Below are 55,947 nucleotides of genomic sequence, written 5' to 3'. Positions count from 1 at the left end.
CAAGGAGCAACGGGTTCGGCTGACCCTGAAGGAAGGTCAGTCCTTCGCCGACAGTTCCCTGCTGATCGCGCAGTACCCCGCCGGAGCCACCAACCAGATCGTCGACGAGATCCGCAGCGCCGACGTCCCGCAGTGGAACACCAAGGTCACCCAGGACTCGATCTGGATGACCCTGCTGCTGTACCTGGTGCCGATCGGCATCCTGGTGCTGCTGCTCATGTGGATGATGAACAACGTCCAGGGCGGCGGCAACCGGGTGATGAACTTCGGCAAGTCCAAGGCCAAGCAGCTCACCAAGGACATGCCGCAGACGTTGTTCACCGACGTCGCGGGTGCCGACGAGGCCGTCGAGGAACTCCACGAGATCAAGGACTTCCTGCAGAACCCCGGCCGGTACCAGGCGCTCGGCGCCAAGATCCCGAAGGGCGTGCTGCTCTACGGCCCGCCGGGCACCGGCAAGACCCTGCTGGCCAGGGCGGTCGCCGGTGAGGCCGCCGTGCCGTTCTACTCCATCTCCGGTTCCGACTTCGTCGAGATGTTCGTCGGCGTCGGCGCCTCCCGCGTGCGCGATCTGTTCGAGCAGGCCAAGCAGAACGCGCCGTGCATCATCTTCGTCGACGAGATCGACGCGGTGGGGCGCCAGCGCGGCGCCGGGCTCGGCGGCGGCCACGACGAGCGGGAGCAGACCCTCAACCAGCTCCTCGTCGAGATGGACGGCTTCGACTCGCGCGGCGGCATCATCCTGATCGCCGCCACCAACCGGCCCGACATCCTGGACCCGGCGCTGCTGCGCCCGGGCCGCTTCGACCGGCAGATCCCGGTCTCGGCGCCGGACATGCGCGGTCGCCGCGCCATCCTCGGGGTGCACTCCAAGGGCAAGCCGCTGGCGCAGGACGCCGACCTGGAGGGCCTGGCCAAGCGCACCGTGGGCTTCTCCGGCGCCGACCTGGAGAACGTGGTCAACGAGGCCGCGCTGCTCACCGCGCGGGAGAACGGCCAGCTCATCACGGGTCCCGCGCTGGAGGAGGCGGTCGACCGCGTGATCGGCGGCCCGCGCCGCAAGAGCAAGATCATCTCGGAGCGGGACAAGAAGATCACCGCCTACCACGAGGGCGGGCACGCGCTGGCCGCGTGGGCGATGCCCGACCTGGAGCCGGTGTACAAGCTCACGATCCTGCCGCGCGGTCGCACCGGCGGGCACGCCCTGGTCGTCCCCGAGGACGACAAGGACATGATGACCCGCTCGGAGATGATCGGCCGGCTGGTGTTCGCGCTGGGCGGTCGCTCGGCCGAGGAGCTGGTGTTCCACGAGCCGACCACGGGTGCTTCCAGCGACATCGAGCAGGCGACGAAGATCGCCCGCGCGATGGTCACCGAGTACGGCATGACCGCCCGGCTCGGCGCGGTCAAGTACGGCAAGGAGGAGGGCGACCCGTTCCTGGGCCGCACCGCCGGCCAGCAGCCGAACTACTCGCTGGAGGTCGCGCACGAGATCGACGAGGAGGTGCGCCGGCTCATCGAGGCCGCGCACACCGAGGCGTGGGAGATCCTCAACACCTACCGCGACATCCTCGACGACCTCGTCCTGGAGCTGATGGACAAGGAGACGCTGAACCGCAAGGACCTGGAGCGCATCTTCGCCGACGTGGAGAAGCGCCCCCGGATCACCGCGTTCAACGACTTCGGTGGCCGCACGCCGTCGGAGAAGCCGCCGATCAAGACCCGCGGCGAGCTCGCCAAGGAGCGCGGTGAGCCGTGGCCCCCGGTCGAGGAGCAGCCGACTCCGACGCCGACCCCGATCGGCGGCCCCCAGGGCAACGGCACCGCCGGTGCCCAGCAGGGCGACCCGCAGCAGCAGCCCCAGGGCCAGCCGCCCCAGGGCCAGCCCCAGGGGCAGCAGCCGCAGGGCCAGCCGCAGGGGCAGCAGCCGCAGGGCCAGCCGCAGGGGCAGCAGCCCCAGGGACAGCCCCCGCAGCAGGGGCAGCCGACCCCGGCGGGCGCCTACCAGGGCACGGTGCAGTTCCAGAACCCGCAGGCCCAGTACGGGCAGGTCCCGCACGCGGTGCCGCCGAACTACGGGGCGCCGCCCGGCTGGACCCCGGCGACCTCGCCGGGCGGTCCGGGCTACCCGGCGCCGCAGCAGCAGGGCCAGTACTACAACCCGCAGGGCGGGCAGTACCAGCCCCAGCAGCAGGGCGGCCCGCAGCAGCCCGCCCAGGGCAACCAGTACGACTGGGTGCCGTCCTGGGAGCGCGGGCAGCAGCAGCCGCCGACCGGCGAGCAGAACGGCACGGGCGGGTCGGAGCCGACGACCGGTGGCGACACCGGCAAGGAGTCCGGGGCCGAGGGCGGCTCGGAGCGGCCGCCGGACAACGGCAACGGCACCACGAACCGCTGACTCCGGTGTCGGGGTCCCCGCCCACCCGGGCGGGGGCCTCAGCCGGTGGAGGAACGAACGATTGTCCAGCACCAACGGGCCGGTCGGCGCGGGGGACGACTCCCGCGACGACCGGCCCGCTTCGCATCCGGCCACTTCCGACGACCCGGCCACCTTCGACCACCCGGCCACCTTCGACCAGGCCCGCGCCGAGGCGGCGATCCGCGAGCTGCTGATCGCCACCGGTGAGGACCCGGACCGCGACGGCCTGCGGGACACCCCGGCGCGCGTCGCGCGCTCGTACCGCGAGCTGTTCGCCGGGCTCTACGCCAACCCGGACGAGGTCCTGGACCGGACCTTCGACGAGGCGCACGAGGAACTGGTCCTGGTGCGCGACATCCCGATCTACTCCAGCTGCGAGCACCACCTGCTGCCGTTCCACGGGCACGCCCACGTCGGCTACATCCCGAACGAGCAGGGCCGGGTGACCGGGCTGTCCAAGCTCGCCCGGCTCGTCGACCTCTACGCCCGGCGCCCCCAGGTGCAGGAGCGGATGACCTCGCAGGTGGCCGACGCGCTGGTCCGGCGGCTCGACCCGCGCGGGGTCATCGTGGTCGTCGAGGCGGAGCACCTGTGCATGGGGATGCGCGGCATCCGCAAGGCCGGGGCCACCACGACGACGTCCGCGGTCCGCGGCGTGTTCCGCAGCTCCGCGTCCTCCCGGGCCGAGGCCCTCGCACTGATCAGGGGCAAGTGATGCACGAACTGCTGCCGAACCCGCAGCGCTGCGCCGTGATGGGCGTGCTCAACGTGACACCCGACTCGTTCTCCGATGGCGGGCGCTACCTGGACCGGGACGCCGCCGTCGCGCACGGCGTGGAGATGTTCCGGGCCGGTGCCGACATCATCGACGTCGGCGGCGAGTCCACCCGGCCCGGCTCGGAGCGGGTGGACGCGGCGACCGAGACCGAGCGGGTCGTCCCGGTGGTGCGGGAGCTGCTCGCCGCCGGGGTGCCGGTCAGCGTGGACACCACCCGCGCGAAGGTCGCCGCCGCGGCGGCCGAGGTCGGCGGCGTGGTCATCAACGACGTCTCCGGCGGGCTGGCCGACCCGGAGATGGTGCACGTCGCCGCCGACACCGGGATGCCGTGGGTGCTGATGCACTGGCGCGGCCACAGCAAGGACATGGGCTCGCTGGCCACCTACCGCGACGTGGTCGCCGAGGTGCGCGACGAGCTGCTCGGCCAGGTCGAGGCCGCGCTGGCCGCCGGGGTGCGGGAGGAGGCCATCGTGCTCGACCCGGGTCTCGGCTTCGCCAAGACCGCGGCGCACGACTGGGAGCTGCTCAACCGGCTGGAGGTGTTCACCGGCACCGGCTTCCCGGTCCTGGTCGGCGCCTCCCGCAAGCGGTTCCTCGGGCGGCTGCTGGCCGACGCCGACGGGAAGCCGCGGCCCCCGTCGGGCCGCGAGACGGCGACCGCCGTGGTCTCGGCGCTGTCCGCCGACCGCGGGGCGTGGGGCGTGCGGGTGCACGACGTGCGGGCGTCGCTCGACGCGGTCGCGGTGACCCGGGCGTGGCGGACCGGAGGGGAGAGCTGAGGTGGCGGACCGGATCACCCTCACCGGCCTGCGGGTCCGCGGGCACCACGGGGTCTTCGACGAGGAGAAGCGCGACGGCCACGAGTTCCTGGTCGACATCACGGTGTGGCTGGACCTCGCCGAGGCCGCGGCGACCGACGAGCTGGCCCGGACGCTGCACTACGGCGAGCTGGCCGAACGCGCGGCGGCGATCGTCGGCGGGCCGTCGCGGGACCTGATCGAGACCGTCGCCGGGGAGATCGCCGACGACGTCATGACCGACGACCGGGTGTACGCCACCGAGGTCACCCTGCACAAGCCGACGGCGCCGATCCCGCTGGCCTTCGCCGACGTGGCGGTCACCATGCGCCGGTCGCGGCGCGGGGGTCGCGGCGGCGTGGTCCCGGCCTGAGGGGGCGGCGATGAGCCGAGCGGTGCTGTCCCTGGGGTCCAACCTCGGGGACCGGCTGGCCCACCTGCGGTTGGCGGTGGCGGGCTTCGCCGACGAGCTGGTGGCCGTCTCGTCGGTGTACGAGACGGCGGCCTGGGGCGTCACCGACCAGCCCGACTTCCTCAACGCGATCATCGTGGTGGAGTCCGACCGCTGCGACGAGTGGGCGTGGCTGCGCCGGGGCCAGGAGCTGGAGCGGCGGGCCGAACGCGTCCGGGAACGGCACTGGGGCCCCCGCACCCTCGACGTCGACGTGGTGACCGTCGACGACGTCCGCAGCGACCACCCGGACCTGCTGCTGCCGCACCCGGGCACGCCGACCCGGGCGACGGTCCTCATCCCGTGGCTGCAAGCCGACCCGGACGCCGACCTGCCGGGCCGGGGCCCGGTCCGCGACCTGCTCCGAGCCCTCCCGGAGTCCGAGAAGGCAGGCGTCACCCGCCGGGACGACCTCCCCCTCAGCTGACCCGGAACGGGCACCCACGCCACCCATCCGAGCGATCCTTTCCCAGGTGAGGGGCACCCTTGCCCCAGTTACTTGGACAAGGGTGCCCCTCACTCATCTCACGAACGGGTGAGGGCGAACTGAGTGAGGGGCACCCTGTACCACGTCATGAGGTACAGGGTGCCCCTCACTCGGATCACGATCGGGCGGTTCCGGTCAGGCCCGGTGGTTCCGGTCAGGCCAGGTGGTTCCCCGGTCAGGGCAGGGTGGCTCGGAGTGCTGCTGCGAGCCAGCGGGTCGCAGCCTCGGTGGTGGGGTGCTGGGGCCAGCCGTTGATGGTGGCCAGCAGTTCCCAGAACCGGGACGTGCGCTCGTCGGTGCGCTGCTCGAAGGCGTCGGCGAGCTCCCGGCGGTGCTCCGGGGTGTCGGCGACGCCGTGGTCCTCGGCGGTGTGCCGGGCGAGGCGGTCGGCGAGGTCGCGGCCCCGCTCGCCCGCCGGGTCCTCGCCCGCCTGCTCGGCCTCCCGAGCCGCGTCGGTGATCGCCCAGGACCGCTGGGCGCGTTCCGGGTCCTGCGGCGCCATCGACTCGCCGGCCGCCCGGCGGTCGGCGTGCTCCTGGTAGAGCGCCCGGGTGGCCTGCCGGAAACCGGGGTCCTCGACGAGCTCGGCCAGCTCGATCCAGGCCTCGACCTGCTCCGCGGTCGGGTCGGCGGGCAGGGCGGGCCGGGCCGAGCGCAGCCAGGCGTCGAACTCGGGGTTGATGTCGAGCCCGGCGATCACCTCGTTCCAGAACTCGTCGATGAGCCGGTCGCGCTCCTCGTCGGACATCCGCGCGAGCTTGTGCATGAGCTTCACTTCCTCCGTCGATCGGTTCAGCTTGACGACGGCCCGCAGCACCGCTCGCCGGGTCTGCACCACCCGGAGCTGCTCGTCGAGCAGGTCCAGGTGGGTGCGCGCGAGCCCGGCCATGCTGGTCTCGCTGCCCAGCACCCGCCGCACCTCCGCCAGCCCGGCGCCGAGTTCGCGCAGGGTGCGGACCAGTTCCAGCCGCCGGATCGCCGAGACGTCGTAGAGCCGGTAGCCCGCGGGCGTGCGGTCGGTGGGCGGCACGATGCCGCGGTCGGCGTAGAACCGGATGGTCTTGACGCTCAGCCCGGTGCGCCGGGCGAGCTCGCCGATCGTGTAGCGCGTTCCGTCGTCCACGGGAGCCACCTTCGGCCCTCCCCTCGGTGGAGGCTCAAGTCCGAACCTCGACGTCGTCGCGAGGCGAGTTCAACGGCGGGTCCGGAGGTGCCATCCTGGTGGGGTGGCACCACGGCAGGACGAGCGCATGACCTTCACCCAGCCCCGCCAGCTCCTCACGGTCGCGCTGGTCGGAGCGCTGGTGAGCTTCCTGGGCACGCAGCTGTTCTACGGGAGCCTGCCGCCGCTGCCGCTGCCGGTGGGGGCGACGCTGCTGGTGGTCGCGGTGATCGACCTCGTGCTGGCGATCGTGATGCGCCCGCGCATCCGCCGCAAGGAGGGCGTCGAGCCGGTCGACCGGATCACCGCCGCCCGAGCGGTGGCGCTGGCCAAGGCGTCCTCGCTGGCCGGGGCCCTGATGGGCGGGATCTGGATCGGCCTGCTGGCCTACCTCTCGCAGCGCTGGGGGACCGTGGACGTCGCCCGGACCGACGCGCTGGCGTCGGTGGTCGGCCTGATCAGCGCGGCGGCGCTGGTGGGCGCCGGGCTGTGGCTGGAGCACTGCCTGCGCAACCCCGACGAGCCGGACGAGCCCGACGACCGCGAGTAGGCGGTCCGCCCAGCGCCCACCGGCACCTCGCGGATCACCGGCGGTCCGCAGTTCCCTTCGGGTCTCGAACCCATAACCGCCCGGTACCGTGGACGGCATGTCCGACTCCGGCGGTTCCGACTCCGCCCCCAGGCGTTCCGGCGCGTTGTGGACCGCGGCGTTGCTGCTCGCGGCCGCCGCCACCGCCGTCCTGGTGCTCAGCGACGACGCGCGCCTGCTGCGGTTGGGTCTGGTCGCCGCGCTGTGGTCGGCGCTGCTGGCCGCGTTCGCGGTCGCCAAGCTGCGCAGCCGGGTCGTGGAGAAGGAGCGGGAGGCTGCCGAGCGGCAGCGGATCTACGAGCTGGAGCTGGAGCGGGAGATCGCCGCCCGCCAGGAGTTCGAGGCCGAGGCCGAGGCGGAGGCCCGCCGCAAGGCCGCCGAGGAGTCCGAGGGCGAGCTGCGCGCCTTGCAGTCGGAGTTGCAGCGGCTGCGGGCGTCGCTGGAGCAGGTGCTCGGCGGTGACGTGCTGTTCGAACGGGTCGCGCTGCGCGCCGAGTCCACCCGGGTGCGGTCGTTGCAGGAGGGCGCGGAGTTCGTGCCGCCGGGGGAATCGCGGGAGCTGCCGGGGTCACCCGCCACGTCCGGGTCGGGCGGCACGGACCTGGTGCAGCGGGTGTCGGGCCGGTTCGAGGAGCCGCCGTCGGCGCCGCAGCGGCGGCCGGACCGCAGCCAGTACGAGCACCCGGCGAAGCCGCCCGCGGCGAACCGGCCCCGTCCGGCCGCCACGCCGCCGAACCCAGCGCCCCAGAACCCAGCGCCCCAGAACCCAGCACCGCCCAACCCCGCGTCGCCACCGAATCCCGCGCCCCAGAACGCCGCGCCGCCGAAGCCGCCCGCACCCGGCGCGGTCGCGCCGGACCAGGCCGCCCCCGCCCCGGAGGACGACCCGGCGGGCGCGCACGCCGAGGGCACCTCGGTGAACGAGTTGCTGGCGGCTTACGGGACGGAGACGAAGAGGCGACGTCGCCGTCGCGGGTGAGGTGGATCGCGCTCACCCGGGCGGCGTTCGCCCGGCGGGATCTCTAGGGTTCCTCCCGTGACCTCTCCTGATCTTCAGGCCGCCGACCTCTCCGGTGCTCGGCGGCTCCAGACCCGGAAGCACCTCGCCGTCGGCTGGCCGATCGCCGGACTCATCGTGCTCGGCATGTGCGGGCTGGTGATGCTGGGAGTCACCACCTCGCGGGTCGGCGGGCTGGCCGCTTCCGTCGGGGCGGTGGCCGCGCTGCTGCCGGTCGCCGTCGTCTTCGCCGCGATCGTGTGGATCGACCGCTGGGAGCCGGAGCCGCCGATGCTGCTGGTCGGCGCGTTCCTGTGGGGTGCGGGCGGGGCCACGGCCAGCGCCCTGCTGCTCAACGACGCCGTCACCAACCTCGGCGACCTCCTGCTCGGACCGACCGACCACCGCTTCTTCCAGATGGCCGTCATGGCGCCGGTGGTCGAGGAGGCCGCCAAGGCGCTGTTCGTCGTCGCGCTGTGGTTCCGCCGCCGCTCGGAGTTCAACGGGCTGGTCGACGGCATCGTCTACGCCGCGCTGACCGCCGCCGGGTTCGCCTTCATCGAGAACATCCTGTACTTCGGCAAGGCCTTCGCCGAGGGCGGCCTCGGCGGGGTCAGCGGCGGGGTCGTCGCCGTGTTCATCCTCCGCGGGGTGCTGGCGCCGTTCTCGCACCCGCTGTTCAGCGCGATGATCGGCATCGGCATCGGGCTGGCCTCGCGCACCGAGGACAAGCGGATGCGGGTGCTGTACCCGGTGCTGGGCTACCTGGCCGCGGTGGTGCTGCACGCGGTGTGGAACGCCTCCACGCTGCTCGGCGGCACCGAGTTCCTCAACATGTACTTCCTCATCATGGTCCCGATCTTCTTCGGCACCGGTTGGCTGGTGATGTGGCAGCGCAAGCGCGAGCAGCGGATCGTCGCCGAGCAGCTCCCGGTGCTCCAGCGGGCGGGGCTCATCGTGCGCAGCGAGGTGGAGATGCTGGCCAGCCTGGCGGGTCGCCGCGGCTGGCTGCGCAAGGTGCGCCGGGGCGCGGGCGCCGAGGCCGCCAAGGCGGTGCGCGACTACCAGATCGCGGTGACCGAGCTGGCGTTCCTCCAGCACCGCGCCGCCCAGGGCCGCACCACCAGCGCCGCCCGCCGCGCCCGGCGGGAGAAGCTGATCGCCGACCTCAAGCACGCCCGCCGCTCGGCCACCGGCAACCAGCACGCCATCCGCACCGCGCGGATCAAGATCGACGAGCTGACCAGGGCCAACATCAAGCGCCCGGTCCGGCGGCAGTGACGCCCCGCCGCGCCGGGACCGGTCGTGGCGCTCGCCACCTCGCGGCGTCGGACCGGCGTCGACCGGCTAGTCTCGCGCTGCTGTCCGGTACCCGGAGTGGACTGGAACGGTAGGGAGGACGACGTGGTTTCTGCTGGGCGACGGGGTCCCCGGCTGCGGGTGGGCGTCGTGTCCGCCGGCCGGGTGGGCGCCGTGCTGGGCGCGGCACTGCGCCGCGCGGGTCATCAGGTCGACGCCGCGGCGGCGGTGTCCGACGCCTCGGTGCGCCGCGCCGAGGAGCTGCTGCCGGGAGCGGCGGTGCTGCCGCCGGACGAGGTCGCCGCGCAGGCCGACCTGGTGCTGCTGGCGGTGCCCGACGACGCGATCGCCGGGCTGGTCCGGGGCCTGGTGGCCACCGGATCGCTGCGCCAGGGCCAGATGCTGGTGCACACCTCGGGTGCGCACGGCGTGGCGGTGCTGGCCCCCGCCGCCGAGGTCGGGGTGCTGCCGCTGGCGCTGCACCCGGCGATGACCTTCACCGGTCGCGCCGAGGACGTCGAGCGGCTGGCCACCGCGTGCACCGCGGTCACCGCCGCCGACGACGCGGGGTGGGCCGTGGCCGAGGCGCTGGCGCTGGAGCTGGGCATGGAGCCGGTGCGGGTGCCGGAGGAGGCTCGCGCGCTGTACCACGCAGCCCTCACCCACGGCGCGAACCACCTGATCACGCTGGTCAACGACTGCGCGGCGCTGCTGCGCGCGGCCGGGATCGAGCCCGCCGACCGGGTGATGGCCCCAATCCTGTCCGCGTCCCTGGACAACGCGCTGCGGATGGGCGACCGCGCGATCACCGGTCCGGTGGTGCGCGGGGACGCTGGCACCGTCCGCGACCACCTCGCCGCGCTGGACGGGACCGATCCGGAGGCGCTGCCCGGCTACCGCGCGCTGGCCCGGCGCACCGCCGCGCGCGCCGAGCGGGCCGGGCTGCTGCGCGCCGACGCCGCCGCCGAGGTGCGCGACGCCCTGGAGGAGCGATGACCGCCGCCGAACTCGCCGGGGCGGGCCCCGGCTACACCCCGGGCGAGCTGACCGTGCACCACGAGCCCGCCGAGCTGGCGGTGGTCACCCGCGCGCTGCGCGCCGCGGGGCGCACCGTGGTGCTGGTGCCGACGATGGGCGCGCTGCACCGCGGGCACCGCGAGCTGATCCGCCGCGCCCGCCGCGACCCGAACACCGTGGTGGTCGTGTCGATCTTCGTCAACCCGCTGCAGTTCGGCCCGGCCGAGGACTTCGAGCGCTACCCGCGCACCCCGGACGCCGACCTGGACGCCTGCCGCGCCGAGGGCGTCGGCCTGGTGCTGGCCCCGTCGGTGCGGGCGATGCACGGGGACGACCCGCAGATCACCGTCCGGGTCGCCGACTTGGGCGACCAGCTCGAAGGGGCGTCCCGGCCGGGGCACTTCGACGGGATGCTGACCGTGGTGCTGAAGCTGCTCACCATCGTCCGGCCCAACCTGGCGCTGTTCGGCGAGAAGGACTACCAGCAGCTGGTGCTGGTCCGGCGGATGGTGCGCGAGCTGCACCTGGACGCGGCGGTCCAGGGCGTGCCGACGATCCGGGAACCCGACGGCCTCGCGCTGTCGTCCCGCAACGCCTACCTCACCGCCGAGCAGCGGGAGGCGGCGCTGGTGCTGTCGGCGGCGCTGACCGCCGGGGCGCACGCGGCCCCGGCCGGTCCCGACGCGGTGCTGTCCGCCGCGCGCGAGGTGCTGGCCACCGAACCGCTCGTCGAGGTCGACTACCTGGAGCTGCGCGATCCGGAGCTGGGGCCCGTCCCCGCCGAGGGCGAGGCGCGGCTGCTCGTCGCCGCCGCCGTGGGCGGCACCCGGCTGATCGACAACGCGCTGGTGCTGCTCGGCGATCCGGGCGTTCCGTCGTGACCGTCCGGGTCCGCGGCCGGGTGCCGGGACCGGTGGGCCACAATGCCCCCGGGCCGACCCGGCGACCACGTCGCGGCGCCGCCGCGGTGTCCGAAGGCCCCACGTGCGCGCAGGGAGGTCCGCGATGTTCCGCACGATGCTGAAGTCCAAGATCCACCGGGCCACGGTGACCCAGGCCGACCTGCACTACGTCGGTTCGGTGACCATCGACGCCGACCTGATGGACGCCGCCGACCTGCTCGAAGGCGAGCAGGTGGCGATCGTCGACATCACCAACGGCGCCCGGCTGGAGACCTACGCGATCACCGGTGCCCGCGGGTCCGGGGTGATCGGGATCAACGGCGCCGCCGCGCACCTGATCAGCCCCGGCGACCTGGTCATCCTGATGTCCTACGGGGTGCTGGACGAGCTGGAGGCGCGCTCGGTGCGGCCGAAGGTGCTGTTCGTCGACGCGGACAACCGGATCGTCGAGCGCGGCACCGACCCGGCCGCCGCCCCCGAGGGATCCGGCCTGGTCAGCGGCGCCGAGACCGACGACGCCGCCAAGCTCGACGCGCTGCTCCAGCAGCCCGAGAACTAGGGGACCCGCGGTGCTGCTCGCCATCGACATCGGCAACACCAACATCACGGTGGGCGTCTACGACCCGGCGGGCGACGAGCTGGTCCGGGACTGGCGGATGCGGACCGAACCGCGGATGACCGCCGACGAGCTGTCGCTGACCATGCGCGGCCTGATCGGCGGCTACGCGGAGCGGATCACCGGCATCGCGGCGCTGTCCACGGTGCCCGCGCTGCTGCGGGAGCTGCGGGTGATGCTCGAACGCGACTGGGACGACCTGCCGCGCGTGGTGGTGGAGCCGGGGGTGCGCACCGGGGTCCCGCTGCTGGTGGACAACCCGAAGGAGGTGGGCGCCGACCGGGTGATCAACACCCTGGCCGCGCACCACCTGCACGCCACCAACTGCGTGGTGGTGGACTTCGGCACCTCCACCAACATCGACGTGATCTCGGCGCGCGGCGAGTTCCTCGGCGGCGTGTTCGCCCCCGGCATCGAGATCTCGCTGGACGCGCTGGCCGCGCGCGCCGCCCAGCTCCGCAAGGTGGAGCTGGCCGCGCCCCGGTCGGTGATCGGCAAGAACACCGTGGAATGCCTCCAGTCCGGCATCCTCTACGGGTTCGCCGGGCAGGTCGACGGGCTGGTCCGGCGGATCGTCGAGGAGCTGGGGGCGAGCCGCCCCGGCCCGACGGCGGTGCTGGCCACCGGCGGCCTCGCGCCGCTGGTCCTGGCCGAGTCGGAGACGATCGACCACCACGTGCCGGACCTGACGCTGCAAGGACTCAAGCTCGTCTTCGACCGGAACATGGGTTGAAGTGTGGTCTTTTTGCGGGGCGGTGCGGGTGGCGGAACCTCAGCGGCCTTCTCGCTCCGGGCGCCCTTCTTGATGTATGCCAATACACGGCATCAGGGCGTCCTCGCGAGAAGGCCGCTGAGAACCCGCGGCGGTGCCGGTGCCGTGCGTGGGGTACTGCGGAAGCGGCTTCCGCCGCTTGCCTGACGGTGGTTGGCTCGTGTTCTGGCGGTGCGGAGCCTCGGCTTCGCCGCTTGGGCGGGGTGTGGGGTACCGCCGAAAGGCTGCCTGGTGACAGCGCCCCGGGACGCTGAACGTAGTCTGTGGTGCCGTGACTGACCAGGACCAGCCGAACCCCGTTGACAGTGCCGATGACCTGCCCGAACAGCTCAGGGTGCGGCGGGAGAAGCGGGCGCGCCTGCTGGCGGGCGGGGTGGACCCCTACCCGGTGGCGCTGCCCATCACGCACGAGCTCGCGCAGGTCCGCGCGGCGCACCCCGACCTGGCGCCCGACACCGCCACCGGTGAGCACGTCGGCGTCGCCGGTCGGGTGATGTTCCTGCGCAACACCGGCAAGCTCTGCTTCGCCACGCTGCGGTCCGGCAACGGCACCGAGCTGCAGGCGATGATCAGCAAGAACCAGGTCGGCGACGAGGCGCTGGCGGCCTGGAAGACCGACGTCGACCTCGGCGACCACGTGTTCGTGCACGGCGAGGTGATCACCTCCCGGCGCGGCGAGCTGTCGGTGATGGCCGACGAGTGGCGGCTCGCGGCGAAATCGCTGCGCCCGCTGCCGGTGATGCACAAGGAGCTCGGCGAGGAGAGCCGGGTCCGGCAGCGCTACGTCGACCTCATCGTCCGCGAGCAGGCCGCCGAGACGGTGCGGACCCGCGCGGCGGTGCAGCGGTCGCTGCGGTCGTCCTTCGAGCGGCGCGGTTTCGTCGAGGTGGAGACCCCGATGCTGCAAACGCTGCAAGGCGGCGCCGCCGCTCGTCCGTTCGTCACGCATTCCAACGCCTTCGACATCGACCTGTTCCTGCGGATCGCGCCGGAGTTGTATCTGAAGCGGTGCGTCGTGGGCGGGATCGAGAAGGTATTCGAGATCAACCGGAACTTCCGCAACGAGGGCAGTGATTCTTCCCACTCGCCGGAGTTCGCGATGCTGGAGTTCTACCAGGCCTACGCGGATTACAACGACATGGCGGTGCTCACCCGGGAGCTGATCCAGGAGGCCGCCGAGAAGGTCGCGGGCTCCCAGGTGGTGACGTGGTTCGACGGAACCCGGTACGACTTGTCGGGCGAGTGGGCGTCGGTCTCGATGTACGACTCGTTGTCCGAGGCGCTGGAATCCGAGATCACTCCGGAAACACCGGCGACCACGTTGCGCGAGCACGCCGAGTCCCGCGGATTGCCGACCGATCCGGCGCTGGGCCACGGAAAGCTCATCGAGGAGCTGTGGGAGCAGCTCGTCGGCGATCATTTGTCCGCGCCGACGTTCGTCCGCGACTTCCCGCTGGAGACCTCGCCGCTCACCCGGCAGCACCGCAGCCGTCCCGGGATGGCCGAGAAATGGGATCTCTACGTGCGTGGTTTCGAGCTCGCCACGGGGTACTCGGAACTGGTCGACCCGGTGGTGGAGCGGGAGCGCCTGGAGGAGCAGGCCGCGCTGGCCGCGGCCGGTGATGCCGAGGCGATGCCGGTCGACGAGGACTTTCTGCGCGCGCTCGAGTACGGAATGCCGCCGAGCGGTGGCGTGGGAATGGGTATCGACCGGTTGTTGATGGCGTTGACCGGCCTCGGTATCCGGGAGACGATCCTGTTCCCGCTGGTCCGCCCGGAATGACCCGATCAGGGAACACCGCACTGGTTTCTCTCCCTCGGATGAGTGCGTTGTGGGAGTTGCTGCGCTAACCTGACCCTGAGATTCGCACGGTGACGGCAATTGGCGTACTCGCAGGGATGCGGTGTTCCCGGGAGTGGTTGCTGTCCCGGTATTGCACAAAAAACTCCGGGGAGGACTTCCACGATGGCGCAGAAGGTGACGGTGACCCTCGTCGACGATCTGGACGGCGGCCAGGCCGACGAAACCGTCGAGTTCGGTTTGGACGGGGTCGCCTACCAGATCGACCTTTCGGCGGACAACGCCTCAGAGCTGCGCGACGCGCTGGCCGGTTACGTCTCCAGCGCGCGCCGTTCCGGCGGGCGCAAGAAGCCGGGACCGCGCCCCACGTCCGGCGGCCGTTCTGCTTCCAGCGGCAGTTCCACCAGCGCGGACCGCGAGCAGAACCAGGCCATTCGGGAATGGGCGCGCAAGCGCGGGCTCAAGGTCTCCGACCGCGGCCGGATCCCGGCCGACATCGTCGAGCAGTACCACAAGGCGAACTGACAGTTCACGCGGAAGGGCGTTCCGGGGATTCCCGGGACGCCCTTCGGCATGTCCGCCTCCCGCACGTCCGCGGTGCCTCCCCCAGAGGTTGTGACCACGGACATCGGGAGCCAGTCTGGTCGTCGTGATTAGGTGGTCCTAACCTAAGTAGGCCCCCGCCCGGGGGACACTCGATCAGTGAGGGAGTGGGACGTGAGCCGCAGCGTGACCGTCGACCGCCCCGGTCCTGACGCGCGTCCCGCCTCCGGCGACCGGCTGCGGCAGCGCCGCGCCCGCCGCCTCACCGGACTGCTCGTGCTGCTGGCCGTGCTGGTGGTCAGCGCGGTGCTCAGCGTGGCGCTGGGCGCCAAGACGATCCCGGTGGCCGAGGTGTGGAGCGCGCTGTTCGCCCCCGGGGGCACCGAGAACGACCTGATCATCCGCGAGCTGCGGTTCCCGCGCACCGTCCTCGGGGTGCTCGCCGGGGCCTCCCTCGGCGTGGCGGGAGCCCTGATGCAGGGCCACACCCGCAACCCGATCGCCGACCCGGGCATCCTCGGCATCACCCAGGGCGCCGCCGTGGCGGTGGTGCTGTCGGTCTACACCTTCGGCATCACCACCCTGTACGGCTTCATCTGGTTCGGCTTCGCCGGTGCGCTGCTGGGCGCGCTCGCGGTGTTCGCGATCGGCTCGATGGGGCGCGGCGGACCGACGCCGGTGACGCTGGCGCTGGCCGGGATGGCGATCAGCCAGCTCCTCCAGGCGATCACCTCGGCGCTGGTGCTGTCCGACCAGCAGTCCCTGGACACCTACCGGTTCTGGAAGGTCGGCTCGATCGCGGTCACCGACACCGGCGTGATCCTGCAGGTGCTGCCGTTCCTGATCGCCGGGCTGGTGCTCGGCCTGGCCAACGCGTCGAGCCTGAACGCGCTGTCGCTGGGCGACGACGTGGCCCGCTCCCTCGGCCACCGGGTCGCCTGGGCCCGCCGCGCGGGCATCGCGGCCATCGCGGTGCTGGTCGGCGGGGCGACCGCGGTGTGCGGGCCGATCGCCTTCGTCGGGTTGATCGTGCCGCACGTGGCCCGGTTCTTCACCGGCGCGGACTACCGCTGGCTGCTGCCGTTCGCCGGGCTCCTCGGCGCCTCGCTGGTGCTGGTCGCCGACATCGCGGGCCGGCTGGTCGCCCGGCCCGGCGAGGTGCAGGTGGGCGTGATGCTGGCGGTGGTCGGCGCCCCGTTCTTCATCGCCCTGGTCCGTCGGAGGAAGTTGGTGCGGTTGTGATCCAGACCCCGCCGCGCGTCGCCGGCCGGGCCCCGCTGCGGGCCGGGCCGTTCTCGGGCGTCCTCCGGATCCGCCCGCTGGTCGCGCTGCTCGGCTCCGCGCTGGCGCTGCTGGCGCTGTTCGTGCTCAACGTCGGCATGGGCGAGTACCAGATCACCCCGACCGAGGTGCTCGCCACGCTGTTCGGCGGCGGGGACCGCGGCCAGACCGTCGTGATCTGGGAGCTGCGGCTGCCCCGCTCGCTGACCGCGCTGCTGGTCGGCGGCGCCCTCGGCCTGGCCGGGGCGCTCACCCAGGCGCTCGCCCGCAACCCGCTGGCCAGCCCGGACATGCTGGGCATCACCGCGGGCGCGGGCGCGGCGGCCGTCGCGATGATCGTGTTCGGCGGCACGTCGGGCGTGCTGACCGGCGCGCTGGCCGCCTACGGGCTGCCGCTGGTGGCGCTGCTCGGCGGGCTGGGCACCGGCCTGGCCGTCTACCTGCTGGCCTACCGGCGCGGGGTCGACTCCTACCGGATGGTGCTGGTGGGCATCGGGCTCAGCGCGCTGGCGGGCAACGCGAGCTACTGGCTGCTCACCGTCGGCGACGTCAACGACGCGGGCCGGGCGATGGTGTGGCTCACCGGCAGCCTCAACGCGCGCGGCTGGGAGCACGTGACCCCGGTGGCGGTGGCGCTGGCGCTGCTGGTGCCGGTGGCGCTGATCGGGGCGCACGTGCTCGGGGCGCTGCAGTTCGACGAGGACACGGTGCGGGTGCTGGGCGTGCGGGTGCAGCTCGCCCGCAGCGCCCTGCTGCTGTCGGCGGTGCTGCTGGCCTCGGTGGCCACCGCGGCGGCGGGCCCGATCCAGTTCGTCGCGCTGGCGGTGCCGCAGATCGCGCTGCGGCTGTCCGGCAGCGCCCGGCCCCCGCTGATCACCTCGCTGGTGCTGGGCGCGGCGCTGGTCGTCGGCGCCGACGTGCTGTCCCGCACCGCGTTCGGCGACCTGGAGATGCCGGTGGGCATCGTCACCGCCATCCTCGGCGCCCCGTACCTCATCTACCTGCTCATCCGCCGGCACCGGGAGGTCCGCGCATGACCGCGTCCACCAGCGACCGCGAGGCCCCGGCCCGCACCGGGCACCAGCTGCACGCCCGCGACCTGCGCCTGGCCTACGGCGAGCGGGTGATCGTCGACGGGCTGGACTTCGACGTCGCCGACGGCACCATCACGGCGGTCATCGGCCCCAACGGCTGCGGCAAGTCCACCCTGCTGCGGGCGCTGGGCCGGTTGCTGCCGCCCCGGCGCGGGCACGTGCTGCTGGACGGCAAGCAGATCCACAAGATGCCGACGAAGGAGGTGGCGCGGGTCCTCGGGCTGCTGCCGCAGTCGCCGGTCGCCCCGGAGGGCCTCACGGTCGCCGACCTGGTCGCCCGCGGCAGGCACCCGCACCAGTCCTGGTACCGGCAGTGGTCCTCCGACGACGAGGCGGTGGTGGCCGAGGCGCTGGCGCTGACCGGCATCGAGGACCTGGCCGACCGCGGGCTCGACGAGCTCTCCGGCGGGCAGCGGCAGCGGGCGTGGCTGTCGATGGCCCTGGCCCAGGGCACCGACCTGCTGCTGCTGGACGAGCCGACCACCTACCTCGACCTGTCCCACCAGGTGGACGTGCTGGAGCTGGTCGGGGACCTGCACGACCGGGGCGGGCGGACGGTGGTGATGGTGCTGCACGACCTGAACCTGGCCGCCCGCTACGCCGACCGGCTCGTCGCGATGAAGGACGGCGCCGTGGTGGCCGAGGGCGAACCCGCGGAGGTGCTGACCGAATCCCTGCTCAGCGAGGTGTTCGACCTCGATGCGCGGGTGGTTCCCGATCCGGTCGCGGGAACCCCGATGGTGGTGCCGGTCGGCGGTCGCCGGGGGGCCCGCTAGGGGGTGTTCGCGGACAGCGGACAAGCCCACTGGATCGGGCGACCACCGGAATCCCGCAGGCCAGCGGGCCGTTGTCCGGAGTGTCGTAGAAGAATGAGAGCAGCAGGCCGCAAGCGGGCACGGACCGCGACCGGGCGGGGCTACTACAGTGGTCCCCAGAGTGCTGAACCCGTCGCGGGCATCGGCTGCAGGCGAGCCGTGTCCCGGCCATAGGACCGCCGGCGCAGCAGTCAGGAGTGCGAATGTTCGAGAGGTTCACCGACCGCGCGAGGCGGGTGGTTGTCCTGGCCCAGGAAGAGGCCCGGATGCTCAACCACAACTACATCGGCACCGAGCACATTCTCCTGGGCTTGATCCACGAGGGTGAGGGTGTCGCCGCCAAGGCGCTGGAGTCGCTGGGGATCGCGCTGGAGGGCGTGCGCCAGCAGGTCGAGGAGATCATCGGCCAGGGGCAGCAGGCCCCCAGCGGACACATCCCGTTCACCCCGCGGGCCAAGAAGGTGCTGGAGCTGTCGCTGCGGGAGGCGCTGCAGCTCGGGCACAACTACATCGGCACCGAGCACATCCTGCTGGGCCTGATCCGGGAGGGTGAGGGCGTCGCGGCGCAGGTGCTGGTGAAGCTGGGCGCGGACCTGAACCGGGTCCGGCAGCAGGTGCTGCAGCTCCTGTCCGGGTACCAGGGCAAGGAGCCGGCCGAGGCCGGTGGCCGCGGCGAGGGCACGCCGTCGTCCTCGCTGGTGCTGGACCAGTTCGGCCGGAACCTCACGCAGAGCGCCCGGGAGGGCAAGCTCGACCCGGTGATCGGTCGCGAGAAGGAAATCGAGCGGATCATGCAGGTCCTCTCGCGGCGGACGAAGAACAACCCGGTGCTCATCGGCGAGGCCGGTGTCGGCAAGACCGCGGTGGTCGAGGGGCTGGCGTCCAAGGTGGTCAAGGGCGAGGTGCCCGAGACCCTGAAGGACAAGCAGCTCTACACCCTCGACCTCGGGTCGCTGGTCGCCGGTTCCCGGTACCGCGGTGATTTCGAGGAGCGCCTGAAGAAGGTGCTCAAGGAGATCAAGACCCGCGGCGACATCATCCTGTTCATCGACGAGATCCACACGCTCGTCGGTGCGGGTGCCGCCGAGGGCGCGATCGACGCGGCGAGCATCCTCAAGCCGATGCTGGCGCGCGGTGAGCTGCAGACCATCGGCGCCACCACGCTGGAGGAGTACCGCAAGTACGTGGAGAAGGACCCGGCCCTGGAGCGCCGGTTCCAGCCGATCCAGGTGGGCGAGCCCTCGCTGGAGCACACCGTCGAGATCCTGAAGGGTCTGCGGGACCGCTACGAGGCGCACCACCGGGTCTCCATCACCGATGGGGCGCTGGTGTCGGCGGCCAGCCTGGCCGACCGCTACATCAACGACCGCTACCTGCCGGACAAGGCGATCGACCTGATCGACGAGGCGGGCGCGCGGATGCGGATCCGCCGGATGACCGCGCCGCCGGACCTGCGCGAGTTCGACGAGAAGATCGCCGACGTGCGCCGGGAGAAGGAATCGGCGATCGACGCGCAGGACTTCGAGCGGGCCGCGCGCCTGCGGGACGAGGAGAAGCAGCTCCTCGGCCAGAAGGAGGAGCGCGAGAAGCAGTGGAAGGCCGGTGACCTGGACGTCGTCGCGGAGGTCGACGACGAACAGATCGCCGAGGTGCTGGCGAACTGGACCGGGATCCCGGTGTTCAAGCTCACCGAGGAGGAGACCACCCGGCTGCTCCGCATGGAGGACGAGCTGCACAAGCGGATCATCGGGCAGGAGGACGCGGTCAAGGCCGTGTCCCAGGCGATCCGCCGCACCCGCGCCGGGCTGAAGGACCCGCGGCGCCCGTCCGGGTCGTTCATCTTCGCCGGGCCGTCGGGCGTCGGGAAGACCGAGCTGTCCAAGGCGCTGGCGGAGTTCCTGTTCGGCGACGACGACGCGCTGATCCAGATCGACATGGGCGAGTTCCACGACCGCTACACCGCGTCGCGGTTGTTCGGTGCTCCCCCCGGCTACGTCGGGTACGAGGAGGGCGGCCAGCTCACCGAGAAGGTGCGCCGCAAGCCGTTCTCGGTGGTGCTGTTCGACGAGATCGAGAAGGCGCACCAGGAGATCTACAACACGCTGCTGCAGGTGTTGGAGGACGGCCGCCTGACCGACGGCCAGGGCCGGACGGTGGACTTCAAGAACACCGTGCTGATCTTCACCTCGAACCTCGGCACCGGGGACATCTCCAAGGCCGTGGGCCTCGGCTTCTCCTCCGGCTCGGGCGCCGACTCGGGCTACGAGCGGATGAAGAGCAAGGTCAACGAGGAGATGAAGAAGCACTTCCGGCCGGAGTTCCTCAACCGCATCGACGACGTGATCGTGTTTCACCAGCTCACGCAGGACCAGATCATCGAGATGGTCGACCTGCTGGCGGGCCGCGTGGAGAAGGCGCTCAAGACCAAGGACATGTCCATGGAGCTCACCTCCACGGCCAAGAAGCTCCTTGCCAAGCGCGGGTTCGACCCGGTGCTGGGCGCCCGGCCGCTGCGCCGCACGATCCAGCGCGAGATCGAGGACAAGCTGTCGGAGAAGATCCTGTTCGGCGAGGTCGAGGCCGGTCAGATCGTGATCGTCGACGTCGAGGGCTGGGACGGCGAAGGCCCCGACGACCAGGCGACCTTCACGTTCCGCGGCGAGCAGCAGCCTTCGCTGATCCCGGACACCCCGCCGGTGAGCATGTCCGCCGGTTCCGGTGAGGACCAGTCGAAGGGCTCCTCCGACTCGGAGTGACCCGGACACCACGAGCGGCCCCCGCATCCAACCGATGCGGGGGCCGCTTGTGGTTGGTGTGGTGGTCGTTTTGGCGCGCGGTGCGGGTGGCGGAACCTCAGCTGCCTTCTCGCGGTTGAAGGTGTTGTGGTCCCGTTGCTTGGCGGTGCGGGTGGCGGAACCTCAGCGGCCTTCTCGCTCCGGGAGCCGCTCCTCATGTACAAGCGCGTACACAGCGTCGCGGCTGTCCTCGCGAGAAGACCGCTGAGAACCCGCGGCGGTGCAAGCTGCGAGGGTGGGGCAAAGCGGAAGCGGCTTCGCCGCTTGCCTGACGGTGGTTCTGTTCGGCGCGTGAGTGGGCTGGAAGCGGCTTCGCCGCTTGCCTGACGGGGGTTGCTGGTGGCGCGTGCGTTGCGCGGAAGCGGCTCTCGCCGCTCGCGTGGTTGGGCGTGCGTTGCGTTCCGGGGTTCCGACCGGTGGTGCCCTTCAGCCGTTTCAGGTGGTGTTGACGAGGTGAGGGGCACCCTTGTCCCAGTAACTTGGGCAAGGGTGCCCCTCACTCATGTCACGTTCGGGTGAGGTCCGCTGAGGAATCGGCGGATCCGGATGCGGTGGGGCGCTGAGCTTGCACCGCGGCGGGTGTTCTCAGCGGTCTTCTGGTGAGAACAGCCGTAGGTTCGGTTGGTACGTCGTCGAGCGGCTCCCGCGAGAAGGCCGCTGCGGTTCCGCTACCGTCGCGCACTCCATTGGCGAGCCCTCGCTCCTCCCCTGGATGGGGAGGTCAGCAGAGGTCGCCGGGGAGCCACAGGGCGGTCGTCGGGCGGTGGCAGCGGACCGGGGCGCCGGGTTGGTCGTGCGCGGGCAGGTCGAGCAGCTCCAGGACCACGTCGGCGACGGCCCCGATGCGCTGCCACAGCGGGTCGCCCGTCGGGTAGTCGCAGGCGCGGGTGCGGGTCGCGACGGCTTCGCCGATGTCGCGGACCGCGATGGTCTCGACGATCCCGAGCCCGTGCCGCTCGGCGTACAGGGCGGTGATCTCCGCGCCCGGGGGGCCGGGGAGCGGGCGGAACCGGAACCCGCCCTCGGCTGCTCTGCGGAGCGCGGAGATGTGCGGGGCTTCCTCGGGGGAGGCAGGGGCGACCATGGGACTTCCTCGGGTGCTGGGCGGGCGGTCCGGCCGGGGGCGGCGGGACCGGCGTGCGGGCGGTGGGTCGGGGAACTCGCCTGCGGCGCTACCCGCGCACTCCCGCGCACCAGCTCGACGAACCTCGACCCCCACGACGCGTGCCCCACATCCTGCTCACTCCTCCCGCTCCGTGATCGAGGAACTACCCAAGGTGATCATAGGCCCGGCCGGGCGTGTCCCGACCGCGGCATGGCAGTCTCACCAGCACGGATGAACCTCGCGTGTCGCGCCGCACGCCCTCGGCGCGCGCGGGCGACCGCTCCGTTCCGGTGAAGCCGTTCCTGAATTGAGACGCGGGAACCACCCCTTCGAGCACGCCACTCCGAAGCTGATCACTCGATCGAGTTGTGAGTGAGGGGCACCTTCATCCGACATGGCCGGATGAAGGTGCCCCTCGCTCGCTGCGCTGACGGGTGACGGGTGGGCGTGTGGGGCGGCGGGCCGTGCTGTGGACGACGGGGCCGGGGGTGGGTGCGGGCTGGGTGCCGTCGGGCGTGCGGTGGTGGCGGGCTCCGGGGTCGTGCGGTGCCGGGCGGGTGCGGTCGGGTCGCGGTGCCGTCCGCGCCGGGGGACGCTCGGCCTCGCCGTGGGGCTCGGTGTCCCGTGCGCCCCCGTGCGGGGGAGGTCGGGCGGCTCGCCGCCCCTCGTCCGCGGCTCGCCGGTCGCCCCATCCGTCCCGCCGCGGGGAGGGCGGTTCCGCGCTGTGGAAATGGGGTGGTCGGTGGAACCACCGGTCCGGGTGGGCTTAAACTGCACATGACAACGGTTTCCGTTACCGCAGCAGGCTCGAAGGCAACCGATCGTGACCGGATACCACCCTATGAGGGCAGAGCGCCGTCACGCTCCGCTGCTGCCGCTCGGTACGCCACGCCGTCGTCCCACGAGGAACAGGAGTGCGCCCATGACCGTCCCCCGTCGCCGCGCGATCGCGCTCGCCGGACTCGCCACCGCGGGCCTGGTGCTGGCCGGTTGCGGTACCGAGCAGCCCGCCGAGGACGGCGGCGGCATCACGGTCGTGGCCTCGACGAACACCTGGGGCAGCGTGGCCGAGGCCGTCGGCGGGCAGCGCGTCCAGGTCGAATCCATCATCAACGATCCGGCCTCCGACCCGCACTCCTACGAGAGCAGCCCGCGGGACGCCGCCAAGGTGTCCGACGCCGACCTCGTGGTGTTCAACGGCGGTGGTTACGACGGCTTCATGGAGCAGATCCTGTCCACCGCGGCCGAGGGCAAGCCCGTCGTCGAGGCCGTCGCGGGGACCGGTGCCGAAGGGGCGCACGACCACGCCCACGACCACGAAGGCCACGGCGCCGAGCAGCACGCCCACGAGGACCACGGCGCCGAGCACCCGGCGCAGGAGCACGAGCCCGAGCAGGGCCACGACGAGCACGCCGAGCCCGAGCAGGGCCACGACGAGCAGGGCCACGACCACGCCGGGCACGAGCACGCCAACGAGCACGTCTGGTACGACCTGCACGTGATGCACGAGGTCGCGCGCCGGATCGCGGTCGAGCTCGCCGCGCTGGACCCGGCCCACGCCGGGGAATACCACCGCAACGCCGGTGCGTTCAGCAGCGAGGTCGGACGCTTGGAGGGCCGGGTCGGTGCGCTCGCCGACGCGCACCGGGGCCGCGAGGTGCTGGTCACCGAGCCGATCGCGCACTACCTCGTCGAGGCCGCCGGACTGCGCGACATCACGCCGCAGTCGTTCGTCAACGCGGTCGAGGCCGAATCGGACCCGTCGGCCGCGGCCGTCGCCGAGATCCAGGACGCGGTGAACTCCGGCCGCGCCGCCGCCCTCGTCTACAACCCGCAGACCGCGTCCCCGGTCACCCGCAACATCCGCGCCGCCGCCGAGGACAAGGGGATCCCGGTGGTGGAGATGACCGAGACGCTGCCCGAGGGCCAGAGCTACGTGCCCTGGATGCGGGCCCAGATCACCGCGCTCGACGATGCGCTGAACCGGAGCCGCTGACCGATGACCGCCACCGAACCCGCCGTCGGCCTGCGCGGGGCCGCCCTGTCCTACGGCCCGCGCACGCTCTGGGACGGACTGGACCTCGACGTCGCACCGGGGGAGTTCCTCGCGGTGCTGGGCCCCAACGGCTCCGGCAAGACCAGCCTGCTCCGGGTGCTGCTCGGGATGCAGGAGCTCACCGCGGGTTCCGTGCGGATCGCCGGGGAGCCGGCGCGGCGCGGCAACGACCGCATCGGCTACATCCCGCAGCAGCGGACGCTGGAGGGCACCGTGACGGTGCGCGGCAGCGACCTGGTCGGGTTCGGCCTGGACGGGCACCGCTGGGGCGTCGGCTGGCGCGGTCGCCGGGAGCGCAAGCAGCGCGTCGACCGGGCGCTGCGCGCGGTGGACGCCGCCGAGTACGCGCGGATGCCGCTGGGCCTGCTCTCCGGTGGTGAGCAGCAGCGGGTGCGGGTGGCGCAGGCGCTGGTCGGCGATCCGGCGGTGCTGCTGTGCGACGAGCCGCTGCTGTCGCTGGACCTCGCGCACCAGCGCAAGGTGAGCTCGCTGATCGCGCGGCAGGCCGAGGAGGCCGGTGCGGCGGTGCTGTTCGTGACCCACGAGATCAACCCGGTGCTGCCGCTGGTCGACCGGGTGCTGTACCTGGTCGACGGCCGGTTCCGGATCGGCACGCCGGACGAGGTGATGAACTCCGCGACCCTGTCCGAGCTGTTCCGCACCGACGTCGAGGTCGCGCGGGTCGGCGGGCGCCTCGTGGTCGCCGGGACCGACGGGGCCGAGTCCCACCACGTGCACGAGGTGGACGCGTGAACGACTTCATCGACGCGCTGGGCGGTCTGTTCGACTTCTCGGTGACCGCGGACCTGCTCGGCTACCCGTTCGTGCAGCAGGCGCTGCTCGCCGCCGCCGCGCTCGGCCTGGTGTCGGGCTGCCTGGCGCCGCTGGTGGTGGCGCGCAAGATGTCCTTCGCGGTGCACGGCACGGCCGAACTCGCCTTCACCGGGGCCGCGGCCGCGCTGCTGGTCGGCGCGAGCGTCGGCGCCGGGGCGCTGGCCGGGGCGGTGGTGGCCGCGCTGCTGCTGGGGCTGCTGGGACAGCGCGGGTCCGAGCGGGATTCGGTGATCGGCGCGATCCTGTCGTTCGGGCTGGGCGTCGGCGTGCTGCTGCTGTGGCTCAACCCCGGGCGCACCGCGAACAAGTTCAGCCTGCTGGTCGGCCAGATCGTCGGCGTGAACTCCTCGGACGTGGTGCTGCTGACCACCTCGGCCGCGGCGGTGCTGGTGGTGTTCGTGGTGGTCTACCGGCCGCTGCTGTTCGCCAGCGTCGACCCGGAGGTGGCGGCGGCGCGGGCGGTCCCGGTGCGGGTGCTCACCCCGCTGTTCGCGGTGCTGGTCGGCATCGCCACCGCGCTCGGCGTCTACACGGTGGGGGCGCTGCTGGTGCTGGCGCTGATGGTGACGCCGGGTGCGGCGGCGGCCCGGGTGACCGGGAGCCCGGTGCTGGCGACGCTGCTGTCGGTGCTGTTCGCGGAGGTCGCGGTGCTCGGCGGGATCGTGCTGTCGCTGGCGCCGGGCGCCCCGGTCAGCGCGTTCGTCACGATCATCTCGTTCCTGATCTACCTGGTGTGCCGCGTCGTCGGCGCCCGGCGCCTGGCCCGGGCCAGCCGGGAGCCCGCCGCCGCCTGACCAGGGGCGCGAGCTCGGTCACCGGTTCCGGGGCAGCGGTCCCACGTGCGGGCGGCGCCCGGGTCGACGCGCGGCGTGCCGCTGCCCGGGGCCGGGACCGGAACGTGCGGCGAGGCGGTCGGCGACCACACCGGCGGCGAACGCGTACACCGCCTTGTGCATCAGGTCGACCGCCAGTTCGGCGCGGGGCCAGGTCTCGGGTGGCGCACCGATGCCGGTGGCGTTCTCCAGGATCTGGTCGTTGGTCAACCGGACTACGGTGAACTGCGCCGAAGCCCACGGGCCGCGGAGGCCGGCGTGCGCCATCACCGAGCGCAGCGGCCCCAGCAGCACCGCCTGCCCGTAGTGCATGGCCCAGTTACCCGCGCGCGGTCGGCGTCGCTCCCGCACGCCCATCGCGCGTTGTGCGGTGCGGCCCGGAACGTGGGAGCTGGGGCGTCCGGTGATGCGCTGCTCGATCTTCTCGCCGATCGTCATGGCCACCGCGCCGGCCGCTCCGGCGACCAAGCCTTCCCCGAGTGCTCGCTTCTCCATGCCCTCGCGGGTACCCGCGAGGTGATCGGCCATGCCGCGCCGCGGTCGTTTGCCGCCGCCCGGGCGGGGGTATGGCGTGGTGGTACCGGCGAAGCCGAGGTTGGAGGGGCGATGGGGGAACCGCCGCGCGAACACGGGATGCAACCGGCCGAGGGCGGCCCGGCGAACGGGGAGCCGCCGCGCGAACACGGGATGCAGCCGGCCGAGGGCGGTGCCCCGGAGAACGAGGAACCCCCGGACGAGCAGCCGCCCACCGAGTCCCCGGACGAGCAGGATGACGTCCCGCCCTGACCGGCCCGAGGAACCGGGCTCGCGAACGGGTCAGGGGACCGGGTGGGCGGCGAGGACGGCGCCGATGCGGTCGGCCACCGCCGGGTCGAGCAGGTCATAGCGCCCGCCCGCGACGAACCGCTCGGAGAGCTCCATGACCACCACCTCGCCCTCGGCGAGCAGCGCGCCGGTCGCGGCGGTGTCCTCCGCGACCGTCTCGGGGTGCACGATCGCGAGGTCCTGGAAGGCGGCGGCGAGGTAGGGGCTGGCGAACTGGGTGAAGGAGTCGCCGATCATCCGGGTCGGTGCCTCGACCATGCCCGGTTTGGTGGGCGAGTCGAGCCGCAGCGGTTCGTGGAAGTCGCTGGGCACGAAGCGGGTGTTGTCGCCGCCGCCGTCCGGGGCCAGCGCGTAGGCCTGGATGTCGACGGTGCGGTCCTGCCCGAGCTGGTCGGGGATGTCGGCGCTGTGCTCGTAGCGGCGGCTCGGTTCGAGCGTCCAGGTCCCGGTGACGCCCGGTCGCAGCCGTTCGGCCAGCCGGTAGGTCATCGCGATGCCGCCCTCGTGCGTCCAGTGCGTGTCGATGGCGTGGTAGATCGGCCGCCCGTTGCGCTCGGCGAGGGAGCGGAGTTCCGCGCGCATGTCGACGGCGCCGGTGGCGGCGGGCACCCGGCGCCAGAACTCCTCCCCGGCTTCGCGGGCGCAGTTCTGACCGGCGTACTCGTCGGGCAGGTGCTCCGGGTAGACGGTGGACTTGTCCGGCGCGATGACGAGCTGGAACTCCCGCCCCGAGGCCTCCACCACCTGCCGCCACCGGCGCAGCCCCGCGATCACCTGGTCCAGGTCGCGCCGCGGCAGGCACTTGTAGGAGATGTCGTGCCCGAGGTACAGCCAGCCCTGGTCGCCCTCGATGACGCTGGGGAACGCGCTCTCGTCGAGCTGCGGTTCCGCGTCGGTCTGCCCGCCGCTGATCGGCGGGGCGTGCGCGCCGCCGTCCAGCCGGGCCGGTTCGCCGAACAGGCCGCGGCTCAGCGCGTCCACCGAGTGCACCGCGTCCCGCCGGAACGGCAGGTGGTCGGCGGCCCACGGGCCGAGCCCGGTGAAGAAGCCCCAGCCCTCGGTGATGCTCGGGAACGGTGCCAGCGGCCGGTTCTCCAGCGGCTCGGCCCGCGCGCCGAACAGCCACGTCACCGCCGGAGTGCTGAAGAACAGCAGGGCGCAGACCAGCGCGGTGAGCTGCCGCCGCCCGTGCCGGGGGCGGTGCAGCGGGTGTTCCCGGGGCAACCACGCTTCGTGGACCGGGGGGAGCTCCTGCCGCTGCGACACCCCGCCACCGTATCCGGCGGAGTCCCCCGAACGGGGTGGAACCGCCCGTTCAGCCCGCCGGATCCGGCATCAGGGCCAGCACCGCGCCCGCCGGGTCCTGGACGACGGCGAAACCGCCGTCCGGGCCCGGTTCGCGGAGCACGGTGCCGCCGAGCTCGACGACCTGCCGCAGGGACTCGGCCAGGTCCGGCACCGCGAGGTAGGTGAGCCAGCGCGGTGCCAGGTCGGCGTTGCCGCCCCGCGCGTGGCACACGCCGGCGACCGGCGTGCCGTCGGCGCTGAGCATCAGGTAGTCGTCGTAGTCGCCCATGCTCAGCGGTTCCGGGCGCCAGCCCACCACCGCGGCGTAGAAGTCCCGGATCGCCGGTGCGTCGGCCACCGTCAGGTCGAATCCCACGATCTTGCCCGCGCCCATCGCGCCTCCCCCGGTCGTCGGGGAGCCGACGGTCCCACGGGGCACCGACAGCGGGCCTACATCTCCTCGAGGTGGTGGACGAGCTGGGTCAGCAGGTCCCGGGTGGGCTCGGCCCAGTGCGACCGGTCGGGCAATTGCGGCGGGTCGACCGGCAGATCACCGCTGAACCACGTGGTGTAGTCCGCGGGTGTCACCGCGCGGGACCGCCCGGCGCGCGTCCGATCGCCTCCGCCATGTCCCTCTCCGTCGACCGATCAGGAGTCACCCAGGGTATCGGTGCGGCTCCGGACCGCTCGCGAGGTGGTTCCTGGCGGCCGGGGGCGATGACGATCACCTTGGTCGAAAAGCCGTCGGCGGCCCCGCTTTTCGGGCAAGGTGGGGCCATGTCCGTGCTGACGCTGCCGGAGGAGATGGCGCTGCTGCTGCACCTGGCGGGCGGGACGCCGGCGTCCCGGCGGCAGGCGTCGGCGGCGTGCGCGGCGGCGGAGCTCGCCGAACTCGCGCTGCGCGGCCGGATCGTGGTCCGGAGCCGACCGGTCGTGGTGGGCGGCGTCCAGGTCCCGCTCGTGCGCCGGGCCGAGATCGAGCCGCGCGGTACCGGGTGGACCGGCCTGGAGTGGGCCGACGGGGTGCTGGCGGAGTTGGCGCGGCGAGGTCCGGGGCCGATCCCGCTGCGCCCGTGGGTGGTGCGGCGCGACCAGCTCCCGCACCACCGCGAGGTGCTGATCGCGCGTGGACTGATGCGCCGCCTGCCGGGTGGGCTGCTCGTCCGGGACCGCCACCTGCCCGATCCGGTGCTGGCCCGGGTGTCGGTGCGGCGGATCGCCGCCGCCGGGCAGCGGGTCGACGGGCGCGGGCTCCTGCTGTCCGATCTCGTCGCGGCGGCCGAGCTGGTCGGCGACCTGGCGCTGCCCGAGCCGGGCGACGACCGGATGAACGACGAGCGCGGGTTCGGCCGGTGGTCGTTCCGCCCCGAGCACCTGCGCGACACCAGCTTCCTGCTCGCCTCCGCCGTGCCGAAGCGCACCCGCTTCGAGGTCAGCGGTGACGGCGACGGCGGCGACGGCGGGGGCGGCGAATGACGAACCACCAGAGGAGCGGAACACCATGCCCGAGAGCCGTTGCGAGCGCTGCGACCTGCCGGTGGGGCAGTGCGAGCACACCCGCCCGCGCGTCCACCACGACGTCGTGCTGATCAGCCCCAGGCGGATGGCCCACCTGCCGGACCGCTGCGTCCACCACAACGACACCGGCATGGGCGATTGGGGCGAGATCCGCGGCGTGGAGCGCGCGTGGGAGCGGATCGGCAACGGTGAGACGCTGACGGCCACCGGTGGCGGGAACCCCACCTTGAGCACGAACCGCCGCTGCGTCCACTGCGTGGGCAGCGCCCCGTGAGCGCGCTGGAGATCCGCCGCTTCGACCACCCGGACGTCGTCCCGCTCGTCGAGCGGCTGCAAGCGGAGTACGTCCGGATCTACGGCGGGCCGGACGACACGCCGACCGACGCGAGCGAGTTCGCCCCGCCCGCAGGCGGTTTCGGCGTCGGCTACGCTGACGGCGCCGCGGTCGCGATGGGCGGCTGGCGGCACCTCGGCGGCGGACGCGCCGAGCTCAAGCGGATGTACGTGGCCGACGAGCACCGCGGTCGCGGGCACTCCCGCGCGGTGCTGCGCTGGCTGGAGGCCGACGCCGCCGCCGGTGGGGTGGCGGAACTGGTGCTGGAGACCAACGAGCGCCATCCCGCGGCCCTCGCCCTCTACCGCTCCGCCGGGTACGCCCGGGTGGCGTCGTTCGGACTCCACGTCGACGACCCGCGCTCGGTCCACCTCGGTCGCGCGCTCCCGGCGGTCGGCGACCGCTCGTGACCCCTCCCGGCACCGGCCCGCGCCGTCCGACCGGCCCCTCGGCAGTCCAGCAGGCGCCTAGAACTGGTAGTAGAGGAATGGGCTGAACGAGCCGGTGGCCACCAGCAGGCCGGAGTAGAGCAGGCCGACGGTGAGCACCGCGACGCGCAGCGCGTTGGCGGGGCGGGACCGCACCGATTCCAGGAACGGGCCCGTCCCGGAGTTCGCGGGCAGCAGCACCACGACCAGGGCCAGCAGCAGGAACACCGCGCGCTGGTTGGTCATCGAGGCCGCCACCACGTCGGTCAACCCGGACAGGTCAGGCACGAGCATGTGGCCGAGCATCATGAACGCGGTGCCGAGGTCGGGCGCGCGGAAGAACACCCAGCCGCACACCACGAGCAGCAGGGTCAGGGCCCGGCGGGCGATCCGGGCGGGCGCGCCGGCGGGGGAGCGGTCCCAGCCGGTGGCCCGCTCGACGACGAGCAGCGCGCCGTGGAACAACCCCCACACCAGGTACGTCCACGCCGCGCCGTGCCAGAACCCGGTGAGCACGAAGATGATCGCCAGGTTGCGGTAGGTGCGCGCGGTGCCGCGCCGGTTGCCGCCCAGCGGGATGTAGACGTAGTCGCGGAACCACCGGGACAGCGACATGTGCCAGCGCCGCCAGAACTCCGTGATGGTCACCGACGAGTACGGCCGCGCGAAGTTCTCCGGCAGCCGGAAGCCGAGCATCCGGCCCAGCCCGATGGCCATGTCGGAGTAGCCGGAGAAGTCGAAGTAGAGCTGCATGGTGTAGCCGAGCGCGCCGAGCCAGGCGATCGCGAACGTCATGTCCTCGGCCGGGGTGGCGAAGCAGGCACCGACCATCGGCGCGAGGGTGTCGGCGATGACGACCTTCTTGGTCAGGCCCCAGGCGAAGCGCGGGAACCCGGCGGCGATGTCGTCGAGCCGGTGGGAGCGGTGCTGCGGGAGCTGGTCGGCGATCTCCCGGTAGCGCACGATCGGTCCCGCGACGAGCTGCGGGAACATCGAGATGTAGGTGACGAACGAGACCGGGTCGCGCAGCGCGGGCCGTTCACCCCGGTAGATGTCCACCACGTAGGAGATGTGGTGGAAGGTGTAGAAGGAGATGCCGATCGGCAGCGCCAGTTGCAGCACCGGGAACTCGCCGCCGAACCACTCGGTGAGCACCGCGAGCTGCGCGGTGGCGAACCCGGCGTACTTCCACACCGCGAGGATCGACAGGTTGAACACCACGGTGCCGATCAGCAGATCGCGCCGGCGCGACCGGTTCAGGTCCCACTCGTCGGGTTCCAGGTGCCTGCCGACGAGGAAGTTCACCACGATGCAGGCCAGCAGCAGGGCCGTGGTGCCCCCCGCCCCGCTGGCGTAGAACAGCAGGCTCGCCACCGCCACCACGGCGTTGCGCCCGGCGCGCGGCGCGATCAGCACCGCCGCGAGCACGGCGGGCAGGAAGTACCACAGGAACAGCGGACTGGCGAACGACATCGGGGCCCCGGGGGTTCAGGAGGCCCGGGGCCTCCCCATCTCACCGCGACCCCGGGACCGGGGCCGCGCACGTGGTGGCGGGCGGTGTCACCGCCTCGCACACCCTAGTCGAGCGGCCCCGCCGATGACCCCGGAACAGGTGAATCCGCGTCGAGTAAGGGGCACCCTGTACCCAGTGACGTGGTACAGGGTGCCCCTCACTCAACTCACGAACGGGTGGGTGTCAGCCCTGGCGCCGGCGGCGGGCGACCTCGGAGAGCACGATGCCCGCGGCGACCGAGGCGTTGAGCGACTCCACCTCGCCGATCATCGGGACCGACACCGTCTGGTCGCAGGTGTCGCGCACCAGCCGGGACAGCCCGCGCCCCTCCGAACCGACCACGACGACCAGCGGTCCGGTGGCCAGCTCCAGCTCGTCGGAGGTGATGTCGGAGTCGGCGTCCAGGCCGACCACCATCAGGCCCTCCGCCTGGAAGTCCTTGAGCGTGCGGGTGAGGTTGACCGCGCGCGCCACCGGCAGCTTCGCCGCCGCGCCCGCGCTGCTGCGCCACGCCACCGCCGACATCCCGGCGCTGCGCCGCTGCGGCACCACCACGCCGTGCGCGCCGAAGGCCGCCGCCGACCGGATCACCGCGCCGAGGTTGCGCGGGTCGGTGACCCCGTCGAGCGCCACGACCAGCGGCGGCAGCCCGGAATCCCGCGCGGCCTGGAGCACGTCCTCCGGGTGCGCGTACCGGTACGGCGGCACCTGGAGCGCGACGCCCTGGTGCAGCGCGCCGCCGGTCATCCGGTCCACCTCGGTGCGCGGCACGTCGACCACCGCGATGCCCTTGTCCCCGGCCACCCGGACGGCTTCCTTGACGCGGTCGTCGATGTCGAGGCCCTGCGCCACGTACAGCCCGGTCGCGGGCACCCCGGCGCGCAGGCACTCCACCACCGGGTTGCGCCCGGCGATCAGCTCGGGCGTGGTCTCGGACTGGGCCTTGCGCTTGGCGCGCTGCTGCTCGGCCTTGGCCTTGGCGTCGGCCCGCTTCTTGGCGGGGTGCGGAACCCGGTCCTGGGCCTTGGGCGTCGGCCCCTTGCCGCGCAGCCCCCGGCGGCGCTGACCGCCGGAACCGACCACCATGCCCTTCTTCGTCCCCGGCTTGCGCGTCGCGCCGCGACGCTTGTCGTTGCCTGCCACAGCTACCTGTCCTTCAAAGTCCACATCGGACCGTCGGGGGTGTCCTCGACGGCAATCCCGCTGTCCAGCAAGCGATCCCGGAGCTGATCAGCGGTGGCGAAATCCCGGTCCGCGCGAGCCCGGGCGCGCTGCTCGAGCATCGACTCGACCAGCTCGCCGAGCGCGCCCAACGCCGCGTCCTCGGCGCCGGACTCCTCGGCCCACTGCTCGGACAGCGGGTCGAGCCCGAGCACGTCGGTCATGGTCCGCACCGCCGCCGCCGCGGTGCGCGCCTCCTCGTCGGCGCCCCGGTCCAGCGCGGCGTTGCCGTCCCGGACCACGCCGTGCACCGCGGCGATGGCCTGCGGCGTGCCCAGGTCGTCGTCCATCGCGGCGGTGAACTCCGGGGTCACCTCGCCGCGCTCGACGCCACCGGTGCGCTGCACCACCCGCCGCACGAACGACTCGATCCGGCGGTAGGTCGCCACCGCCTCGGACAGCCCCTCCTCGGAGAACTCCACCGTCGAGCGGTAGTGCGGGGTCACCAGGTAGTAGCGCAGCTCGCTGGCCCGGGCCCGCTGGAGCACCGCCGGGATCGACAGCGTGTTGCCGAGCGACTTCGACATCTTCTCGCCGCTCATCGTCACCCAGGCGTTGTGCAGCCAGTACCGGGCGAAACCGTCCCCGGCCGCGTGCGACTGGGCGAGCTCGTTCTCGTGGTGCGGGAACACCAGGTCCAGGCCGCCGCCGTGCACGTCGAACTCGGAGCCGAGGTAGTAGGTCGCCATCGCCGAGCACTCCAGGTGCCAGCCCGGTCGGCCCGCGCCCCACGGCGTCGGCCAGCTCGGCTCGCCGGGCTTGGCGCCCTTCCACAGCGTGAAGTCGCGCGGGTCCCGCTTGCCCCCGGCGGCCGACTCGCCCTGCTGCACGTCGTCGAGCCGCTGCCCGGACAACCGGCCGTACTCCGGGTGCGCGGCCACCGAGAAGTAGACGTCGCCGGACGCCGGGTAGGCGTGCCCGCCGTCGATCAGCCGCTGGATCAGCTCGATCATCTGGGTGATGTGCCCGGTGGCCCGGGGCAGCGCCGACGGCGGCAGGCAGCCCAGCCGGTCGTAGGCGTCCTCGAAGGCCCGCTCGTGGGTCGCGGCCCACTCCCACCACGGGCGGCCCGCCTCGTCGGCCTTGGTGAGGATCTTGTCGTCGATGTCGGTGACGTTGCGCACCAGCCGGACGTCCAGGCCGCCGTGCGCCAGCCAGCGCCGCAGCACGTCGAAGTTCAGCCCGCTGCGCACGTGGCCCACGTGCGGCACGCCCTGCACCGTGGCACCGCAGACGTAGATCGACGCCACTCCGGCGCGGCGCGGCTGGAACTCGCGCGTGGTGCGGGTCGCGGTGTCGTGCAGGTGCAGGCTCACGCCCCCGATGGTACGGGTGCCCGGCCGCGCCGAATCACCGCAGGTGCGGGACGCGTCACAGGTCAGGCCAGCAGCCCCGCCACCGCGGCCCGCAGCGCGTCCGGCCGCTCGTCGGTGGGCAGCGGCTGGACCAGCTCGACGCGGCAGCCCAGCGCGGCGGCCCCGCCGTCGGCCTCCTCGCTGTCGCCGATCATCAACGCCCGCTCCGGCGCCACCCCGAGCCGCTCGCAGGCCAGGCGGAACACCGCCGGATCGGGTTTGATCATGCCCTCTTCGAAGGACAGCAGGAACTCGTCGACGTCCTCGGCGACCCCCAGCTCGGTGAACGCGGGGCGGATGTCGAAGGCGATGTTGCTGATCACCGCGACCGGGACCCCGGCCGCCCGCAGCCCGCGCAGCACCCCGGCGGTGTCCGGGTACGGCGTCCAGCACGCCGGATCGATCAGCCGCCCGTAGAGCTCCTCGGCCTGCTCCCGGACCGTCAGCCCGGAACGGCGCAGCACCTCCAGGTACACCTTGCGGTGCAGGACCGGGTCCAGATCGCGCTTCTCCCAGGCCTCCACGTACTCCGGCTCCAGCTCCACGACCTGCCCCGACGGGGCGGTCATCCGGCGCATGATCTCGGCCTGCGCGGCCACGTCGAACGGCTCCCCGCCGGAGTCGGTGAACCCGCCGAGCGACCAGGCGGTCTCCTCGAGGCGGAACAGGGTGCCGGAGAAGTCGAACAGGACAGCATCGATGCTCACGACCTCAGCCTAAGGAGTGGTGCCGGGCGTGGCTAGCGTGGCGGTGCAGGTGGCGGAAACCTCAGCTGCCTTCTCGTCGGGAAGGTGTGGTGGTCCGGTTGTGGAGCGGTGCGGGTGGCGGAACCTCAGCGGCCTTCTCGCTCCGGGCGCCCTTCTTGATGTATGCCCATACACGGCATCAGGGCGTCCTCGCGAGAAGGCCGCTGAGAACCCGCGGCGGTGCCAGTGGCGAGGGTGGGGTAAGGCGGAAGCGGCTTTCGCCGCTTGCCTGACGGTGGTGCAGACGAGCGCGTGCGCAGCCGCTTGCCCGGTGGGGTTGCGGGTGTGCGTTCGCCTGTTCGTGAACTGAGTGAGGGGCACCCTTGTCCGAGTAACTTGGGCAAGGGTGCCCCTCACTCAAGTCCCCGACGGGTGAACGGTATGGCCGCGCGCTTGGGCCGGTCGTTGCCCTTGGGTGGGGTGGTGGTCAGCAGCGGCGGGTTTCGTTGCGCAGGGGGACGACGATGCCCGCGATGCACAGCAGGGTTCCCGCCCAGAGCAGCACCACCGCCACCGCGAGGCCGACCCCGCCGCCCGCGGCCCACAGCAGGCACGCCACCGACCACGACACCACCGGTTGCACGACGAGCAGACGACGCAGCCACCGGTTCCGCTCGATCACCATGATCCGAGGATGGCGGGCCGCGACCCCGGTTCACCAGAGCCGCATCCCCGAGTTTTCCCTGACGTCAGTCCTCGTTACGACGAGGGGACCCGTTCGGGTCAAGCGGGAACAGCAGCGCGGTGGCGATCGCGGCGACGCCCTCGCCGCGGCCGGTGAGGCCGAGCCGGTCGGTGGTCGTGCCCGCGACCGACACCGGCGCCCCGACGGCCTCGCCGAGCACCCGCTGCGCCTCGTCCCGGCGGGTGCCGATCCGGGGGCGGTTGCCGATCACCTGGACCGTGGCGTTGCCGACCCGGAACCCGGCCTCGGCCACCCGGCGGCGGACCTCGGCCAGGAAGTCCGCGCCGTGCGCTCCGGCCCAGCGGTCGTCGTCGGTGCCGAACACGCCGCCGATGTCACCCAGTCCGGCGGCCGACAGCAGCGCGTCGCACAGCGCGTGCGCGGCCACGTCGCCGTCGGAGTGCCCGGCGCACCCGTCCTCGCCGGGCCAGCGCAGCCCGGCCACCCAGCACTCCCGGCCGGGCTCGATCGGGTGGACGTCGACGCCCTGGCCGACGCGGGGCAGCACCTCGTTCACGCGGGTTCTCCTGCCGGGGCCAGCACGGATTCGGCCACCGCCAGGTCGAAGGCGGTGGTGATCTTGAGCGCGTCCGGGTGGCCGGGGACCGTGCGCACCGGCACGCCGAGCCGCTCAACCAGCCCGGCGTCGTCGGTGGCGATGTCACCCGACTCGGCGTAGGCGCGCTGGAGCACGTCGACGGCGAAGCCCTGCGGCGTCTGCACCGCCCGCAGCCGGGTCCGGTCGACCGTGGTGACGACCGCGCCGGTCTCGTCGACCTCCTTGACGGTGTCGGTGACCGGGAGCACCGGGATCACCGCGGGAGCGCCCGCCTCGACGGCGTCCACCACGTCCCGGACGACGCTCGCCGGGGTGAACGCGCGGGCCGCGTCGTGCACCAGCACCACGCTCGCGTCGGGGACCACCCGCAGCGCCTCGTCGAGCGCGCGGCGGACCGAGTCGGTGCGCTCGGCGCCGCCCGCGACCACGTGCGCGGACTCGGTGGCGGCCAGCTCGGCGCGGACCAGGTCCACCTGGTCGGCCGGAGCGGCCACCACGACGTGCCGAACGCGGCCCGAGTCGAGCAGACCCCGGACCGCGCGCGACAACAACGATTCACCCTTGACCGGTACCAGCGCCTTGGGGACGCCGGCACCCAGACGGACCCCGCGACCGGCGGCGGGGACCAGTGCCACCACGCTCACCCGCGCTACACCGCGGTGGCGAGGACTTCGTCCAGCAGGGTCTCGGCCTTGCCCTCGTCCGTCCCCTCGGCCAGCGCGAGCTCGCTGACCAGGATTTGGCGGGCTTTCGCCAGCATCCGCTTCTCGCCTGCGGACAGGCCACGATCCTTCTCGCGTCGCCAGAGGTCGCGCACCACTTCGGCCACCTTGTTCACGTCGCCGGAGGCGAGCTTCTCAAGATTGGCCTTGTACCGTCGGGACCAGTTGGTCGGTTCCTCGGTGTGCGGAGCGCGCAGGACATCGAAGACCCGATCGAGACCCTCCTGGCCGACGACGTCCCGCACGCCCACGATCTCGGCGTTGTCGGCGGGAACGCGCACGGTCAGGTCGCCCTGGGCGACCTTGAGGACGAGGTACTGCTTCTCCTCGCCCTTGATCACCCGGGTCTCGATTGCTTCGATGAGCGCGGCACCGTGGTGCGGGTAGACGACGGTCTCTCCGACCTTGAAAACCATGTGTCCTCTGCCCCTTTCGCTGCGACCAGTTTATCACGGGGGGCAACTGGAGTTCGACCGCCTCTCCGTCCGTCTTCGCAGGTCAGGACGCGGACGGGGCTTGACAAACGGCTGTCGGCCGTGCAAGGCGGCGCCTTTCGGCAGCCTGAAAGCCTCCACTGTGGACGGCTGTGCGGCGCCCGCGGGACCGCCTCGGCACGCCCGATGATGAACTCCGCCGCCACGGGGATTAAGCTCATCTCGGTTGTCCGGCAATCAGGAAGGACGCTGCAACCGTGAGCCGCCCTCAGCACCACAAGGCCCGCCGCCTGCGGTTGATCCCGGCCGCACTCGGGCTCGGCGCCGTCGTCGCCCTCTCCGGCTGCAGTGCCGGCCAGATCACCGAGACCGACACCCAGGTCGCCGCCGTCAACGGCGGATCGGGTGACGTCGGCGAGATCGCCGTGCGCAACGCGGAGTTCTCCTTCCCCGCCGCGGGCAGCGCCTACCCGCAGGGCTCCTCGGCCCCGCTGGAGGTCGTCATCGCCAACGAGGGCCCGGACGACCGGCTGGTCGCCGTGCGCAGCCCGTACGCGGCGAACGTGCAGGTCACCGGCGAGCAGGCGCTGCCGTCCGGGACCGCGCTGCACGCCTACGGCCTGCACGTCCCGGGCCAGGTCCGCCCGCCGGAGCAGCGTGCGGTGAACATCACGGTCAACGGGTTCACCGAGCAGATCACCGCCGGGGTCACCATCCCGGTGACCTTCGCCTTCGAGAAGGCGGGCGAGGTCACGGTGCAGGTGCCGATCGGCCAGGACGTGGAGCCGCGCCCCGAGCACAACAGCCCCGAGCACGGACCGGAGCAGACCGGCCACTGAGCGTTGGGGTGGCCCGCCTCCCGGGCGGAGCCGCCGCGAAAAAGACGTCACCGAGGGCCGTCCGCGCACGTCGCGGGCGGTCCTCGGCGTGTCCGGTCGGACACGCCGGCGCGTGGGCCGCGAGGAGCGGTCGTGGGCGGCGGCTAGCCTCGGACCGTGCCCACCAAGAACGCCCGCGCCGCCCGTCCCGGATTCCGCTGCGCCGACTGCGGCCACGAGGTCGCCAAGTGGGTCGGCCGCTGCCCCGGCTGCCAGGCGTGGGGCACGATCGAGGAGGTCGCCGCGCCGCGCCCGGCGCTGTCCAAGGTCAGCTCCGGCGCGCCGTCCACCCCGGCCCGGCCGATCGCCGAGGTGGACCTGGACTCGGCCCGCTCGGTGTCCACCGGCATCGCCGAGCTGGACCGGGTGCTCGGCGGCGGCATCGTGCCCGGCGCCGTGGTGCTGCTGGCCGGGGAACCGGGTGTGGGCAAGTCCACGCTGCTCCTGGAGGTCGCGCACCGCTGGGCCGCGGGCGCCTCGCCCGGCCCCTCCCTCTACGTCACCGGTGAGGAGTCGGCCGGCCAGGTCCGGTTGCGCGCCGAGCGCACCGACTCGGTCCACCCGGAGCTGTTCCTCGGCGCCGAGAGCGACCTCGGCGCGGTGCTCGGCCACGTCGACGCGGTGCGCCCCGGCCTGCTCATCGTCGACTCGGTGCAGACCGTGCAGTCGCCGCAGGCCGAGGGCAGCCCCGGCGGGGTGACGCAGGTCCGCGCGGTGACCACGGCGCTGGTGGCGCTGGCCAAGGAGCGCGGGCTGCCGGTGGTGCTGGTCGGGCACGTCACCAAGGACGGCGCGGTGGCCGGGCCGCGGGTGCTGGAACACCTGGTCGACGTGGTGCTGCACTTCGAGGGCGACCGGCACTCCGCGCTGCGGATGCTGCGCGGCGTGAAGAACCGCTTCGGGCCCTCCGACGAGGTCGGCTGCTTCGAGCAGCGCGACGACGGCATCGCCGAGGTGCCCGACCCGTCCGGGCTGTTCGTGAACCGGGAGCAGCAGGAGCAGGTCGAGGGCACGGCGGTGAGCGTCCTGGTGGAGGGCAAGCGCCCGCTGCTGACCGAGGTGCAGGCGCTGGTGACCCGCTCGACGATGGCCGTGCCGCGCCGCGCGGTGAGCGGCCTGGACTCGGCGCGGGTGTCGATGATGCTCGCGGTGCTGAACAAGCACACCGCGGTGGGCACCCACGACCAGGACGTGTTCGCCGCCACGGTCGGCGGCATGAAGGTGACCGAGCCCGCCGCCGACCTCGCGGTCGCGCTGGCGGTGGCCTCCTCCTGCTGGGGCAAGCCGCTGCCGTCGAACCTGGTCGCGGTGGGCGAGGTCGGGCTGGCGGGGGAGATCCGCCGGGTCACCGGCGTCGGCAGGCGGCTCGCCGAGGCGGCGCGGCTCGGCTTCGAGCGGGCGCTGGTGCCGCCGGACCCGGGGCCGCTGCCGGACGGGATCCGGGCCACCTCCGTCGCGACGATCAAGGACGCCGTCGCGGTGCTGCGCCGGGGCCGGGGATGACGCCCAGCAGCGAGGAACTGCGGTCCGCGCTGGCCTGGCTGGCCCCCGGCACCGCGCTGCGCGACGGGCTGGAGCGGATCCTGCGCGGGCGGACCGGCGGGCTGGTGGTGCTCGGCTACGACGCGGTGGTGGAGGCGCTGTGCGACGGCGGCTTCCACCTCGACGTGGAGTTCAGCGCCACCCGGCTGCGCGAGCTGTCCAAGATGGACGGGGCGGTGGTGCTGTCCACCGACGCCACCCGGATCGTGCGGGCCAACGTCCACCTGGTGCCCGACGCCCGCATCCCCACCGAGGAGTCCGGCACCCGGCACCGCACGGCCGAGCGCACCGCGATCCACACCGGTCACCCGGTGGTGTCGGTGAGCCAGTCGATGAGCATCATCAGCCTCTACCTGCGGGAACACCGGCACCTGCTGATCGGCTCGCCGGACATCCTGTCCCGGGCGAACCAGGCGCTGGCCACCCTGGAGCGCTACACCGACCGGCTCGCCGAGGTGGCGCAGGTGCTCTCGGCGCTGGAGATCGAGGATTCGGTGACGCTGCGCGACGCCATGGCGGTGGTGCAGCGGATGGAGATGGTGGTCCGGATCGCCGACGAGATCACCGGTGACGTGGTGGAGCTCGGCGAGGACGGGCGGCTGATCGCGCTCCAGCTCGACGAGCTGGTCGGCGGCTTGGACCTGGACCGCGAGCTGATCGTGCGGGAGTACCTGCCGACCGGCGGGGCGGTGCCCGCGCCGGAGCAGGTGGACGCGGCGCTGCGCGCCCTGGACGGCACCGAGCTGCTGGACCTGGCGGCGATCGCCCGGGCGTTCGGCTACCCGGCGACCGCCCTCGACCAGCACCTGAGCCCGCGCGGCTATCGGCTGCTGGCGCGGGTGCCGCGGCTGCCCGCGAGCACCCGGCGCGAGCTCGTCGAGCACTTCGGTTCCTTGCAGGACCTGCTGGCCGCGTCGGCGGAGGACCTGCGGCGGGCGGGGATCGGCGAGCACCGGGCCCGGACGGTCCGGGAGGGGCTGTCCCGGCTGGCCGAGACGTCCATCGTGGACCGCTACGCCTGAGCGGCGGGCGTGATCCGGAACGGCGCCGGGGCGCTGGTGATGCCGTCGAGCCGGGCGGTGACCTGGTACTCGCCGGACGGCACCGGTTCGCCGGCGGCGGCGCAGCCGGGCACCGAGCCGCGCCCGGTCCAGGTGATCTCGTGGCGGACGGCGCCGCCCGGTTCCAGCACCGGGAGCTCGTTGGTGGACTCGATGGCGCAGTCCGCGCTGGACCAGACGCGCTCGCCTTCGGCGGTGTGCACCACGACCTCGCGCAGCATCCGGTTGGTGTCGCGCACGCAGCCGGTGTCGCCGACGTTGGTCAGCACCGCGGTGAACTCCACCCGCTCGTCGGCGCGGAACTCGGGCCGGGCCACCTCGGCGGCGATCCGCAGCGCGGAGTCCGGGCAGGGCGGTGGGGCGGGTTCGGCGGCCAGCGCCTCGGGCGGCGGGGGTGGTGCGGCGACCGGTGCGGGAGGTTCGGCGGGCCCGTCGAGCAGCGCCACCGCGCCCCAGCCGGCCAGCACCGCCGCGAGCGCGGCGGCGCCCAGCGCGAGGGCCCGGCGGCGCCAGTACACCGCGGGCGGCAGGGGACCGGAAGGATCGAGCACGGTCCGACGGTAACCCGGCACAAGATCCATTCGGCCCAACCGAACACCACCCGATAGGCGCAAACCTGATCACCCGCCGTGATCACGTCCTGAGTTCGAACCAGGTGAGGGGCACCCTGTACCCCGTTACGTGGGCCAGGGTGCCCCTCACTCAGGTCCCGTTCGGGTGAGGTGCGCGGCCGGGTGCGGGGTTAGCGGTGGGGCGGACCGGCGGGCGTCATACGATCGGGGGTACGGCCGGAAGGCCGGAGGACCGAGGAGGGGACCGTGACCGCCACCGACGAGCTGCTCCAGCGCAACACCAGCCGCACCCGACCGGACCTGCCGTCCGCACCGGGCCTCCGGGTGGCCATCGTGACCTGCATGGACTGCCGCATCGACCTGGCCGAGTCGCTCGGCCTGGCGGCGGGCGAGGCGCACGTGATCCGCAACGCGGGCGGCGCCGTCACCGACGACGTGATCCGCTCCCTCGCGGTCAGCCAGCGCAAGCTCGGCACCCGCGAGATCGTGCTGGTCCACCACACCGGCTGCGGGATGCGCACCTTCACCGAGGGCGACTTCAAGGACGAGCTGGAGACCGAGACCGGTGTCCGCCCGGCGTGGTCGGTCGAGACCTTCCGGGACACCGAGCAGGACGTCCGGCAGTCGCTGGAGCGGGTCCGCCGCAGCCCCTTCCTCACCGAGACCACCAGCGTCCGGGGCTTCGTCGAGGACATCGCCACCGGCGCGCTCACCGAGGTCTGATCGCCCGGCCCGGGGCGTCTGGCAGGATCGACGGCGCCATGACGACCTCCCCGCCCCGCCCCGCGCCGATCGACGGCGAGACGCTCGTCGACTGGTTCGCCGCCACCGCCCGCCCGCTGCCGTGGCGCGCCCCCGGTGTCACCGGTTGGGGCGTGCTGGTCAGCGAGACGATGCTGCAGCAGACCCCGGTCAACCGGGTGCTGCCGATCTGGGAGGAGTGGATGCGGCGCTGGCCGCGCCCCTCCGACCTGGCCGCCGCGTCGCAGGGCGAGGTGCTGCGCGCCTGGGGCAAGCTCGGCTACCCGCGCCGGGCGCAGCGGCTGCACCAGGCCGCCGCCGCCATCGCCGCCGACCACGGCGACGTGGTGCCCGCCGACGTCGACACCCTGCTGGCGCTGCCCGGCATCGGCGCCTACACGGCCCGCGCGGTCGCCGCCTTCGCCTACGGCAAGCGCGTGCCGGTGGTGGACACCAACGTGCGCCGGGTGGTCGCCCGCGCGGTGCACGGCGCGGGCGACGCCGGCCCGCCGTCGACCACCCGCGACCTCGCGGACGTCGACGCCCTGCTGCCCGCGGAGGACGCCCCGGCGGCGGCGCTGTCGGCGGCCCTGATGGAGCTCGGGCAGGTGGTGTGCGCGGTGCGCTCGCCCGCCTGCGAGCGCTGCCCGATCGCCGCCGACTGCGCGTGGCAGCACGCGGGCCGCCCCGCCTACGCGGGACCGCCGAAGAAGGTCCAGAAGTTCGCCGGGACCGACCGGCAGGTGCGCGGCAAGCTGCTCGACGTGCTCCGCGACTCACCCGGTCCGGTGCGCCGCGAGCAGCTCGACGCGGTGTGGTCCGACGCCGGGCAGCGCGACCGCTGCCTGGACTCGCTGCTGGTCGACGGCCTGGTCGAGCAGACCGACGACGACCGCTTCGCGCTGCCCGGCGAGCACTGATGGCCGACGCCCTGGACCTCTACTTCGACGCCACCACCGAGGCGGAGGTCCGGGCGCTGCTGCGGCGGCTCACCGACGCCGGGGTGCCCGCGGCGACCGGACGCCCGCACCTCACGCTCGCCGCGGCGGGCAGCATCCCGGAACGGGTGCGGCGGTCGCTGCGCACCGAACTGCGACTGCTGTCGATCCCCGACCTGCTGCTGTCCACCGTCGGGGCCAGCTCCGGCGCGGACCGGACGCTGCTGCTCGGGGCGGTGGTCGACGCCGAACTGCTGGCGGTGCACTCCGCGGTGCACGACGTGCTCGCCGGTCAGGTGCCGAACCCGTCCGCCTACCACTTCCCGGGCGGCTGGCTGCCGCACTGCGCCCTGGCCACCGGCCTGACCGACGAGCAGCTCGGCGCGGGGTTCGCCGCGCTGCTGCCGCCGCCCGCGCTCCGCGCCGGGGTCGCCGGGGTGGCCATCACAGAAACCCACACCGGCAACATCGAGTTCCTGTGAACGGTGCGGTGGTCGTTTCGCGGGGCGGTGCGGGTAGCGGGTAGCGGAACCTCAGCGGCCTTCTCGCGGTGGAGAGTGTTGTGGTCCGGTTGCGTCGCGGTGCGGGTGGCGGAACCTCAGCGACCTTCTCGCTCCGGGCGCCCCTTCTCATGTATTCCGATACACAGCGGCGGGGCGTCCTCGCGAGAAGGCCGCTGAGAACCCGCGGCGGTGCCGGTGGCGAGGGTGGGGTAGTGCGGAAGCGGCTCACGCCGCTTTCCTGACGGTGGGGCCGATCGGCGCGTGCGTGGTGCGGAAGCGGCTTTCGCCGCTTGCCTGACGGGGGTTCCGTTCGGCGGGTGCGTGGGGTGGAAGCGGCTTCGCCGCTTGCCGGGGGTGCGGATCGTTCCGGGGTGGCCTCACCCGTTCGGGAGTTGAGTGAGGGGCACCCTTGTCCGAGTAACTGGGGCAAGGGTGCCCCTCACCTCGGCTGACCACCTGATCGGGGGGCGGTGGGTTGGGCCTTCCGGGTGGTCGACTCCACTGTGGACGTCTACCACGAGTTGCCCGGGTCCGCTGGAGCGGCCACTTTGGACGCAGCGTCGGCCCGGCAGGAGTGGTGTGGATGGACATCGACGGGGTGTGGATCCGCGCCCGCGGGATCACCGCGCGGGGCCCCGAGGGCAACGCCTTCGAGAACGTCCACCTGCACGTCGAGCCGGGGTCGCTGGGCGTGATCACCGGCGCCGCCGGGACCGGCCGGACCTCGCTGCTGCTGGCGCTGGCCGGGCGGATGCGGGTCATCACCGGTGATCTCGTCGTCTCCGGGCACGTCCTGCCCGGGGAGTCCCGCGCGGTGCGCCGCCTGGTCCGGCCCGCCCGGCTCCGCCCCGGCTGCGAGCTGGAGCGCTCGCACCGCGTCTCCGAGGCCGTCACCGAGCGGCGGATGATCTCCGGGGTGCGGGCCGAGCACATCGCCGACGCGCTGGCGCTGGTGGGGCTCGCCCCGTACCGGCGGGCGCTGGTCCGCGAGCTGCACCCGGCCGACCGGCTGCTGTTCGAGATCGCCCTCGCCGCGGCCACCGCCCCCGCCGGGCTGGTCGTCGACGACGCCGACGCCGGGCTCCCCCCGGCCTCCCGGCACCGGGTGTGGTCGGCGCTGCGCGGCGTCGCCGCGACCGGGACCACGGTGCTGGCCAGCGCGACGGATCCGCCGTCGAAGGAGTACGAGGTGTGCCACCTGCCCGCCCGCCCGCACCACCGGCGCCACGGGAGCCGGGTATGAGGGCGCTGCGCCTGGCCTGGCTGGAGCTGCGCAGGCTGCGCGGACCGCGGCGCCGCTGGGTGCCGCTGGTGCTGCTGCTGGTCCCGCTGCTGTTCGGCGGGCTGTTCCTGTGGGCGAACTGGGACCCCTACGGCCGCACCGGCCGCGTCCCGGTGGCGGTGGTCAACGCCGACCAACCCGTCGACCGGGCCGGGGAGCGGATCAACGCGGGCGAGCAGTTCGTCGAGCAGCTCAAGGCGCGGCGGATCTTCGACTGGCACTTCGTGGGCGCCCGGGAGGCCCGCCGCGGGCTCGAAGCGGGCGACTACTACTTCACCGTCGAGGTGCCGCCCGACTTCAGCGCCCGGCTGGCCACCGCGGGCGATCCCCACCCGGTGCGCGCCGAGCTGCGGATCACCAAGAACGACGCCAACGGGTTCCTCGCCGGGCTGCTGGCCGACCACGCCGAGCACGAGATCCACCAGCAGGTCGACGCCGCCGCGCACGCCAGCTACGCGCGGGCCCTCTACGGCGAGCTGGACGTGGCCAAGGACCGGCTGCGGCTGGCCTCCGACGCCGCGCGGCGGCTGGTCGAGGGCAGCGAGCTGGGCAGGCGCGGCACCGAAGCGCTCACCGAGGGGCTCGGCGGCATCCGGGACAGCACCGAGCGGATCAACCGGGGCGCGGAGGACGTCACCTCGGCCACCGCGAAGCTGGACCAGCAGCTCGGCACGGTCACCGAGTTCACCGCCGCCCAGCTCCCCGGTGCGGTGAACGCGGTGGTCGGGGCCAGCGGCTCGGCGGTCGGCGGGCTCAGCGCGATCAGCAGCTCGACGGCGTTCCTCGACCAGCGGGCCGGGGAGGGCGCCAGCGCGCTCGACGAGCTCGGCGGCAACCATCCGGAACTCGCCGGCGACCCCGCCTACCAGCGGGCGTTGACCGCGGCCCGCGCGGTCGCCGACGCGGCGGGCACCGCCAACGCCGACGCGAGCCGGGCGCTGGAGTCGGCGCGCGCCGCGCAGGCGCAGGCGCTCGGGCTGCGGGAAAGCCTCGGGCCGCTCCAGGAACGGGTCCGCTCGATCACCGCGCCCCTCGACGACCTGCGCTCGGGCAGCGCCGAGATCGCCGGGGGCAGCGGCGGACTGGTCGGCGGGCTGAACGCGATCCTCGCCGGCAGCGGGGTGCTGCGCGACGGCACCGACCAGCTCACCGACGGCGCCGAGCAGCTCCGGCGGCTCGTCGACGACGCCCGCGGCCGGCTCCCGGAGACCAACCCGACGCAGGTCGCCCGGGCCGCCGACGTGCTCGCCTCGCCGACCGAGCTGCGCACCGGCAACCTCCACCCCGCCCACGTCTACGGCCGCGGGATGGCGCCGCTGCTGTTCGCCCTCGCCCTCTGGGTGTTCGGGCTGATCGCCTACCTGCTGCTCAAGCCGCTGAACACTCGGGCGCTGACCGGTCGGGTGAGCGCGCTGAGCATCGCGATGGCCGGGTACCTGCCCGCCGCCGTGCTCGGCGTCGCCGGGGGGCTGGCGCTGCTCGGCGCGATGACCTTCGGGCTCGGCCTGAACCCGGTGCAGCCGTGGCCCGCGGTGGGTCTCGTGTCGCTGGGGGCCGGGGCGTTCGTCGCGCTCAGCCAGCTCCTGCGGGTCCTGTTCGGCGCGGTCGGCGCCCTGCTCGCGCTGGTGCTGCTCGTCGTCCAGCTCACCGCCTGCGGCGGCCTGTACCCGGTGGAGACCACCCCGCAGCTGTTCCAGGCGCTGCAACCGCTGCTGCCGATGACCTACCTGGTCGACGGGCTGCGGGTGACCACCTCCGGCGGCCTGGAGGCGCACTTGGTGCGCGACCTCATCGTGCTGGCCGGGTTCCTGGTCGGGTCGCTGGTGCTGACAACACTGGCGGTGGTGCGGAGGAGAACCTACACCCTGAACCGCCTCCACCCTGTTGTTGTGGTGTGAGGGTCACCTCGGGTCGCGGTGCGGGTGGCGAAACTCAGCGGCCTTCTCGCCGGGAAGAGGTGTGGTGGTCGCGTTGGTGCGGTGCGGGTGGCGGAACCTCAGCGGCCTTCTCGCTCCGGGCGCCCTTCCTCATGTACCAAACACGTACACAGCGTCAGGGCGTCCTCGCGAGAAGACCGCTGAGAACCCGCGGCGGTGCCGGTTGCTTAGGTGGGGCAAGGCGGAAGCGGCTTCGCCGCTCGCCTGACGATGGTCGGCTCGTGCTCGGGAGTGCTGCGCCCCGGCTTCGCCGCTTGCCGGGTTTCGGCTGCTGAGAGGTGTGACACCGGTTGGGGGCTCAGCGGGCGCCGTAGGGTGGCGGCATGGCTGTTGTGAAGATTAACGCGATCGAGGTGCCGGAGGGCGCTGGTCCGGAGCTGGAGAAGCGGTTCGCCGCCCGGTTGGGCGCGGTGGACGGCCAGCCGGGGTTCCTCGGGTTCGAGCTGCTGCGCCCGACCAAGGGCGAGGACCGCTACTTCGTGTACACCAAGTGGGAGTCCGAGGAGGACTTCCAGGCGTGGCTGGGCGGTTCGGCGAAGGAGGCGCACGCCGGCGAGCGGCAGCAGCCGGTGGCCAGCGGGTCGAGCCTGCTGGAGTTCGAGCTCATCCAGGAGTCCCACCCGGAGTGACCACCAGGTCCGCCAGGATCGCCCGGTGGTCGGCGCCGGGGACCTCGTAGGTGCGGTAACCGCGCACCCCGATGTCCTCGCTGACCAGCACGTGGTCGATCGTCACCGGCGGCGGGAACCAGCCGTCCGGCCAGGTCGGCAGCAGCCCGCTCCCGGTGGCGTCGGCCGCGTCGGTGTAGCCGCGGCCGAGCATCGCGCGGACGCGGGTGTGGTCGAGGGTGGCGTTGAAGTCCCCGGCCAGCACCCGGGGCGGGGCGTCCTCGGCCGGGGGATCGGGCAGCGCGGCGAGCTCCCGCGACCAGGCGCCCGCCGTGTCGGCGCCCACCGGGTAGATCGGGTGCACCGCGACCACCTCGACGGGTCCGGCTCCGGGCACGTCGATCCGGGCCGAGGGCTGGTTCAGCGTGGTCTCGGGCACCAGCGACAGCGGCGCGGCCGGGAACCGGGAGGCGATGCCGGTCCCCTCCCCGCCGGGCGCGGGCTGGTAGACGCGGTGCGGGAGCACGTCGGCGAGCCCGGCGCGGTCGAGCGCCGCCGCCAGCCCGGGGGTCAGCTCCTGGACGCTGAGCACGTCCACCCGGTGCGTGCGCACCAGGTCCACGATCCGCTCCGGTGACGCCTCGCCGAGGTGGGTGTTGATCGACAGCATCCGCAGCGGCGCGCCCTCCGCCGGCTGCTCGTCGGTGAGGGCGCGGGGTGCGACGCCCACCACCAGCCCGGCGGTGGTCAACGCCACCACCAGCGCGATCAGCCAGCGCCGCAGCATCAGGGCCACCACCAGCAGCAGCGCCCCGCAGGGCACGGCGTAGGGCGTCAGCGACACCAGGGCGATGACGTAGCGGTGGGTGTCCCAGCCGGTCAGCGGCAGCACCGCCCACACCACGAAGACCGCCGTCACCAGCGCGCCGAACGCGGTGAGCACCCCACCGCCCGGCTTGCGGTCCTCCTCGCGCACCTGCTGCACCGTCCCCACCTCCGCGGCCCACCTTCCCAGCGCCCGTCCGCGCCCCGCGCCACCACCCGGTCCCGGCACCCGCACGACCGCCCCAACGAGCGATCTCGACCCTCACTCATCAGCCGTCCGGGTGAGCTCCGGTGACGTGCGTGCGTTCGGCCGGTGAGCATGGCCGACGTCACCCGGCCGGTTGCGGCTCGCCGCGCAGCCGCTGGAATCATAGGTACAACGGACACACCGACACCCCGACTCCGGAGCCGCACATGCCGTTGTTGCCGTTAGCGTCCACCACCGCCGAGCCGACCGGCTTCACCGCCTGGGTGATCTCGGTGATGGAGGCACTCGGCGGGCCCGGCGCCGGGCTGATCATCGCCATCGAGAACGTGTTCCCCCCGATCCCCAGCGAGCTGATCCTGCCGCTGGCGGGCTTCACCGCGAGCCAGGGGAACATGAACGTGGTCGGCGCGATCCTGTGGACCACGCTCGGGTCGCTGCTGGGCGCGCTGGTCCTCTACTGGATCGGCGCCGCGCTGGGCCGCCACCGCACCCGGGCGATCGCCGCGAAGATCCCGCTGATCAAGATCGAGGACATCGACAAGACCGAGGCTTGGTTCGCCAAGCACGGGGTCAAGGCGGTCTTCTTCGGCCGGATGATCCCGCTGTTCCGCAGCTTCATCTCGCTGCCCGCGGGCATCGAGCGGATGAAGATCACCACGTTCGTCCTGTTCACCACGCTGGGCAGCCTGATCTGGAACACGATCTTCGTGCTCGCCGGGTACTTCCTCGGGGAGAACTGGCACCTGGTGGAGCAGTACGCGGGCATCCTGTCCAAGGCCGTCGTGGCGATCTGCGCGCTCGCGATCGTCGTGTTCATCGTCAAGCGGATCATGCGCGTGCGCCAGGAGAAGCAGCAGGCCGGTGAATTACCGACCGAGCAGTTCGCCCGGGTCGACGGGGACGACCGGACCGACCCGCCCACCCAGGAGATCGACCGCCTCCGCTGATCACCCGATCGTGAGCTGAGTGAGGGGCACCCTGTACCACGTCACGTGGTGCAGGGTGCCCCTCACTCATGTTCCGAGCGTGTCAGGCGGGCAGGCGGGCGCCGGTCTCCGGGTGGAAGAGGTGGACCTCGTCGGTGTCGCGCAGGGCGACGGTGACCTGCTGGCCGATGGCGGGCGGGGTGCGGCCGTCGGCGCGGACCACGAACCGCTCCATCGAGCCGTCCACGTCGATGGAGCCGTGGATCAGCGCGTCCGCGCCGAGCTCCTCCACCAGTTCGACGAGCATCTTCATCCCGCCCTCGGTCTCGGAGGTCAGGCTCAGCGCCTCCGGCCGCACGCCGAAGGTGATCTCCGGGATGGACCCGGCGGCCTCCAGCGCGGTCCGGGGCAGCGGGATCGTCCGCCCGTCGAGCACCGCGCCGTCGGCCCGCAGCGGCACCGTCTTGAGGTTCATCGCCGGCGAGCCCATGAACCCGGCGACGAACGCGTTGGCCGGGTTCTCGTAGAGCTCGCGCGGGGTGGCGCACTGCTGCAGCAGGCCGTCCTTGAGCACCGCGACGCGGTGGCCCATCGTCATCGCCTCGACCTGGTCGTGGGTGACGTAGATCGTGGTGGTGCCGAGCCGCTTCTGCAGGGCGGCGATGTTGGCGCGGGTCTCCACGCGCAGCTTGGCGTCGAGGTTGGACAGCGGCTCGTCCATCAGGAACACGCTGGGCTCGCGGACGATGGCGCGGCCCATCGCGACCCGCTGCCGCTGACCGCCGGAGAGCGCCTTGGGCTTGCGGTCCAGGTACTTCTCCAGGTCGAGCATGGCCGCCGCCTCGGTGACCTTCTGCTTGATCACGTCCTTGGGCGTCTTGCGCAGCTTGAGCGCGAAGCCCATGTTCTCGGCGACGGTCATGTGCGGGTACAGCGCGTAGGACTGGAAGACCATCGCGATGTCGCGCGCCTTCGGCGGGGTGTTGGTGACGTCCTGGCCGCCGATGGTGATGGCGCCCTCGTCCACCTCCTCCAGCCCGGCGAGCATCCGCAGCGCGGTGGACTTCCCGGAGCCGGAGGGACCGACGAGCACCAGGAACTCGCCGTCGGCGACCTGGAGCTCCAACCGGTCGACCGCGCGGACCGGTGGGGTCCCGGGGTAGACGCGCGATGCGTTGACGTAGGCGACCTCGGCCATGTGTGACACCTTTCACCCGAATCGGTGTAGGAGACCGTAGCCGCTTAACTCAGTTCAGTTCATTCCGTCGAATGAACCAATTCACCCGGTGATCATGCGGCGGTCGGCGTGGCGACCGCGCGGCGCCGAGTGGGATCTGCATCATGGTGGCTTCACCGTCGGGTACTGAACCGTTACGGTTCCTCCATGGCGCGGTCAACGAATGCCCGGCGGCCTGCGACGCTCGCCTCGCTCGCTGCGGAGCTCGGTGTCTCCAGGACCACGGTCTCGAACGCTTACAACCGTCCGGACCAGTTGTCCCCCGAGTTGCGCAAGCGGGTCCTGGAGACGGCTCGCCGGCTCGGCTACCCGGGACCGGATCCGGTGGCGCGGTCGCTGCGCACCCGCAAGGCCGGGGCGGTGGGACTGCTGCTCACCGAGAACCTGTCCTACGCGTTCCGCGACCCGGGCGCCGTCGGCTTCCTCGAAGGGCTCGCGCTGGCCTGCGAGGACGCCGGGCACGGGCTGCTGCTGATCCCGGCGAGCCCGGAGCGCGAGGACGTCGCCGCGGTGCACCGCGCCGGGGTGGACGGGTTCGTCGTGTACTCGGTGCCGGAGGACGACCCGCACCTGGCCGCGGTGCTCGAACGCCCGCTGCCGGTGGTGGTCAGCGACCAGCCGAGCATCGACACCCTCGACTGGGTCGGCCCGGACGACGTGCGGGCGATGCAGGCCGTCGCCGAACACCTGATCACCCTGGGGCACCGCCGCATCGGCGTGCTGTGCATGCGGTTGGCGCGCGGGCGCAACGACGGCCCGGCCTCGGTGCACCGGCAGGCCAACGCCAGCTTCCACGTGCAGAAGTCCCGGCTGACCGCGCTCGCCGAGTCCTTCAGCGAGGCCGGGGTGGACTGGGCGCGGGTGCCGGTGGTGGAGCGCTTCGACCACACCACCGCCTCCGGCGCGACCGCCGCCGCGCAGCTGCTGGACCTCGACCCGGAGATCACCGCGATCATCTGCACCTCCGACATCCTGGCGCTCGGCGCGCTCACCGAGGCCCGCGAGCGCGGGCTGCGGGTGCCGGAGGACCTCACCATCACCGGTTTCGACGGGATACCGGACGCCGAACGCGTCGGGCTCACCACGGTCCGCCAGCCGGTGCTGGAGAAGGGCCGCGCGGCGGGCCGGATGCTGCTGGAGTCCGCGGAGCCCGGCCGCCCCCGCCACGTGCTGCTCGAAACCCAGCTCGTCCTCGGCGCCACCTCGGCCCCGCCCCGCTCCGCGGAGGAACGCTGGTTCGGCCCCTGACCCGCTTCACCCGAAAGGGAGCGGAGTGAGGGGCACCCTGCACCCCGTAACGGGGTACAGGGTGCCCCTCACCTGGAAAAGTTCACCCTGGTGGGTGCGGGTCAGTAGTTCTGCCACTCGACCCTGGCGTGTTCCAGGATCGTCGGGTGCATCAGCGTGGACGGCTCCATCTCGGCCGGCCGGTCCCGGTCCGGTGGGAAGTTCGCCGCCGCCCGCAACGTCGGCGCGTCCAGCGAGCGCAGCGGTGGGGCGTCGGCGGGCAGCCGCAGCGCCGGCGGGTCGCCCGCCGACGCCAGGTGGAAGCCCCACTCGCCGAAGCTGGGCACCGAGACCTGGTACGGCGTGGTGCGCAGCCCGGCGGCGCGCAGGGTGACCTCGACGCACCAGTACGCGTCGGGGGCGAAGTACGGCGATCCGGCCTGCACCACGGCGCGCCCGCCGTCGGCCAGCGCGTGCCGGACCAGGCCGTAGAACTCGGTGGAGTAGAGCTTGGCGGTGGCGGTGGAATCGGCGTCGGGCATGTCGACCAGCACGACGTCGAAGCGTTGCCGGTTCTCCCGCAGCCAGGAGAAGGCGTCGGCGGCGACGGTGCGCACCCGGGGGTCGGCGAACGCGTCGTCGTTGAGGTCGCGGACGCGCGGGTTCTCCCGGGCCAGCCGCACCACGGCCGGGTCGAGCTCGACGAGCACGACCTCCTCGACGTCGGGGTAGCGCAGCACCTCGCGCAGCGCCAGCCCGTCACCGCCGCCGAGCACGAGCACGCTGCGCCGGGGCCCGTTCATCGCCGGGTGCACCATCGCCTCGTGGTAGCGGTACTCGTCGACGGAGCTGAACTGGAGGTCCCCGTTGAGGTAGAGCCGGGTGTCCCGGTTCCCGCTCAGCGACGCCTCCTCGGTGAGCACGACCTCCTGGTAGGGCGTTCGCTCGGCGTGCACCACGGGATCGGCGAACAGCGCCTGCCGGGCCGTGACCTCGAAGTCGTCGGCGTACGCGTAGGCGCCCACCAGCACCCCGCCGACCAGCAGCGAGGCGGCGGTGAGCAGCAGCCGGACCCGCCGCGACAGGTCCCGCCGGAACACCGTCAGCACCAGGCCGAGCCCGGCGGCGGCGTTGAGCATCCCGACCACCAGCGCGCCCTGGATCTGCCCGAACAGCGGGAGCAGCAGGAACGGGAAGGCCAGCCCGCCGATCAGCCCGCCGACGTAGTCGGCGGCGAACATGTCGGCCACCGCCGAGCCCGCGTCCTGCCGCCGGATGCGCTGGAGCAGCACCATGAGCAGCGGGATCTCCGCGCCGATCAGGACGCCCAGCACCAGCGACATGACGATCAGCGCGGGCATGTAGAGGCTCAGCCAGGCGAACGCCGCGTACAGCAGCAGCACGCTGAGCCCGCCGAGCAGAGCCAGCGCCAGCTCGATCGCGGCGAAGGAGACATCGGCCCAGCGCTGCAGCGGTTTGGCGGCCAGCGCGCCGACGCCCATCGCGAACACCATCAGCGACAGCACGATGGACGCCTGCCCGACCGTGTCGCCGATCAGGTAGCTGCCGAGCGCGACCAGGGCCAGCTCGTAGACCAGGCCGCAGGCCGCGCAGACGAACGCGGCGACCAGCACCGCGAGCCGCTTCGGCCGACCGCGCGGGGAGCGCGGGGCCGCTGCGTCGTCGGCGCCGGTCGCCTCGGTGGTGGTGCTCATCGGGGGAAGGCGGTCACCAGATCGCCGCAGCGATGATCACGGCGATCACCACGTGCGCGCTCGCCGACACCCAGGTCGCCGGGTGCAGGTTCGGCGAGGCGAGCTCGTCGCCCAGCTTGCCGGGGGTGAGGGCGTCGATGAGCAGGAACGACAGGCTCATCATGAGCAGCCCGAGCAGGCCGTAGGCGAGCGTGCCGACCAGTCCGGTGACCAGGTCGTCGGCGCTGGCGGCGATGGCCGTGGTGAGCACGATGCCGACGCCGAGCAGGCCGGACACCAGCAGCAGGGCCGCGTTGGGGTTGCGCTGCACCCAGATCAGGTCGCGCAGGCGGCCCGGCGTGGCCAGGTCGACCAGCACGTAGCCGAGCGCCATCATCAGCACGCCGATCACCCCGAAGGCGACCGCGGCGAGCAGGCCGGAGAGCAGGTCCTGGAGCAAGGTGTGTCCTTCTCGTGTCGAGGGGGCTTCTCGTGTCGAGGGTCAGTGCCGGGGCGGCGGGTTCTGGGGCGGCGGCCACGGGGGCGGCGCCTGCGGCGGTCCGCCGGGCGGCGGACCGGGCCAGGGCCCCTGCGGGGACGGTCCGCCGGGCGGCGGACCGGGCCACGGGCCCTGCGGCGGCATCCCGGGCGGCGGACCCGGCGGCATCCCCTGCGGCGGACCCTGCTGCGGCGGGGGCGGAGGCGGAGGCGCGGAGGCCTGCCGGTGCTTGATGCGCCCCCGCACGCCCAAGCCGACGGCCAGCACCGCGAAGGCGCCCAGTCCGCCCACCCAGCCCCACGGCCCGGCCTCGTCCATCTCGGGCAGCGGGCGGGGCGGCGCGCCGCGTTCGGCCGCCGGGGTCGGCACCGGGGGCAGCGCGCCCGTCTCGACCAGCAGCAGCGGCAGCGCCATGGCGGCCTGCCCGGTGGTGCCGATCGGGTGCTCGACGAGCCGTTCGCCGGTGACGCCGACGCCGGTGAAGTCCTCCACCGAGGGGAGCGGACGCAGGTCCGGTGAGGCCGCGACGACGAGGTCCACCGCGCCGTCGTAGCTGAGGTGGTCCCACGCGACGGTGGCGCGGACCTCGGCCCACCGCGCGCAGCTCTCCGCATCCGTGCCGGGGCCCCGGCTGGACCCCTGCTCCGGCGGGTCGTCGGTGTTGCCGTCGTGCAGCTCCCAGCCGAAGCAGATCCCGTGCGCCCGTTCGGCCTCGGCGAGTTCGGCGGCGAGCTCCCGGCCGTCGGTCGGGGTGAACGGGGGCAGCAGCGGACCGCTGTAGCTCGACGTCCGGTCGTACCGGATGACGTCGTCGTCGCCGAAGAAGCCGGGCCCGTCGGCGTGGGCGGTCCCCCCGGTGGTCAGCAGCGCCGCGACCAGTCCCGCCGGGAGCAGGACGGTCCGCGCGAGCGCGCTCACTTCCCGCTCCCCGGGCCGCCGCCGCGGAACCCCTCACTGCGGGAGTAGCCGTACCAGCCCCACGCGCTGCTCACGTGGCCGTGGTAGTGCCGGTAGGCCCGCTCGACCTCCATCACGTGGATCAACGAACCTCCCGGGTGCGGGTGGATGATCACGGCGTCGTCGGGATAGCGGAGGTAGATGCCGGTGGTGTCCACCGAACGCGCCTGCGGTTCCCACCGGCGGGTGAGGTCGTCGGCGACGGCCGAGGGCAGCTTCCGGCTGGTGTAGGCCGCGTTGTCGTCGTCACCGGGGTGGTCCAGGTGCGCCGCGCGGGTGTAGGTCGCCGCGATGTGCGAGCGGGGACCGGTGCCGGTGGACACGATCGCGACGATCGCGATGATCAGGGCCAGCACCGCGGCGATGGCGGCCAGCACGAACCAGAGCTTGCCCTTCATCGCTCGCCGTCCGCGCTCGGGTAGATCTGCACGTCGTAGCGGCTCAGCTCCTCGCCGGTGCTGGCCTCCCAGTCCGCCTCGCCGTAGGACTCGAAGCTCAGCAGCCCGCCGTCGGAGGACTCGTAGTCGTGGTAGCGCATCGCGCCCTGCTCGGCCAGACCGGTGGTGGCCTCGCTGCGGAACCGCGCGCTGCCGGACTCGTCGGAGCGGTAGGTTCGGCCGCCGACCTCGACGGTGGCCGCACCGGGTTCGCCCGCGTCCTCGACCGGGGTCCACAGCGACAGTTCGAGGTCGGGGTCCTCCTCGACCGCCAGCCACACCTGGGTGCCCTTGGCGTCGTCGAGCAGGTGCTCGGCCCAGGTCCAGCCGCCCTCGTCGAACCGCAGGCTGCCGCGCACCGTGTAGGTGGTGCCCCGGACCTCCACGATGTCGCTCGCCTTGAGCGCGCGCGGGTCACCGCGCAGCGAATCCTGGTCGCCGGTGCCGAACGGGTCGGCGGGGGTCGAGGTCCGCGCCGGACGCGCCGACCGGCGGGCCCGCAGCCCGACGACCACCGCGATCACCACGATGATCAGCAGCAGCACGACCACGATGGTCAGCACCGTCGAAGTGCTCACGTCCTCGCCTCCCTCACTGGACTGGGCCCGACCCTAGGACGGCACCCCGATCCGCCGCGGCGGGTTGGCCGAAACGTGACCCGCGACGCCCCGCGCCGAAGTCCGGAGTCCCCGCACCGTTCACCCGATGGGGAAACGAGTGAGGGGCACCCTCGCCCAAGTAACTGGGACAAGGGTGCCCTTGGGTTCAGGGGGTCGTTGCAACTTCCGTTGTGGGGTAGGGAGTT

General features: G+C 73.0%; 58 protein-coding genes (1 of these 58 only partly in view). 36 read left to right on the top strand and 22 right to left on the bottom strand.

Annotation, left to right across the window (positions count from 1 at the left end):
• The 5 genes from ftsH to folK all read left to right on the top strand — a co-directional run.
• Positions 1–2,398, top strand: partial view of an ATP-dependent zinc metalloprotease FtsH gene (gene ftsH / locus ABD976_RS06810; protein WP_345358958.1) — the 3' portion only. Its footprint begins 173 nt before the window's first position; 2,398 of the gene's 2,571 nt are visible here — the last part of the coding sequence; its start codon lies off the left edge, out of view; the stop codon is at positions 2,396–2,398.
• 61 nt (positions 2,399–2,459) lie between these two features.
• Entirely contained in the window at positions 2,460–3,134 is a 675-nt protein-coding gene (folE, locus tag ABD976_RS06805; protein WP_345358955.1) for a GTP cyclohydrolase I FolE, read from the top strand.
• Entirely contained in the window at positions 3,134–3,976 is an 843-nt protein-coding gene (gene folP, locus ABD976_RS06800; RefSeq protein WP_345358952.1) for a dihydropteroate synthase, read from the top strand. The genes folE and folP overlap by 1 nt, the downstream gene beginning before the upstream one ends.
• Before the next feature lies 1 nt (position 3,977).
• Positions 3,978–4,367 (top strand): dihydroneopterin aldolase, encoded by a 390-nt coding sequence (folB, locus tag ABD976_RS06795; RefSeq protein ID WP_345358950.1) that lies wholly within the window; start codon positions 3,978–3,980, stop codon positions 4,365–4,367.
• Positions 4,368–4,377: 10 nt separating this feature from the next.
• Positions 4,378–4,872, top strand: coding sequence for a 2-amino-4-hydroxy-6-hydroxymethyldihydropteridine diphosphokinase (gene folK / locus ABD976_RS06790; RefSeq protein ID WP_345358948.1), 495 nt, complete (start codon positions 4,378–4,380; stop codon positions 4,870–4,872).
• Between the two features lie 235 nt (positions 4,873–5,107).
• Here folK and ABD976_RS06785 read toward each other — a convergent pair whose 3' ends face one another.
• On the bottom strand, positions 5,108–6,055 hold the full coding sequence (locus tag ABD976_RS06785) for a MerR family transcriptional regulator (protein ID WP_345358946.1): 948 nt from the start codon (positions 6,053–6,055) through the stop codon (positions 5,108–5,110).
• A gap of 103 nt (positions 6,056–6,158) precedes the next feature.
• Between ABD976_RS06785 and ABD976_RS06780 the strand changes: the two genes are divergently transcribed.
• From ABD976_RS06780 to ABD976_RS06720, 13 genes are all read left to right on the top strand, one after another.
• The gene (locus ABD976_RS06780; RefSeq protein WP_345358944.1) at positions 6,159–6,644 is read left to right on the top strand and encodes a DUF3180 domain-containing protein; all 486 of its coding nucleotides are present in this window, start codon (positions 6,159–6,161) and stop codon (positions 6,642–6,644) included.
• A 97-nt stretch (positions 6,645–6,741) separates the two neighbouring features.
• Positions 6,742–7,662, top strand: coding sequence for a DUF6779 domain-containing protein (locus ABD976_RS06775; protein ID WP_345358941.1), 921 nt, complete (start codon positions 6,742–6,744; stop codon positions 7,660–7,662).
• A gap of 57 nt (positions 7,663–7,719) precedes the next feature.
• The gene (locus ABD976_RS06770) at positions 7,720–8,961 is read left to right on the top strand and encodes a PrsW family intramembrane metalloprotease (protein ID WP_345358938.1); all 1,242 of its coding nucleotides are present in this window, start codon (positions 7,720–7,722) and stop codon (positions 8,959–8,961) included.
• A 123-nt stretch (positions 8,962–9,084) separates the two neighbouring features.
• Positions 9,085–9,975 (top strand): Rossmann-like and DUF2520 domain-containing protein, encoded by an 891-nt coding sequence (locus ABD976_RS06765; RefSeq protein WP_345358935.1) that lies wholly within the window; start codon positions 9,085–9,087, stop codon positions 9,973–9,975.
• Positions 9,972–10,877, top strand: a complete 906-nt coding sequence (panC, locus tag ABD976_RS06760; RefSeq protein WP_345358932.1) for a pantoate--beta-alanine ligase — start codon at positions 9,972–9,974, stop codon at positions 10,875–10,877. The genes ABD976_RS06765 and panC overlap by 4 nt, the downstream gene beginning before the upstream one ends.
• Positions 10,878–11,001: 124 nt before the next feature.
• Positions 11,002–11,457, top strand: a complete 456-nt coding sequence (gene panD / locus ABD976_RS06755) for an aspartate 1-decarboxylase (RefSeq protein WP_345358929.1) — start codon at positions 11,002–11,004, stop codon at positions 11,455–11,457.
• Between the two features lie 10 nt (positions 11,458–11,467).
• Positions 11,468–12,247, top strand: coding sequence for a type III pantothenate kinase (locus ABD976_RS06750; RefSeq protein ID WP_345358926.1), 780 nt, complete (start codon positions 11,468–11,470; stop codon positions 12,245–12,247).
• A gap of 310 nt (positions 12,248–12,557) precedes the next feature.
• Positions 12,558–14,069 (top strand): lysine--tRNA ligase, encoded by a 1,512-nt coding sequence (lysS, locus tag ABD976_RS06745; RefSeq protein WP_345358923.1) that lies wholly within the window; start codon positions 12,558–12,560, stop codon positions 14,067–14,069.
• A gap of 183 nt (positions 14,070–14,252) precedes the next feature.
• Positions 14,253–14,612, top strand: coding sequence for a histone-like nucleoid-structuring protein Lsr2 (locus tag ABD976_RS06740; RefSeq protein WP_345358920.1), 360 nt, complete (start codon positions 14,253–14,255; stop codon positions 14,610–14,612).
• A 192-nt stretch (positions 14,613–14,804) separates the two neighbouring features.
• Positions 14,805–15,872 (top strand): FecCD family ABC transporter permease, encoded by a 1,068-nt coding sequence (locus ABD976_RS06735; RefSeq protein WP_345358917.1) that lies wholly within the window; start codon positions 14,805–14,807, stop codon positions 15,870–15,872.
• Positions 15,869–16,948: a FecCD family ABC transporter permease gene (locus ABD976_RS06730; RefSeq protein WP_345358914.1), complete on the top strand. Its 1,080-nt coding sequence runs from the start codon at positions 15,869–15,871 to the stop codon at positions 16,946–16,948. The genes ABD976_RS06735 and ABD976_RS06730 overlap by 4 nt, the downstream gene beginning before the upstream one ends.
• Positions 16,945–17,781, top strand: coding sequence for an ABC transporter ATP-binding protein (locus ABD976_RS06725; RefSeq protein ID WP_345358911.1), 837 nt, complete (start codon positions 16,945–16,947; stop codon positions 17,779–17,781). Before ABD976_RS06730 ends, ABD976_RS06725 begins: the two co-directional genes overlap by 4 nt.
• 242 nt (positions 17,782–18,023) lie before the next feature.
• Complete coding sequence (locus ABD976_RS06720) at positions 18,024–20,576, top strand: ATP-dependent Clp protease ATP-binding subunit (RefSeq protein WP_345358908.1); 2,553 nt, start codon at positions 18,024–18,026, stop codon at positions 20,574–20,576.
• Positions 20,577–21,336: 760 nt separating this feature from the next.
• On the opposite strand, the gene ABD976_RS06715 is transcribed toward ABD976_RS06720, so the two are convergent.
• Positions 21,337–21,699: a hypothetical protein gene (locus tag ABD976_RS06715; RefSeq protein ID WP_345358905.1), complete on the bottom strand. Its 363-nt coding sequence runs from the start codon at positions 21,697–21,699 to the stop codon at positions 21,337–21,339.
• 943 nt (positions 21,700–22,642) lie between these two features.
• Here ABD976_RS06715 and ABD976_RS06710 point away from each other — a divergent pair.
• The 3 genes from ABD976_RS06710 to ABD976_RS06700 are packed head-to-tail and all read left to right on the top strand — an operon-like array spanning position 22,643 to position 25,404.
• Positions 22,643–23,716, top strand: a complete 1,074-nt coding sequence (locus tag ABD976_RS06710; protein ID WP_345358902.1) for a metal ABC transporter solute-binding protein, Zn/Mn family — start codon at positions 22,643–22,645, stop codon at positions 23,714–23,716.
• Positions 23,717–23,719: 3 nt separating this feature from the next.
• Positions 23,720–24,529 carry a metal ABC transporter ATP-binding protein gene (locus tag ABD976_RS06705; protein WP_345358899.1) on the top strand — a complete coding sequence of 270 codons (810 nt, stop codon included), beginning with the start codon at positions 23,720–23,722 and terminating at the stop codon, positions 24,527–24,529.
• Complete coding sequence (locus ABD976_RS06700; RefSeq protein ID WP_345358896.1) at positions 24,526–25,404, top strand: metal ABC transporter permease; 879 nt, start codon at positions 24,526–24,528, stop codon at positions 25,402–25,404. Before ABD976_RS06705 ends, ABD976_RS06700 begins: the two co-directional genes overlap by 4 nt.
• 18 nt (positions 25,405–25,422) lie before the next feature.
• On the opposite strand, the gene ABD976_RS06695 is transcribed toward ABD976_RS06700, so the two are convergent.
• Positions 25,423–25,938 carry a hypothetical protein gene (locus ABD976_RS06695; RefSeq protein WP_345358893.1) on the bottom strand — a complete coding sequence of 172 codons (516 nt, stop codon included), beginning with the start codon at positions 25,936–25,938 and terminating at the stop codon, positions 25,423–25,425.
• A 111-nt stretch (positions 25,939–26,049) separates the two neighbouring features.
• On the opposite strand from ABD976_RS06695, the gene ABD976_RS06690 reads away from it, so the two are divergent.
• Complete coding sequence (locus ABD976_RS06690; RefSeq protein WP_345358891.1) at positions 26,050–26,229, top strand: hypothetical protein; 180 nt, start codon at positions 26,050–26,052, stop codon at positions 26,227–26,229.
• Positions 26,230–26,259: 30 nt separating this feature from the next.
• Here ABD976_RS06690 and ABD976_RS06685 read toward each other — a convergent pair whose 3' ends face one another.
• The 3 genes from ABD976_RS06685 to ABD976_RS06675 are packed head-to-tail and all read right to left on the bottom strand — an operon-like array spanning position 26,260 to position 28,143.
• Positions 26,260–27,534, bottom strand: coding sequence for an alginate O-acetyltransferase AlgX-related protein (locus ABD976_RS06685; RefSeq protein ID WP_345358888.1), 1,275 nt, complete (start codon positions 27,532–27,534; stop codon positions 26,260–26,262).
• Between the two features lie 49 nt (positions 27,535–27,583).
• Positions 27,584–27,949, bottom strand: a complete 366-nt coding sequence (locus tag ABD976_RS06680; RefSeq protein WP_345358885.1) for a VOC family protein — start codon at positions 27,947–27,949, stop codon at positions 27,584–27,586.
• A gap of 56 nt (positions 27,950–28,005) precedes the next feature.
• Entirely contained in the window at positions 28,006–28,143 is a 138-nt protein-coding gene (locus ABD976_RS06675; RefSeq protein WP_345358882.1) for a hypothetical protein, read from the bottom strand.
• 189 nt (positions 28,144–28,332) lie between these two features.
• On the opposite strand from ABD976_RS06675, the gene ABD976_RS06670 reads away from it, so the two are divergent.
• Genes ABD976_RS06670 through ABD976_RS06660 form a run of 3 tightly spaced genes read left to right on the top strand, consistent with a single transcriptional unit; the run spans position 28,333 to position 29,817 of the window.
• A complete protein-coding gene (locus ABD976_RS06670) occupies positions 28,333–29,031 on the top strand; it encodes a GPP34 family phosphoprotein (RefSeq protein WP_345358879.1) in 699 nt (232 codons plus the stop codon).
• Between the two features lie 25 nt (positions 29,032–29,056).
• A complete protein-coding gene (locus tag ABD976_RS06665; RefSeq protein WP_345358876.1) occupies positions 29,057–29,347 on the top strand; it encodes a hypothetical protein in 291 nt (96 codons plus the stop codon).
• Positions 29,344–29,817 carry a GNAT family N-acetyltransferase gene (locus tag ABD976_RS06660; protein WP_345358873.1) on the top strand — a complete coding sequence of 158 codons (474 nt, stop codon included), beginning with the start codon at positions 29,344–29,346 and terminating at the stop codon, positions 29,815–29,817. The genes ABD976_RS06665 and ABD976_RS06660 overlap by 4 nt, the downstream gene beginning before the upstream one ends.
• 57 nt (positions 29,818–29,874) lie before the next feature.
• Here ABD976_RS06660 and ABD976_RS06655 read toward each other — a convergent pair whose 3' ends face one another.
• From ABD976_RS06655 to ABD976_RS06620, 8 genes are all read right to left on the bottom strand, one after another.
• Positions 29,875–31,308, bottom strand: a complete 1,434-nt coding sequence (locus ABD976_RS06655) for an MBOAT family O-acyltransferase (protein ID WP_345358870.1) — start codon at positions 31,306–31,308, stop codon at positions 29,875–29,877.
• A 223-nt stretch (positions 31,309–31,531) separates the two neighbouring features.
• Positions 31,532–32,491 carry a 23S rRNA (guanosine(2251)-2'-O)-methyltransferase RlmB gene (rlmB, locus tag ABD976_RS06650; RefSeq protein WP_345358867.1) on the bottom strand — a complete coding sequence of 320 codons (960 nt, stop codon included), beginning with the start codon at positions 32,489–32,491 and terminating at the stop codon, positions 31,532–31,534.
• A gap of 2 nt (positions 32,492–32,493) precedes the next feature.
• Complete coding sequence (gene cysS, locus ABD976_RS06645) at positions 32,494–33,885, bottom strand: cysteine--tRNA ligase (protein ID WP_345358864.1); 1,392 nt, start codon at positions 33,883–33,885, stop codon at positions 32,494–32,496.
• Positions 33,886–33,947: 62 nt separating this feature from the next.
• Positions 33,948–34,631 carry an HAD family hydrolase gene (locus tag ABD976_RS06640; protein ID WP_345358861.1) on the bottom strand — a complete coding sequence of 228 codons (684 nt, stop codon included), beginning with the start codon at positions 34,629–34,631 and terminating at the stop codon, positions 33,948–33,950.
• Between the two features lie 466 nt (positions 34,632–35,097).
• Positions 35,098–35,295 carry a hypothetical protein gene (locus ABD976_RS06635; RefSeq protein ID WP_345358858.1) on the bottom strand — a complete coding sequence of 66 codons (198 nt, stop codon included), beginning with the start codon at positions 35,293–35,295 and terminating at the stop codon, positions 35,098–35,100.
• Between the two features lie 64 nt (positions 35,296–35,359).
• Positions 35,360–35,872, bottom strand: coding sequence for a 2-C-methyl-D-erythritol 2,4-cyclodiphosphate synthase (ispF, locus tag ABD976_RS06630; protein ID WP_345358855.1), 513 nt, complete (start codon positions 35,870–35,872; stop codon positions 35,360–35,362).
• Entirely contained in the window at positions 35,869–36,558 is a 690-nt protein-coding gene (ispD, locus tag ABD976_RS06625; protein WP_345358852.1) for a 2-C-methyl-D-erythritol 4-phosphate cytidylyltransferase, read from the bottom strand. Before ispD ends, ispF begins: the two co-directional genes overlap by 4 nt.
• A 5-nt stretch (positions 36,559–36,563) precedes the next feature.
• On the bottom strand, positions 36,564–37,052 hold the full coding sequence (locus ABD976_RS06620; protein ID WP_009947449.1) for a CarD family transcriptional regulator: 489 nt from the start codon (positions 37,050–37,052) through the stop codon (positions 36,564–36,566).
• 275 nt (positions 37,053–37,327) lie between these two features.
• On the opposite strand from ABD976_RS06620, the gene ABD976_RS06615 reads away from it, so the two are divergent.
• From ABD976_RS06615 to disA, 3 genes are all read left to right on the top strand, one after another.
• The gene (locus tag ABD976_RS06615) at positions 37,328–37,909 is read left to right on the top strand and encodes a copper chaperone PCu(A)C domain-containing protein (RefSeq protein WP_345358849.1); all 582 of its coding nucleotides are present in this window, start codon (positions 37,328–37,330) and stop codon (positions 37,907–37,909) included.
• A gap of 156 nt (positions 37,910–38,065) precedes the next feature.
• A complete protein-coding gene (gene radA, locus ABD976_RS06610; protein ID WP_345358846.1) occupies positions 38,066–39,451 on the top strand; it encodes a DNA repair protein RadA in 1,386 nt (461 codons plus the stop codon).
• Entirely contained in the window at positions 39,448–40,512 is a 1,065-nt protein-coding gene (disA, locus tag ABD976_RS06605) for a DNA integrity scanning diadenylate cyclase DisA (protein ID WP_345358843.1), read from the top strand. The genes radA and disA overlap by 4 nt, the downstream gene beginning before the upstream one ends.
• On the opposite strand, the gene ABD976_RS06600 is transcribed toward disA, so the two are convergent.
• Complete coding sequence (locus ABD976_RS06600) at positions 40,503–41,102, bottom strand: hypothetical protein (RefSeq protein WP_345358840.1); 600 nt, start codon at positions 41,100–41,102, stop codon at positions 40,503–40,505. The two genes, disA and ABD976_RS06600, sit on opposite strands and share 10 nt — an antisense overlap.
• A gap of 267 nt (positions 41,103–41,369) precedes the next feature.
• On the opposite strand from ABD976_RS06600, the gene ABD976_RS06595 reads away from it, so the two are divergent.
• The 6 genes from ABD976_RS06595 (at position 41,370) to ABD976_RS06570 (ending at position 47,153) form a co-directional block, all read left to right on the top strand.
• Positions 41,370–41,846 (top strand): beta-class carbonic anhydrase, encoded by a 477-nt coding sequence (locus tag ABD976_RS06595; RefSeq protein WP_345358837.1) that lies wholly within the window; start codon positions 41,370–41,372, stop codon positions 41,844–41,846.
• Between the two features lie 38 nt (positions 41,847–41,884).
• Positions 41,885–42,784 (top strand): HhH-GPD family protein, encoded by a 900-nt coding sequence (locus ABD976_RS06590; protein WP_345358834.1) that lies wholly within the window; start codon positions 41,885–41,887, stop codon positions 42,782–42,784.
• Entirely contained in the window at positions 42,784–43,284 is a 501-nt protein-coding gene (locus ABD976_RS06585; protein WP_345358831.1) for a 2'-5' RNA ligase family protein, read from the top strand. Before ABD976_RS06590 ends, ABD976_RS06585 begins: the two co-directional genes overlap by 1 nt.
• Positions 43,285–43,888: 604 nt before the next feature.
• Entirely contained in the window at positions 43,889–44,548 is a 660-nt protein-coding gene (locus tag ABD976_RS06580) for an ATP-binding cassette domain-containing protein (protein ID WP_345358828.1), read from the top strand.
• A complete protein-coding gene (locus ABD976_RS06575; RefSeq protein ID WP_345358825.1) occupies positions 44,545–46,485 on the top strand; it encodes a YhgE/Pip family protein in 1,941 nt (646 codons plus the stop codon). Before ABD976_RS06580 ends, ABD976_RS06575 begins: the two co-directional genes overlap by 4 nt.
• A gap of 362 nt (positions 46,486–46,847) precedes the next feature.
• Entirely contained in the window at positions 46,848–47,153 is a 306-nt protein-coding gene (locus tag ABD976_RS06570) for an antibiotic biosynthesis monooxygenase family protein (RefSeq protein WP_345358822.1), read from the top strand.
• Here ABD976_RS06570 and ABD976_RS06565 read toward each other — a convergent pair.
• A complete protein-coding gene (locus ABD976_RS06565) occupies positions 47,128–48,117 on the bottom strand; it encodes an endonuclease/exonuclease/phosphatase family protein (protein WP_345358819.1) in 990 nt (329 codons plus the stop codon). The genes ABD976_RS06570 and ABD976_RS06565 overlap by 26 nt on opposite strands.
• A gap of 254 nt (positions 48,118–48,371) precedes the next feature.
• On the opposite strand from ABD976_RS06565, the gene ABD976_RS06560 reads away from it, so the two are divergent.
• Positions 48,372–49,112, top strand: coding sequence for a DedA family protein (locus ABD976_RS06560; RefSeq protein ID WP_345358816.1), 741 nt, complete (start codon positions 48,372–48,374; stop codon positions 49,110–49,112).
• An 82-nt stretch (positions 49,113–49,194) separates the two neighbouring features.
• Here the strand turns inward: ABD976_RS06560 and ABD976_RS06555 are convergent, their stop codons facing one another.
• Complete coding sequence (locus ABD976_RS06555; RefSeq protein ID WP_345358813.1) at positions 49,195–50,289, bottom strand: ABC transporter ATP-binding protein; 1,095 nt, start codon at positions 50,287–50,289, stop codon at positions 49,195–49,197.
• 186 nt (positions 50,290–50,475) lie between these two features.
• On the opposite strand from ABD976_RS06555, the gene ABD976_RS06550 reads away from it, so the two are divergent.
• Positions 50,476–51,576, top strand: a complete 1,101-nt coding sequence (locus tag ABD976_RS06550) for a LacI family DNA-binding transcriptional regulator (RefSeq protein ID WP_345358810.1) — start codon at positions 50,476–50,478, stop codon at positions 51,574–51,576.
• Positions 51,577–51,677: 101 nt separating this feature from the next.
• Here the strand turns inward: ABD976_RS06550 and ABD976_RS06545 are convergent, their stop codons facing one another.
• From ABD976_RS06545 to ABD976_RS06525, 5 genes are read right to left on the bottom strand one after another with little or no spacing between them, the layout of a single operon-like run.
• Entirely contained in the window at positions 51,678–53,270 is a 1,593-nt protein-coding gene (locus ABD976_RS06545; RefSeq protein ID WP_345358807.1) for a polyamine aminopropyltransferase, read from the bottom strand.
• Positions 53,271–53,283: 13 nt separating this feature from the next.
• Complete coding sequence (locus tag ABD976_RS06540; protein ID WP_345358804.1) at positions 53,284–53,709, bottom strand: DUF350 domain-containing protein; 426 nt, start codon at positions 53,707–53,709, stop codon at positions 53,284–53,286.
• Positions 53,710–53,751: 42 nt separating this feature from the next.
• Positions 53,752–54,666, bottom strand: coding sequence for a hypothetical protein (locus ABD976_RS06535; RefSeq protein WP_345358801.1), 915 nt, complete (start codon positions 54,664–54,666; stop codon positions 53,752–53,754).
• A complete protein-coding gene (locus ABD976_RS06530; RefSeq protein ID WP_345358798.1) occupies positions 54,663–55,103 on the bottom strand; it encodes a DUF4247 domain-containing protein in 441 nt (146 codons plus the stop codon). Before ABD976_RS06530 ends, ABD976_RS06535 begins: the two co-directional genes overlap by 4 nt.
• Entirely contained in the window at positions 55,100–55,720 is a 621-nt protein-coding gene (locus ABD976_RS06525) for a DUF4178 domain-containing protein (RefSeq protein WP_345358795.1), read from the bottom strand. Before ABD976_RS06525 ends, ABD976_RS06530 begins: the two co-directional genes overlap by 4 nt.
• Positions 55,721–55,947 lie beyond the last annotated feature (227 nt).

It is taken from the genome of Saccharopolyspora cebuensis (genome assembly GCF_039542665.1).
GTDB classification, from domain to species: domain Bacteria; phylum Actinomycetota; class Actinomycetes; order Mycobacteriales; family Pseudonocardiaceae; genus Saccharopolyspora; species Saccharopolyspora cebuensis.
The sequence above is the reverse complement of the archived record's forward strand: the minus strand, read 5'-3'. Positions and strand labels throughout refer to the sequence as shown.

Coding starts and splice junctions, on each gene's coding strand:
- panC (WP_345358932.1), top strand. CDS start 9,972: ATGACCGCCGCCGAACTCGCCGGGGCGGGCCCCGGCTACACCCCGGGC.
- disA (WP_345358843.1), top strand. CDS start 39,448: ATGACGCCCAGCAGCGAGGAACTGCGGTCCGCGCTGGCCTGGCTGGCC.
- ABD976_RS06530 (WP_345358798.1), bottom strand. CDS start 55,103: ATGAAGGGCAAGCTCTGGTTCGTGCTGGCCGCCATCGCCGCGGTGCTG.
- ABD976_RS06575 (WP_345358825.1), top strand. CDS start 44,545: ATGAGGGCGCTGCGCCTGGCCTGGCTGGAGCTGCGCAGGCTGCGCGGA.
- ABD976_RS06690 (WP_345358891.1), top strand. CDS start 26,050: ATGGGGGAACCGCCGCGCGAACACGGGATGCAACCGGCCGAGGGCGGC.
- ABD976_RS06710 (WP_345358902.1), top strand. CDS start 22,643: ATGACCGTCCCCCGTCGCCGCGCGATCGCGCTCGCCGGACTCGCCACC.
- ABD976_RS06725 (WP_345358911.1), top strand. CDS start 16,945: ATGACCGCGTCCACCAGCGACCGCGAGGCCCCGGCCCGCACCGGGCAC.
- ABD976_RS06720 (WP_345358908.1), top strand. CDS start 18,024: ATGTTCGAGAGGTTCACCGACCGCGCGAGGCGGGTGGTTGTCCTGGCC.
- ABD976_RS06545 (WP_345358807.1), bottom strand. CDS start 53,270: ATGAGCACCACCACCGAGGCGACCGGCGCCGACGACGCAGCGGCCCCG.
- ABD976_RS06570 (WP_345358822.1), top strand. CDS start 46,848: ATGGCTGTTGTGAAGATTAACGCGATCGAGGTGCCGGAGGGCGCTGGT.
- ABD976_RS06635 (WP_345358858.1), bottom strand. CDS start 35,295: ATGGTGATCGAGCGGAACCGGTGGCTGCGTCGTCTGCTCGTCGTGCAA.
- ABD976_RS06620 (WP_009947449.1), bottom strand. CDS start 37,052: ATGGTTTTCAAGGTCGGAGAGACCGTCGTCTACCCGCACCACGGTGCC.
- ABD976_RS06680 (WP_345358885.1), bottom strand. CDS start 27,949: ATGGGCGCGGGCAAGATCGTGGGATTCGACCTGACGGTGGCCGACGCA.
- ABD976_RS06740 (WP_345358920.1), top strand. CDS start 14,253: ATGGCGCAGAAGGTGACGGTGACCCTCGTCGACGATCTGGACGGCGGC.
- ABD976_RS06670 (WP_345358879.1), top strand. CDS start 28,333: ATGTCCGTGCTGACGCTGCCGGAGGAGATGGCGCTGCTGCTGCACCTG.
- ABD976_RS06585 (WP_345358831.1), top strand. CDS start 42,784: ATGGCCGACGCCCTGGACCTCTACTTCGACGCCACCACCGAGGCGGAG.
- panD (WP_345358929.1), top strand. CDS start 11,002: ATGTTCCGCACGATGCTGAAGTCCAAGATCCACCGGGCCACGGTGACC.
- ABD976_RS06560 (WP_345358816.1), top strand. CDS start 48,372: ATGCCGTTGTTGCCGTTAGCGTCCACCACCGCCGAGCCGACCGGCTTC.
- folK (WP_345358948.1), top strand. CDS start 4,378: ATGAGCCGAGCGGTGCTGTCCCTGGGGTCCAACCTCGGGGACCGGCTG.
- ABD976_RS06580 (WP_345358828.1), top strand. CDS start 43,889: ATGGACATCGACGGGGTGTGGATCCGCGCCCGCGGGATCACCGCGCGG.
- ABD976_RS06715 (WP_345358905.1), bottom strand. CDS start 21,699: ATGGTCGCCCCTGCCTCCCCCGAGGAAGCCCCGCACATCTCCGCGCTC.
- folP (WP_345358952.1), top strand. CDS start 3,134: ATGCACGAACTGCTGCCGAACCCGCAGCGCTGCGCCGTGATGGGCGTG.
- ABD976_RS06705 (WP_345358899.1), top strand. CDS start 23,720: ATGACCGCCACCGAACCCGCCGTCGGCCTGCGCGGGGCCGCCCTGTCC.
- ABD976_RS06695 (WP_345358893.1), bottom strand. CDS start 25,938: ATGGAGAAGCGAGCACTCGGGGAAGGCTTGGTCGCCGGAGCGGCCGGC.
- ABD976_RS06665 (WP_345358876.1), top strand. CDS start 29,057: ATGCCCGAGAGCCGTTGCGAGCGCTGCGACCTGCCGGTGGGGCAGTGC.
- ABD976_RS06555 (WP_345358813.1), bottom strand. CDS start 50,289: ATGGCCGAGGTCGCCTACGTCAACGCATCGCGCGTCTACCCCGGGACC.
- ABD976_RS06775 (WP_345358941.1), top strand. CDS start 6,742: ATGTCCGACTCCGGCGGTTCCGACTCCGCCCCCAGGCGTTCCGGCGCG.
- ABD976_RS06550 (WP_345358810.1), top strand. CDS start 50,476: ATGGCGCGGTCAACGAATGCCCGGCGGCCTGCGACGCTCGCCTCGCTC.
- ABD976_RS06655 (WP_345358870.1), bottom strand. CDS start 31,308: ATGTCGTTCGCCAGTCCGCTGTTCCTGTGGTACTTCCTGCCCGCCGTG.
- ABD976_RS06590 (WP_345358834.1), top strand. CDS start 41,885: ATGACGACCTCCCCGCCCCGCCCCGCGCCGATCGACGGCGAGACGCTC.